This window comes from Embleya sp. NBC_00888 (assembly GCF_045207655.1).
Taxonomy (GTDB): domain Bacteria; phylum Actinomycetota; class Actinomycetes; order Streptomycetales; family Streptomycetaceae; genus Embleya.
In genome coordinates this window covers 2820187-2877180 of the sequence record NZ_CP108785.1, presented here as the reverse complement: position 1 = coordinate 2877180, position 56994 = coordinate 2820187, and the positions used below count along the sequence as shown (strand labels likewise).

General features: G+C 71.0%; 51 protein-coding genes (1 of these 51 only partly in view). 20 read left to right on the top strand and 31 right to left on the bottom strand.

Annotation, left to right across the window (positions count from 1 at the left end; all coding sequences use genetic code 11):
- On the top strand, positions 1–227 hold the final stretch of the coding sequence (locus OG948_RS46950) for an amidohydrolase family protein (protein WP_331771149.1). It extends 1078 nt beyond the left edge of the window; the window shows 227 of its 1305 coding nt (coding positions 1079–1305); its start codon lies beyond the left edge, outside the window; it ends in the stop codon at positions 225–227.
- Between the two features lie 1082 nt (positions 228–1309).
- Positions 1310–2545 carry a DNA polymerase III subunit beta gene (gene dnaN / locus OG948_RS46945; RefSeq protein WP_331771148.1) on the top strand — a complete coding sequence of 412 codons (1236 nt, stop codon included), beginning with the start codon at positions 1310–1312 and terminating at the stop codon, positions 2543–2545.
- A gap of 32 nt (positions 2546–2577) precedes the next feature.
- Here dnaN and OG948_RS46940 read toward each other — a convergent pair whose 3' ends face one another.
- Positions 2578–3294, bottom strand: a complete 717-nt coding sequence (locus tag OG948_RS46940; RefSeq protein ID WP_331771147.1) for an HAD family hydrolase — start codon at positions 3292–3294, stop codon at positions 2578–2580.
- Positions 3295–4272: 978 nt separating this feature from the next.
- Between OG948_RS46940 and OG948_RS46935 the strand changes: the two genes are divergently transcribed.
- The 3 genes from OG948_RS46935 (at position 4273) to OG948_RS46925 (ending at position 7155) form a co-directional block, all read left to right on the top strand.
- Positions 4273–4413, top strand: coding sequence for a hypothetical protein (locus tag OG948_RS46935; RefSeq protein WP_331771146.1), 141 nt, complete (start codon positions 4273–4275; stop codon positions 4411–4413).
- A gap of 15 nt (positions 4414–4428) precedes the next feature.
- Entirely contained in the window at positions 4429–4896 is a 468-nt protein-coding gene (locus OG948_RS46930) for a hypothetical protein (RefSeq protein WP_020554288.1), read from the top strand.
- A gap of 387 nt (positions 4897–5283) precedes the next feature.
- Positions 5284–7155, top strand: a complete 1872-nt coding sequence (locus OG948_RS46925; RefSeq protein ID WP_406300656.1) for a hypothetical protein — start codon at positions 5284–5286, stop codon at positions 7153–7155.
- A gap of 440 nt (positions 7156–7595) precedes the next feature.
- Here the strand turns inward: OG948_RS46925 and OG948_RS46920 are convergent, their stop codons facing one another.
- Together OG948_RS46920 and OG948_RS46915 are read right to left on the bottom strand one after the other, a co-directional pair.
- Positions 7596–8888, bottom strand: coding sequence for a hypothetical protein (locus OG948_RS46920; protein ID WP_331771144.1), 1293 nt, complete (start codon positions 8886–8888; stop codon positions 7596–7598).
- The gene (locus OG948_RS46915) at positions 8888–9715 is read right to left on the bottom strand and encodes a ParA family protein (RefSeq protein WP_078980120.1); all 828 of its coding nucleotides are present in this window, start codon (positions 9713–9715) and stop codon (positions 8888–8890) included. The genes OG948_RS46920 and OG948_RS46915 overlap by 1 nt, the downstream gene beginning before the upstream one ends.
- A 4919-nt stretch (positions 9716–14634) precedes the next feature.
- Between OG948_RS46915 and OG948_RS46910 the strand changes: the two genes are divergently transcribed.
- Complete coding sequence (locus tag OG948_RS46910; protein WP_331771143.1) at positions 14635–15462, top strand: sugar nucleotide-binding protein; 828 nt, start codon at positions 14635–14637, stop codon at positions 15460–15462.
- Positions 15463–15916: 454 nt separating this feature from the next.
- Here the strand turns inward: OG948_RS46910 and OG948_RS46905 are convergent, their stop codons facing one another.
- On the bottom strand, positions 15917–16312 hold the full coding sequence (locus OG948_RS46905; protein WP_331771142.1) for a RidA family protein: 396 nt from the start codon (positions 16310–16312) through the stop codon (positions 15917–15919).
- Between the two features lie 149 nt (positions 16313–16461).
- Here OG948_RS46905 and OG948_RS46900 point away from each other — a divergent pair, with 149 nt between their 5' ends.
- Together OG948_RS46900 and OG948_RS46895 are read left to right on the top strand one after the other, a co-directional pair.
- Positions 16462–17436, top strand: coding sequence for a WYL domain-containing protein (locus tag OG948_RS46900; protein ID WP_331771141.1), 975 nt, complete (start codon positions 16462–16464; stop codon positions 17434–17436).
- A gap of 421 nt (positions 17437–17857) precedes the next feature.
- A complete protein-coding gene (locus OG948_RS46895; RefSeq protein ID WP_406300655.1) occupies positions 17858–18436 on the top strand; it encodes a GNAT family N-acetyltransferase in 579 nt (192 codons plus the stop codon).
- Positions 18437–18771: 335 nt separating this feature from the next.
- Here OG948_RS46895 and OG948_RS46890 read toward each other — a convergent pair whose 3' ends face one another.
- The 6 genes from OG948_RS46890 to OG948_RS46865 form a co-directional block, all read right to left on the bottom strand.
- Positions 18772–19176 carry a RidA family protein gene (locus OG948_RS46890; RefSeq protein WP_331771139.1) on the bottom strand — a complete coding sequence of 135 codons (405 nt, stop codon included), beginning with the start codon at positions 19174–19176 and terminating at the stop codon, positions 18772–18774.
- A gap of 105 nt (positions 19177–19281) precedes the next feature.
- Positions 19282–20391: an MFS transporter gene (locus OG948_RS46885; RefSeq protein WP_331771138.1), complete on the bottom strand. Its 1110-nt coding sequence runs from the start codon at positions 20389–20391 to the stop codon at positions 19282–19284.
- Between the two features lie 617 nt (positions 20392–21008).
- Complete coding sequence (locus OG948_RS46880) at positions 21009–21515, bottom strand: hypothetical protein (RefSeq protein WP_331771137.1); 507 nt, start codon at positions 21513–21515, stop codon at positions 21009–21011.
- Positions 21512–21952, bottom strand: a complete 441-nt coding sequence (locus tag OG948_RS46875; protein ID WP_331771136.1) for an RNA polymerase sigma factor — start codon at positions 21950–21952, stop codon at positions 21512–21514. The genes OG948_RS46880 and OG948_RS46875 overlap by 4 nt, the downstream gene beginning before the upstream one ends.
- Positions 21953–22233: 281 nt before the next feature.
- Positions 22234–22761 carry a DUF3995 domain-containing protein gene (locus tag OG948_RS46870; protein WP_331771135.1) on the bottom strand — a complete coding sequence of 176 codons (528 nt, stop codon included), beginning with the start codon at positions 22759–22761 and terminating at the stop codon, positions 22234–22236.
- A gap of 254 nt (positions 22762–23015) precedes the next feature.
- Entirely contained in the window at positions 23016–23645 is a 630-nt protein-coding gene (locus tag OG948_RS46865) for a DUF3995 domain-containing protein (RefSeq protein ID WP_331771134.1), read from the bottom strand.
- Positions 23646–23876: 231 nt separating this feature from the next.
- On the opposite strand from OG948_RS46865, the gene OG948_RS46860 reads away from it, so the two are divergent.
- Both OG948_RS46860 and OG948_RS46855 read left to right on the top strand, forming a co-directional pair.
- Positions 23877–24764, top strand: a complete 888-nt coding sequence (locus tag OG948_RS46860; RefSeq protein WP_331771133.1) for a M23 family metallopeptidase — start codon at positions 23877–23879, stop codon at positions 24762–24764.
- A 197-nt stretch (positions 24765–24961) separates the two neighbouring features.
- A complete protein-coding gene (locus tag OG948_RS46855) occupies positions 24962–25465 on the top strand; it encodes a nuclear transport factor 2 family protein (protein WP_331771132.1) in 504 nt (167 codons plus the stop codon).
- 113 nt (positions 25466–25578) lie between these two features.
- On the opposite strand, the gene OG948_RS46850 is transcribed toward OG948_RS46855, so the two are convergent.
- The 5 genes from OG948_RS46850 to OG948_RS46830 all read right to left on the bottom strand — a co-directional run bounded on the left by OG948_RS46850 (position 25579) and on the right by OG948_RS46830 (position 29532).
- A complete protein-coding gene (locus tag OG948_RS46850; protein WP_331771131.1) occupies positions 25579–26028 on the bottom strand; it encodes a hypothetical protein in 450 nt (149 codons plus the stop codon).
- A 279-nt stretch (positions 26029–26307) separates the two neighbouring features.
- Entirely contained in the window at positions 26308–26781 is a 474-nt protein-coding gene (locus tag OG948_RS46845) for a DUF3291 domain-containing protein (protein ID WP_331771130.1), read from the bottom strand.
- Positions 26782–26869: 88 nt separating this feature from the next.
- Positions 26870–27790 carry a helix-turn-helix domain-containing protein gene (locus tag OG948_RS46840; protein ID WP_331771129.1) on the bottom strand — a complete coding sequence of 307 codons (921 nt, stop codon included), beginning with the start codon at positions 27788–27790 and terminating at the stop codon, positions 26870–26872.
- A 175-nt stretch (positions 27791–27965) separates the two neighbouring features.
- On the bottom strand, positions 27966–28094 hold the full coding sequence (locus tag OG948_RS46835; protein ID WP_331771128.1) for a hypothetical protein: 129 nt from the start codon (positions 28092–28094) through the stop codon (positions 27966–27968).
- Between the two features lie 199 nt (positions 28095–28293).
- Positions 28294–29532 carry an amidohydrolase family protein gene (locus OG948_RS46830; RefSeq protein ID WP_331771127.1) on the bottom strand — a complete coding sequence of 413 codons (1239 nt, stop codon included), beginning with the start codon at positions 29530–29532 and terminating at the stop codon, positions 28294–28296.
- Positions 29533–29984: 452 nt separating this feature from the next.
- Between OG948_RS46830 and OG948_RS46825 the strand changes: the two genes are divergently transcribed.
- Positions 29985–31565: a hypothetical protein gene (locus tag OG948_RS46825; RefSeq protein WP_406300654.1), complete on the top strand. Its 1581-nt coding sequence runs from the start codon at positions 29985–29987 to the stop codon at positions 31563–31565.
- Positions 31566–31903: 338 nt separating this feature from the next.
- On the opposite strand, the gene OG948_RS46820 is transcribed toward OG948_RS46825, so the two are convergent.
- Complete coding sequence (locus OG948_RS46820; RefSeq protein ID WP_331771125.1) at positions 31904–32830, bottom strand: LysR family transcriptional regulator; 927 nt, start codon at positions 32828–32830, stop codon at positions 31904–31906.
- A gap of 422 nt (positions 32831–33252) precedes the next feature.
- Between OG948_RS46820 and OG948_RS46815 the strand changes: the two genes are divergently transcribed.
- The 3 genes from OG948_RS46815 (at position 33253) to OG948_RS46805 (ending at position 35574) form a co-directional block, all read left to right on the top strand.
- The gene (locus tag OG948_RS46815; RefSeq protein ID WP_331771124.1) at positions 33253–34083 is read left to right on the top strand and encodes an SDR family NAD(P)-dependent oxidoreductase; all 831 of its coding nucleotides are present in this window, start codon (positions 33253–33255) and stop codon (positions 34081–34083) included.
- Positions 34084–34346: 263 nt separating this feature from the next.
- Positions 34347–35015, top strand: a complete 669-nt coding sequence (locus tag OG948_RS46810; protein ID WP_406300653.1) for an RNA polymerase sigma factor — start codon at positions 34347–34349, stop codon at positions 35013–35015.
- Positions 34999–35574, top strand: coding sequence for a hypothetical protein (locus tag OG948_RS46805; RefSeq protein WP_331771123.1), 576 nt, complete (start codon positions 34999–35001; stop codon positions 35572–35574). Before OG948_RS46810 ends, OG948_RS46805 begins: the two co-directional genes overlap by 17 nt.
- Positions 35575–35716: 142 nt before the next feature.
- On the opposite strand, the gene OG948_RS46800 is transcribed toward OG948_RS46805, so the two are convergent.
- Positions 35717–37837, bottom strand: coding sequence for a phosphocholine-specific phospholipase C (locus OG948_RS46800; RefSeq protein WP_331771122.1), 2121 nt, complete (start codon positions 37835–37837; stop codon positions 35717–35719).
- Between the two features lie 810 nt (positions 37838–38647).
- Positions 38648–40144 carry a hypothetical protein gene (locus tag OG948_RS46795; RefSeq protein ID WP_331771121.1) on the bottom strand — a complete coding sequence of 499 codons (1497 nt, stop codon included), beginning with the start codon at positions 40142–40144 and terminating at the stop codon, positions 38648–38650.
- 365 nt (positions 40145–40509) lie between these two features.
- Here OG948_RS46795 and OG948_RS46790 point away from each other — a divergent pair, with 365 nt between their 5' ends.
- The gene (locus OG948_RS46790; protein WP_331771120.1) at positions 40510–40812 is read left to right on the top strand and encodes an Atu4866 domain-containing protein; all 303 of its coding nucleotides are present in this window, start codon (positions 40510–40512) and stop codon (positions 40810–40812) included.
- A 13-nt stretch (positions 40813–40825) separates the two neighbouring features.
- On the opposite strand, the gene cyaB is transcribed toward OG948_RS46790, so the two are convergent.
- The 3 genes from cyaB to OG948_RS46775 form a co-directional block, all read right to left on the bottom strand.
- Positions 40826–41416 carry a class IV adenylate cyclase gene (gene cyaB, locus OG948_RS46785; RefSeq protein ID WP_331771119.1) on the bottom strand — a complete coding sequence of 197 codons (591 nt, stop codon included), beginning with the start codon at positions 41414–41416 and terminating at the stop codon, positions 40826–40828.
- 110 nt (positions 41417–41526) lie between these two features.
- Positions 41527–42552, bottom strand: coding sequence for an rRNA adenine N-6-methyltransferase family protein (locus OG948_RS46780; protein WP_406300652.1), 1026 nt, complete (start codon positions 42550–42552; stop codon positions 41527–41529).
- 446 nt (positions 42553–42998) lie between these two features.
- Positions 42999–43760: a GntR family transcriptional regulator gene (locus OG948_RS46775; RefSeq protein WP_331771117.1), complete on the bottom strand. Its 762-nt coding sequence runs from the start codon at positions 43758–43760 to the stop codon at positions 42999–43001.
- 108 nt (positions 43761–43868) lie between these two features.
- On the opposite strand from OG948_RS46775, the gene OG948_RS46770 reads away from it, so the two are divergent.
- On the top strand, positions 43869–44243 hold the full coding sequence (locus OG948_RS46770) for a hypothetical protein (RefSeq protein ID WP_331771116.1): 375 nt from the start codon (positions 43869–43871) through the stop codon (positions 44241–44243).
- On the top strand, positions 44240–44818 hold the full coding sequence (locus OG948_RS46765; protein WP_331771115.1) for a hypothetical protein: 579 nt from the start codon (positions 44240–44242) through the stop codon (positions 44816–44818). Before OG948_RS46770 ends, OG948_RS46765 begins: the two co-directional genes overlap by 4 nt.
- Before the next feature lie 21 nt (positions 44819–44839).
- Here the strand turns inward: OG948_RS46765 and OG948_RS46760 are convergent, their stop codons facing one another.
- Positions 44840–45706 (bottom strand): SDR family oxidoreductase, encoded by an 867-nt coding sequence (locus OG948_RS46760; protein ID WP_331771114.1) that lies wholly within the window; start codon positions 45704–45706, stop codon positions 44840–44842.
- 92 nt (positions 45707–45798) lie between these two features.
- Here OG948_RS46760 and OG948_RS46755 point away from each other — a divergent pair, with 92 nt between their 5' ends.
- Complete coding sequence (locus tag OG948_RS46755; RefSeq protein ID WP_331771113.1) at positions 45799–46389, top strand: helix-turn-helix domain-containing protein; 591 nt, start codon at positions 45799–45801, stop codon at positions 46387–46389.
- Positions 46390–46415: 26 nt separating this feature from the next.
- Here OG948_RS46755 and OG948_RS46750 read toward each other — a convergent pair whose 3' ends face one another.
- The 7 genes from OG948_RS46750 to OG948_RS46720 form a co-directional block, all read right to left on the bottom strand.
- On the bottom strand, positions 46416–47933 hold the full coding sequence (locus OG948_RS46750; RefSeq protein WP_331771112.1) for a class I adenylate-forming enzyme family protein: 1518 nt from the start codon (positions 47931–47933) through the stop codon (positions 46416–46418).
- A 46-nt stretch (positions 47934–47979) separates the two neighbouring features.
- Positions 47980–48336: a hypothetical protein gene (locus OG948_RS46745; protein ID WP_331771111.1), complete on the bottom strand. Its 357-nt coding sequence runs from the start codon at positions 48334–48336 to the stop codon at positions 47980–47982.
- A gap of 79 nt (positions 48337–48415) precedes the next feature.
- Positions 48416–49531, bottom strand: a complete 1116-nt coding sequence (locus tag OG948_RS46740; RefSeq protein WP_331771110.1) for a D-2-hydroxyacid dehydrogenase — start codon at positions 49529–49531, stop codon at positions 48416–48418.
- Positions 49528–50436, bottom strand: a complete 909-nt coding sequence (locus OG948_RS46735) for a thiamine pyrophosphate-dependent enzyme (protein WP_331771109.1) — start codon at positions 50434–50436, stop codon at positions 49528–49530. The genes OG948_RS46740 and OG948_RS46735 overlap by 4 nt, the downstream gene beginning before the upstream one ends.
- Positions 50433–51644 carry a hypothetical protein gene (locus tag OG948_RS46730; RefSeq protein WP_331771108.1) on the bottom strand — a complete coding sequence of 404 codons (1212 nt, stop codon included), beginning with the start codon at positions 51642–51644 and terminating at the stop codon, positions 50433–50435. The genes OG948_RS46735 and OG948_RS46730 overlap by 4 nt, the downstream gene beginning before the upstream one ends.
- Positions 51641–51931 (bottom strand): 4Fe-4S dicluster domain-containing protein, encoded by a 291-nt coding sequence (locus OG948_RS46725; protein WP_331771107.1) that lies wholly within the window; start codon positions 51929–51931, stop codon positions 51641–51643. The genes OG948_RS46730 and OG948_RS46725 overlap by 4 nt, the downstream gene beginning before the upstream one ends.
- Positions 51928–52497: a 2-oxoacid:acceptor oxidoreductase family protein gene (locus tag OG948_RS46720; protein WP_331771106.1), complete on the bottom strand. Its 570-nt coding sequence runs from the start codon at positions 52495–52497 to the stop codon at positions 51928–51930. The genes OG948_RS46725 and OG948_RS46720 overlap by 4 nt, the downstream gene beginning before the upstream one ends.
- Before the next feature lie 153 nt (positions 52498–52650).
- On the opposite strand from OG948_RS46720, the gene OG948_RS46715 reads away from it, so the two are divergent.
- On the top strand, positions 52651–53334 hold the full coding sequence (locus OG948_RS46715; protein ID WP_331771105.1) for a TetR/AcrR family transcriptional regulator: 684 nt from the start codon (positions 52651–52653) through the stop codon (positions 53332–53334).
- Between the two features lie 9 nt (positions 53335–53343).
- On the opposite strand, the gene OG948_RS46710 is transcribed toward OG948_RS46715, so the two are convergent.
- Complete coding sequence (locus tag OG948_RS46710; RefSeq protein ID WP_331773529.1) at positions 53344–54252, bottom strand: AraC family transcriptional regulator; 909 nt, start codon at positions 54250–54252, stop codon at positions 53344–53346.
- A 225-nt stretch (positions 54253–54477) separates the two neighbouring features.
- Between OG948_RS46710 and OG948_RS46705 the strand changes: the two genes are divergently transcribed.
- Positions 54478–55233: an SDR family oxidoreductase gene (locus tag OG948_RS46705; RefSeq protein WP_331771104.1), complete on the top strand. Its 756-nt coding sequence runs from the start codon at positions 54478–54480 to the stop codon at positions 55231–55233.
- 77 nt (positions 55234–55310) lie between these two features.
- On the opposite strand, the gene OG948_RS46700 is transcribed toward OG948_RS46705, so the two are convergent.
- A complete protein-coding gene (locus OG948_RS46700) occupies positions 55311–56891 on the bottom strand; it encodes an IS1182 family transposase (protein WP_406300154.1) in 1581 nt (526 codons plus the stop codon).
- Positions 56892–56994 lie beyond the last annotated feature (103 nt).

Sequence of the window (56994 nt, the reverse complement as noted above, 5' to 3'; positions counted from 1 at the left end):
GCAAGCAGGCCGACGTGATCCTGCTCCGCGCGGACGCGGTCAACCTGGTCGGCGCCACGCACGACATCGCCGGGGCGGTGGTGGCGTCCGCCCACCCGGGCAACGTCGACACCGTCCTGGTCGCGGGCCGCACCGTCAAGCGCGCGGGCCGACTCACCCACCCGCACCTGTCGACCGCCCTCGCGGACGCCCACAACTCCGCCGCCCGCCTGGCGACCACGCCCTGACAGATCGAGCACGAGCCGGCACGACCGGGTACACCCGGGCGTGCCGGCAACGACACACGAAGACCGACAACCGGCAACCGGCAACCGGCAACCGGCCGGGAAACGGCATGCCGTGCCGGCGGCACCCCACATGTCCTCCCGGTTCACCCACCTCCCGCTTCCCCGTTCGTTGACCCGTGGACAGTCCTCATGCAGGCTCTGGTCTCAGGTGTGGGGGATCATCGTGGGGAGGCACAGGGTGACGTACTGCGGGGGCTGTTCCGGGCAGCGCTATGTCCCGATGGACACGATATGCAATGGCTGTGGGGGGTCCGGCCAGAACGGAATGGGCTCGGACAGCAATTGGTCCTGCTCGGGCTGCGGCGGATCCGGGCGGATGCAGGCGATGGTGCCCTGCCCGACATGCGGCGGGTCCGGGGGATTCGCGGACGGCGGCGGCCCGGCGTACGCACCCCCACAGGTGCCACTCACGCGTGCCGGGCGAATATAGGCCAAACTCTTCAACCTGGTCGCCCTCGGCGGAGTGGCCGCATACGTGTACTACTCGACGCGATAGACCCCACCGAAGCCGAGCCGACACCGCACGGCGGCTTCGGGCGGAGCAACGGTCACCGACCGGTCCGCCCGAAGCCGCGCGGAAGACGGCACCTACGAAGCGGAGGAAGACACCTCTATATATAGGACGCGCTCATGGCTGGAACGCGCCTATATATAGGGACACCGCTTCATCGGGCGACCGCCCGTCCGCCCAGCCCTGCGGCACACTCGCCGGCACGCCGCCGTACGCCATCCGCGCCCGCGCCCGGCCCGCAGTCACCGCCCATCGAAGTTCGCCTCGGCCGAACCGACGCCGCTCCCACCTCGGCGAGACTGCTCGACCCGCGCTGCGATCGGCTCCCCCGCCATCGACCTTCCCCACCGATCAACCTCGCTGCGATCGACCTTCCCTGCGGTCGGCCTTCGCCGCGACGGGACACCGCTCTGTGTCCGAGCCCTCCGTTAGTGTCGCTTTCCCGGCAATCGAACAAGGATTCGATCAACAAGCGACCACTCTCCTCGTCGAGTTCTCGGAAAGGGCCCCTGTGAAGGTACGGATACCCCGCGACCGCCTCGTCGAGGGCATCGGCTGGGCCGTGCGCGCGCTGCCCGCGCGACCGGTCATTCCCGCTCTCGCCTCGTTCCGGCTCACGGCGGCCGACGGCACCCTGACGATCTCCGCGTACGACTACGAGGTGTCGGCCGGCATCGAGGTCTCGGCCGAGGTCGGCCGGCCCGGGGAGATCCTGGTGCCCGGTCGGTTGCTCGCCGACATCGCGCGCGCCCTCCCCCGCGACCACCCGGTGGAGCTGAGCGTGGACCCGGCGCGGGCCCGGTTGACCTGCGCCGGTTCGTATTTCGCGCTGCCGCTGCCGGCTCTCGCCGACTATCCGGCCACGCCGCTGCTGCCGGAGACCGCGGGGACAGTGAGCGCGGCCGGATTCGCCGAGGCCGTCGCGCAGGTCGCGATCGCCGCGGCCCGGGACGAGAGCCTGCCCGTACTCACCGCGATCCGGCTGCACCTGGCCCACGACGCACTGATCCTGGCCGCGACCGATCGTTATCGGCTGGCGGTGCGACGGCTGCCGTGGCACCCGGCGACCGAGGATCCGGCACGAACCGCCCTGGTGCCGGCACGGGTACTCGCCGATCTCACCAAGCACCCGGGAGCCGGCGAGGACTTCCGGCTCGCACTCGGTCCGGAACCCGGTCGCCGCGGCCTGCTCGGCCTGGCCGGGGGTGGGCGACACGCGACCACCCGACTGCTCGACCACGAGTTCCCGCGCTACGACTGGCTGTTCGACAACGAGACCACCGCCGTCGCGACGATCGACGCCGCGGCACTGATCGAGGCCGTGCGGCGGGTGTCCCTGGTGATCACCCGCAACGCCCCGGTCCGGCTGTCGTTCGCACGGGACTCGCTCCGGATCGAGGCCGGTACGACCGACCAGGCCGAAGCGCGCGCGACGGTGCCGGTCACGATGACGGGCGAGCCGACCAGGGTCGCGTTCAATCCGACCCACCTCCTGGACGGCTTGGCCGCGCTCCGTACACCGACCGCTCGGCTGATGTTCAGCGCGCCCACGAAGCCCACCGTCCTGACAGACGACACCCACGCGGACGAGCCGGAGCGGACGAACGGGTCCGATGATCCGAACACCCCGAACACACCCGTCGAGCCGAACAAGCACGCCGGCAGCCCGAATCACGATGCCGACACCCCGAGCGCCTCGGAGCCCCCGGACTATCGCTACCTGCTGATGCCGATGCGCGGCACCTGATCAGCCTGCCGGCCCCGACGACTCGCCCGGACTCACGCCGCGCGGCCCATCAGCGCGTTCAACACCGCGTCCGTGTCGGCCAGGTCCGCGAGCACGACGTCGGCGCCCGCCTCCGCCAACGCGGCCATGCTCGTCCCACCGGTCGCCACCGCCACGCACCACGCGCCGGCCGCCCGGGCCGTGGCGACATCGCGCACGGTGTCCCCGACTATCACGGTGTCCGCACCGACGTGCCGCAGACCCAGGTGCTCCTCCATACGTGCGAACGCCCGCGCCGGCAGGTCGGTCCGCTCGTAGGCGTCGTCGCCGTACGCGCCGAGCCGGAAGTCCACGTGGTCGGCGAGGCCGAAGACCGTCATCTTCAACACGGCGAGCGAGTAGAGGTTGCCGGTAAGCACCGACTGGTGTACGCGGGGCATCTTGCCGAGCGCGATCAGTACCTCCGCCGCACCTGCCAGGACACGCCCCTCCGCAGCCAACTCGGCTTCACGTAGCCGGAGTTCGGCAACGATCAGGTCCAGGAAGGCATCGAGCATGCCGCCCTCCGGCGGCATCCCGTGCGCACGTAGCACCTCGCTCGCCGCGGCCAACTCGGTACGCCCGTCGAACTGCCAGGGCTGGTCCAGCGCACGCCCGGAAATCTGGCGAAACGCCGCCGCGTAGGCCCGCCTCGACACCGTTCCGCCGTCGATCAGCGTGTGGTCGATGTCCCACAACACCAGCCGGGGGCCGGCTTCATCAGTCGCCATGCGCACTCCGATCGTCGACAACCACGTGTGCGGCCGTTGCTCAGAGCATCGCACTCGTCGCCCCACGGATTGACGACGGGGTCGCCAAAGCCGCTACGGAGCGCGCTGTCCTGCGCACTCGGAGTGCCTGCCGTCGCATCGCGCCCGCACCCGGGACCGCCCGATCGAGACATGCCGAGACAAGCCGAGGACACCGAGAGCACTTCCTTATCCACCGTAAAAGTAGATTTCTTTTCGGTTTACGGTGATTTCGGTAGTCGATCACGCAGCCCGGCTCATGCCCGGACTGGCCCGGCGCCGGCGATTCATGGCCGCACACCGCCGCCCGCCGCGGGTTTCCGAGAGTCGACGGGCCCCGATATCACCGCGAATCCACCGTGCCCGCATAGCGGAGAGGCACGAGGAAGACGCCTGGAAGGCGCCTGGAGGGCATCGCGCAGGCGCCGGACAAACGCGAGAGAGCACCGCGTGAAGCGTCGCGTGGACGCTGCTACACAACGACCACCGGCCGGCTTGCAGCACTCCGGAAATGGCCTTTGACCTGCAACTTGCATGGCGGTCGGTTCGGCAATCCGCACGGCAGTCTGTCCGGGGAAATGTGCGTGGTGATGTGCATGCAGATGCATGGCCATCTATACCCCAACCCGTTCGTCAATTCGCATGGCTGTATGGGCGGGTGTGCGGGTGGCTGTGCGGCTCGCTCGGCGGACGCGCGGAGTCCTGGGCGGCCGGTCGGAGCAACGGGCGGAACAGCGGACCGGGCGGTGGAGCCGCCGGTGGATCTCGCGGCGGGTCTCACAACGGGGCGTCGGCTCGGTGTGGCGGCCGGTCGCGCAATGGCGCGAACGGTGGATCCGACGGTCGATCAAGCACCGGCTCACGCGAACGAACACGCGAGGAAACAGACGACGGAGCACACACTCGGCGTCTGGGTATTCATGCGTGACAGGGGATGGATGTGCGGGCGGATCTTCCAACATGCAGATCGAACACGGCGGCAATGCCTTATTTTCTGGGCTTTTGCGCTGTTCTCGTGACGACGTCATCGCGAAACGCGACACGCCGACTCTCCTGACAGGAAGTTATTTGCCGGAGATCGCGATAGGCTTCGGGCGTTGACACGAAAGGACGGTCATGGCCACTTCCCGGGAGCGTTGGACCGTGGCGAGGCTCGCGGCCATCGCGGGTCTGCCCAGCAAGGTGGGCTACGAGGCACGGGACCGAAACGTGCTGCACCCGACGGTGCTCTCGCCCAGCGATGTATTGCCCCTGCTCACCTTCGAGGCTTTGCGAAGGATCAGCTGGCCGGGCGAGAACTATGCGCGCAACACGCCACAACGCCTGCGCCTGTGGGAACACCTGGCCATCGAACACTCACGAGTGGGCGATCTCGCCGATGTCGACCCGATGACCGGCCTCTACGTGCACCCCTCGGGTGCCGACCTGGCCGTTCGACCGAGTGAACACGCCGCGCTCGCGCTGCGGTTCGTCGAAGAGAACACGCCCTACCAGTACCTCACGCTCGGCGCGTGGGCCCAGCAGGCTCTGCGGGCCCTCGCCGCCGAACAGGAGCAGGTCGGACGACGCCACGGTGCCGCCTGACCAGCCCGCGGCAGATTCGGCCGCAAAAGCAGAGCGAGTGGCCTAGGAGTCCAGCCCTAGTCCACTCGCTCGCAGCTCAGCGCCCCTAAGGGCGCCGTCGGAGAAAGGAGGCCTGTCGGCCGCTTACACAACCGAACAGTGAGACCCAGCCGTTCCGGTACTTCCACGCGCCGAACGGTCGGGTCAGGCACACCTCTTTCTCTTCACCAGCTTCAGGAGCAGATCATACCTGCGATCCCCGAGGCAGGCCCAGTGCTGTCTTCAGCCAGGTCCTTGCCCTCTTCAAGTGTGCCCGAATCCTCTGGATTCACGATGCAGGCTCGGGTCCGCGCCGCCTTGCGCGCCGCACGCGTTCGCGTCGGTGGTGCCCGAGGCGTCGATCCGACCATGCCGGACTCGGTCCGCCGTGCCTCCGTCAAGGTCCCGCTGTGTGTGGTGACCGGCGAGGCGTACAGCGACCTGGCCTTCGTCTTCGCCGCCAAGGTCGGCCATCTCGCGGCCGGCCCGAACCAGCCCGGCTGCATCGCCGACCTGACCACCATCGCCCGCTACCTGGGCCTGACCGTGCGCTCGGTGACCCAGCCCGACGGCCGGGTCGCGCTCAAGGCCCCGTCGTCCCTGTACGCCGCGCAGAAGCAGCTCACCGCCGGCGAGGAACTGACCGTCGTACGCCGCACCAAGCCCTCCGGTACCGGGACTTCGGCCGTTCGCCGGCTGCGCACGCCGGAGAAGGGCGAGCCGTGGGTGATGGTGCCCGTGGCCCTCCTGGGCGCGGTGCCACACCGGCACGCACGGGCGTACGCGGTCATCTGCTATGCCCGGGCCCGGGGGCACCACCTGACCTACGCGGAGCTCGCCGATGTGCTCCGGCACCAGTCCGGCCGCCGGATCGGCGAGCCGGTGAGCGTTCGCGCAGCCCGCGGCGTGGTCTCCGATCTGGAACGTTGGGGCTGGGTGGAGGTGGGCCGCCGCGAAGGGTGGCAGGGCCGCAACATGCTCGTGCCGCTCCGTCCGTTCGAGCACCCGAGCGACCACGAGTCGGCGGCGACCGCGGGTGTGGACACCGAGACGGTCGAGGCGGTGGACATCTTCGCCGGAGATTTTTCCGAGGAGGGGGCTGCGGAGGGCACTCGAGCGGAGAGCGCGGAATTCTCCGCGGACGGCAGCGCGGAAGAGACGGGGGGAGAGCCTGCGAGGGAGTTCGGTGCAACGAGCGAGGCGAGCGGGATCGCCGAGCCCCTCGGGGCGGTCGGGGCGGTCGAGACCGTCCGCGACATGGCCGCGGGGGAGTCGCGAGCGGCTGCCGCGATGCTTCCCGCGGCGCGTTCCGCGATGCCCTCGGAGATGACTTCGCGAACCGGTGTCGTGGGCCCGTCCGAGTCGCCCCGGAATGGTATTTCGGCAGGTCGGAGCCTATGTGCGGAGGGTCAATGGACGTCGGGTGCGCAGGGGGTTGGGACCTCCGTCACGTATAAGGAAGACACTCCGATTGACCTACAGGTGAACGCGAACTCCCGAGGGGGTTCCGCCCGAAGGGCGTCCTGCGGAGTAGACGGGCGCGAGCCCGCGACAAGCCCACGATCGGCTTCCGCGACGACGCCTGCGCATGGAGCGCCTTCGGCGGAACCCCGTCGAACTCGACACGTGACGGCGTCGAACCACCGGACCACCATCTCCGCGACGGCGGCGAGGGCGTTCGCCGGAATCGGCCCGCTGGTGGCCAGGATGAGCACCGGACAGCGGATTCTCGCCGCCGGTCTGGTGGACCGGGCCGTGGCCGAAGTCGGCGACGCGGACCGGGTCTTCGCCCGGCTGGCGGACCGCTGGCGGACCCAGGAAGGGGCCGTCCGGAACCCCATGGGCTGGCTGGACGGTCGAGGGCTGGCCCGGCGTGGATGCGCCGACCCGAACTGCGAGGACGGCCGCCTGTGGCTGCCCGCGACCGGTCCCGGCGTCGGGGTGGCCGGCGACCCGTACGCGTGCCGCAACTGCGCCCGCCAGGACGAGGATCGGCGGGCTGCGGCGGACGACCGCTTCGGTGCCGAGCGGCGTGCCGCGTACCGGTCCCGGCAAGTGGAGGCACCGGTCGTGACGGCCCGACGCGCGCCGGCTCCGGCGCCGATCGGCACCTGCGACGACTGCGACCGGGCCGTTCGGGGGCTGCGGGAGGACCGGGTCTGCGCCGAGTGCCGTGAGGACCGGGAGGCCGCGGCCGAGGTTGCGGGAAGCGCGCTCCGAGCCCTTCAGTCGGCGTTCTGAGCGTCTTCGGGGCAGCCGGCGGGAGTTCGGTGGCCACGGGGTCCGTGATGGCCTCAGCGGGCCGCTCAGCGACTTGGCGGTGATCGGGCGAGGCGACGCGGGGCGGCGTTTGGCTTTGGGAAGGAAGCTTCCGGGCGCTGATGAATCGGGCGAACGGGATTATTCGGGCGGGTTGTTCGTGTGGCGGCCCGGTGGCTGGGGCATGCGGACGGCGGAGTGAGGCTCGACGCGGTCCCGAGTTTGATGCTCGGGCTCGGGCTTTGGCCGGGGCCCGCGTTCGGGAAGCCGAGGGGGCGTGGCCGGCGATCGTGCGGGGAAGGCACGTGGGCTGCGGCTCGGTCGGGTTCGGCGCTTGCGTGCCCGTGCTCGTGGAGGCGCACATGAGTGCGCCGTCGGCGAGCACGGGGGACTGGATGGCCTCCGTGCCCGCCGACGGCGGGTTACTGCTGGGGCGAGAAGATCTCGGGGCGGCCGAGGGCGCCCTCGGCGTCGAGTCGTTCGAGGAACAGTTCGACGGCGGCCGAGAACAGGTACACGACCAGGCCCCGCTTCTCGGTCGCGGTGAGCTCGGTGTCGAGGTCGCGCGCGAGTTCGTACACGGCCGGGCTGACCCGGTAGCTGGAGGACTGGCTCGGGTCGGTGATACCGCCCCTGGCACGCAGGAACGAGCGGATCATCTCGATCTGCTCGTCGTTGTCGTCGGGGAGTTCGAGCAACGCGGCGTTGAGGTAGTGGCCGAGGGCCAGCCGCCGGTTCTGCGACGAGCGCTTGTCGGCTGTGAGCCGCTTGCCCAGGCGTGCCTTGACGTCGGGCAGGAGCCGGAATCCCCAGGTCTCCCAGCCCTTGGAGTTTATCCGCGCGTCGAGAAAGCTATCGAGCAGCGACGCGTGCGCCGACTGCCCGCCGGCACCGTTCCCGACCGTGGTCGGCGCGGCGGGTGCCGGAGCGGGAGCGCTGCGCCGAGGGGCGCGGGCGGCCGGGGCCTTGGCGGGGGCGGATGCCTTCGCCGGCTGGGGAGCCGGGGTCCGAACCGGCTCCGGGGCACGGGGGGTGGTTTCGGCAACCGGGGCGGGGGCGGGGGCTCTTGCGGGCTCCGGCTCCGGCTGCGGAGTCGGCTCGGGTGACGGTTGGGCGGTCGGGTGAGCGGTCGGGTGGGGAACCGGCTCGGGCTCGGGCTCGGGCCGGGCCGCCTCGGGCCGGGCCGCCTCGAGGTGAGGTGCCGGGGTGGGAGCGGGCTCGGGCGTGGCTTCGAGCCGGGGGGTCGGGGTGGCGGCCACCGCCGGCGGTTCCGGGGTCGGCTCCGCGGCCACGGACTCGGGCTCGGGCGTCGGGGTGGGCTCGGCAGCCGCGGCCGCGACCGGCTCCTGCGCAGGCGAAACCGTGGCCTCGGAGGCCTGCGGGGCCTCCTCGCGCGCGGCCGCCGGGGCGGGAGCCTCCTCGACGGCGGGCGCCGCGGCGGCGTGTACCGGCTCGGGTTCGGGGGTGTGAGCCGGCTCGGGTTCGGGAGCCGGTACGGCGGTTGCCGCGTTCTTGAACGGCGGCCCCGAGGTCGTACCGGCGGACGCGCCGCCGCCGCCCATCTGTGCGAGGAGCGCCGCCGTCGAATCGGTGCCCGAGTTGAGGAAGCTGCCGTTCATGGCGTCCTGCAGCGCAGCCGCCAGGACCGACGACTGAACGGCGGGGGCCTTCCGGGCTTTGGCCCTCGACTTGGGCGCGGGCTTCTCGTCTGTCATCAGGCTGCCTGCTTCACACGGTCGAACAGTTCGATGGCCAGCTCGGTGTAGGCAACGCTCGCGGCGATGTTCGGTTGCTCTATGCAGACGGGGCGCCCGATCTCGTACGCCTGCGAGATCCGGCTGTCCCGCCGGATCTGCGTCTGGAAGGGGTCGAGGCCGTAGTCGGCCAGCCGCTGCTCGACCTGGTCGTCCTCGCTGGTGCGGCGGGACGGGGCATTGGCCTTGTTGATGACCGTGCCGAGGAAGCGCGGCTCGCACTCACCGAGGGTGCGCTCGGAGGTGGCCGCCGTCAGGCCCTTGATCACCGCGGCGCCCTGGACGGTCGCGTACAGCGGTTCGCACACCGCGACCACGAAGTCGGCGGCGGCGAGGGCGACGGCGGACAGGGCGCTGACGCTGGGCGGGGTGTCGATCAGGATGATCGTGGGGGTACGGCGGATGGGTTCCAGGATGCGCCGCAGGATGCCGGTGGTGGAGAAGTCCATCCCGGCGATCTTGCGCTCCGCGTCGACCATGGTGCTCTGTACCGAGCCGAAGAGGCTGAGGCTGCCGGTGGTCTCGAACGACTTCAGCAGTTCGCTGCGGTCGAAGATCATCTCCGGTACGTCGGGCGTCATGCCGTTCAGCTGGGCGTACAGCGCGAAGCCGACCGAACGCTGGGGCTGCGGGACCACGCCGAGCGCGACGCCGGCCTGGGCCTGCGGCTCGAGGTCGACCACGAGGGCGTGAAAGCCGTTGATCGCCAGAGCGCTCGCGAGGTTCACCGTCGTCGTCGTCTTCCCGGGACCCCCCTTCTGGCTGGCCACCGCCACTACTGCACCCATCGTGCGTCCTCTCCAGGTAGAGCGGCCGAACGCCTGCGGGAGCCGGGTTTCTGCCCGGTGGCCTGTCAGAGCCGTCCACTGCACCTGACAGGGAAGACGACGTACCTCCGGGGTAGCTGCTCGATACTTCCGTCGGAAGCCCGAAAACGCAACGAACCAGGATCTAGCGGGCAGAACCTTCAAGACGTCCTTGAGGGGTCCGACCTAAGTTTTGTCTGTCAGGTTAGCAGCGGAATCCCAAAATTCACTGTGACACTCGAAAAACCCACCCGTATGTCCCGGTTAACCCGTTTGGTCGGGCGAATCAGAGCCCCCAACAGACTCTTTTGGCGCACGAATTGCCGATCGAACTCTCGATTTATGGGGCACCCGTTCGACATATCGAGACACAGGCCGAATCGTCGACCTGGACGATCCCTCGGACACCCCTCGAACGGGCCGGCGCCCACCCCCCGGACGGACGCCCCACCCCGCACCCGAGCCCCCGATTGACCGGTCGGGTGACACACCCACCCCACCACCGCAGCTCGTCGTCCCTCGACCAGCCCCCGACCGGGCCCCCGGAATCACCCGAGAGGGGGCCCGGTCGGGCGTGTCGCGACTTCGACGGTCGCGTCGGGCACCGGGCAACACGTCCGCGGTTCCGCCGGGTTGGCGAGGGTGGCCGGCACAGCCGGGATGGGTTCCGCGGGTGACGCGGCTCCCGGCAACCTGGTGATTGGACGGGGCGAGCGTGGTCGAGCGTGTGGGTCCCGGGCCCGCCCACGCGCGGGCCGATCGGGTGAGCGGACGTCGGAACCAGCCGCCAAGCCGGCCGAGCGACGGCCTGCCGGAGGCGCCTCGGTCGCGGTGAAGTCGCGTCACGCTCGATCCGCGGCCGGGCAGGCCGGCCTCCGGGGACGGCCGGCACTGCGGCCTTCGCGCAGGAAGGACACGCACCCGGACCCGGACTCGGACCCGGCAGCGGTGCACGCCTGCCGGCTCCGACGCACGGCCCTGCCCCCGAGCAACCCCCGACGGAACGGATCAACAACCCGAAGCGGCCCCACATCCCGCCGCCCAGACCGGACCCGGGCAAGAACAAGCCGCAGCCGAGCACCCGCAACGGATGCGAGTCCCGGCGGCCCAGGCACGCGGCCCGGAACACCACAGCACCACACGGACGCTACGAACATTCCGACTCCGGGGGCCCACCCGAGAAGCCGCCCGACGCCACCACGAGCACGCACCGTCGAGCCGACCCTCAACCAATGCGGTCCTGGGCCGCACCGTCGACGGCGGTGTCCCGTGCCGGATTTCGGTGTCGAGGCCGGGTCCGGGATTCGAAGGGTCGCGCTCGCACCGCTGGGGAGTGCGAGTCCGAATCCGAGACCGAGACCGAGACCGAGTGCGTGTCGTTTCGGCGCGGAGGTCGCAGTGCCGGCCGTCTCGGGAAGCTGTCGAGCGGCTGTTGACGCGAGGGCCGGGCGCGGCCGCGGATCGAGCATGCCGCGACCCGGGCACGGCCGGGGCACGATCGGCCGGTCCGGTGGACCCGGGACCCAGATTCTCGACCATTCCCACGCAGTCCAATCACCAACTCGACCCGCATTCCATCCGCGCTTTCATATGCCGACCGCCCGTCGTTCCGCCCGGTGATCGGTTCGACCTGACGCCGGTCGGTCCGTCCGCCGTCCTGCTTGCGTGCCGTCCCGTCGCGTTATCCGGCCGCTCGCCCGGGTGTCGGTCCGTCGTTCTGCCGGGCCCGCCGCCGCTTCGTCCGCCGATCGAGCGCTGGGCCGATGGTTCCGCCCGTGCGGTCATCGGCCCGTTCGTCCGTCTGCCCGTCCGCCGGTCGAACTTGCTGTCGTGCGCTGGGCGGAGCGCTCTGTCGAGCGTGAGGGCCGTACGGCGGTCGCCCCCATGCTCGGATGTGCGTTCCGCCCGTCCGGGCCGCCACAGAGGCGTTGAGGGGCCGTCCCGGCCGTGGAGCCGCACGCGCGTCGTGAGCTTGCGTGTGTCGGCCGTCCGCCGAGTCGATGACCGACCCGAACGTGTACCCCTCCGCCTGTCGGTCGTTCGCGCGCGGCGTCGATCGAGCGTCCCGCCGCATCGGCCGCACAGCGCATCGGCCGCACAGCGCGCCGGCCGTTCCGCGATCCGTAGGCGGGTTGGTCGCAAGGCCGGTTGCTCGCAAGACTGTCGGATCGCGCCGTATGCAGGCCCGTCCGGAGAGGCGACCGTCCGCCCGACGGCCCGTGGACCAGCCGATCGACCGGCCCGCAGGCACACCCGGTCGGCCATCCGCCCATCGTTCCGACCGCAGACCCACCGCCGGTCAGGAAGAGCGATCCGGCCGTAGACCGACCCCTCCGCCCGGCCATCGTTCCGAAGTTCCGCCCACCCGCACGTGCACCCAGCGATCCGTGCGCCCGAGCGCCGATCCGCCCGTACGTCGATCCATCCGTGCGCAGGCCCATCCGTCGATCGTTCCGTCCGCATGCTCATCCATCCGCACGCCCGTCCCACCCAACACCCGTCCACCCAGGCATCCGCCCGCACGGGCACCCACTCACCCGCCCACTCACCCACCCGCCCACGCAGCCATCGATCCGCAGACCCACTCATCCGCCCGCCCGCCGATTCGGCCGCCCGCCCGTACATCCACCGTTCTGCACGAAGGCACACCCCTACAGCCGCCCATCCGAAGACACACCCGTCCGACCGCACACCGGCCCAACCGCCCGCACGTTCATCCGTGCATCTGTCGATCGTTCCATCCATACGCACGCCGATCCATCCACACAGCCGCCGTGCCATCCGAACGCCCACCCATGCGAACACCCGCCCCTACGTCCGACCATCCACCCGCACACAGGCACAGTCATAGCAACACCCACACCCACATCCGACCATCCGCCGACACATCCGACCGCACGCCCGACCACCCGATGTGACACCCATAGAGCCGTGCACCCGCAGACCGATACGTACGCCCGGCCGCAGAGCCACCCATTGATCCGTGCGCCCGACCACAGACTCACAGACCCGTCCACACGCCCGAGCGTTCACCCGCACATCCATCGCGACAGACGCCCGCACACCCGCCCGCACAGCCGCCGTTTTAGTGTTGCAGTATCCCAAACATGCTCCGCTTCATAGTAATGAACATGCCCAAGAACACTTGCACGCACCTATACTCATGCAGCTTGACGAACATCTCTATGAGCACAACACGCACTATGTCCTGGCACATATTCCGCTCTAGCTTTCGCAACAGTCTCCGTTGCACGAGTTGTGAACTTGTGAAACATGCAGGTCGGAGGCCCTGTATGCATGTGGGCGGTTATCCTCAAGCTTCGTTGCCCCGTCCACGTGAGTCGTTCCGCAAACATCAGCCGAATGTGTCTCCAGGCGCAGGTCATTCGTCAATCCCCACTGAAAGTCGGTAGGTGAACGGCTGGCCCCACTCTTCACCAAGTTCGCCTTCGGGCGGCCACTCCAGCGGGGACTCGTACATGCCGCCGACGTCACCTACCCCAACCCCAGCCTCGGGTAGCCGATGTCATGGAAGCCCCCTGTGAAGAACATCTGAAGGCTGCCGTCGGACCGTGGACAGGCGATGCGCTTCAAGGCCACGAGGCTCTCCCCGGCGTGGTCACGGCTGAAGACTACGCGAGCCCGACTGCCCTGAGCCCCGGGGAATGTGTGCACAAGGACTGTTCCTGATGGGGAAAGCCATCATCGGCCTGCGCACGCATCCCACCTCTGACGCGCCCGGACGAGCAAACCAAGTACCCGACACGCCTCCGACGAGCCTGCCTCGATACATCGCGGGAGGCCCTTCGGCGTGAACCCGGTGCGCACATCCGCCCACTGCCATGCGGCCCATCACCCGCGGAGCCCAGCCGACGAGGGCGGTTCAAACAACGACGGCGCTGTCACCGGCACCGCCACCACCGCTGCCATCGCCCGAACCCGCCCCGGATAAGACAGACGCGGCTTGCGGCGGCGGCCGTCGCCCGACTACTCCGGCCCACTCCCCCATCGCTCAACCCCGTCCGACCCACCACCGGACCCACCACCGGACCCACCACCGGAGCAATGATCGAGCGCATCCACGCACCTCCAGCCGGCAGAGCGCCGGGTCACGCCGAGGGCGCGCACCCGCAGGTACCCGGACCACGAACCCAGCCCAGGGTCGAACGCCACCGAAACACCCGCCGCCACCCCCGCCGGTTCCACGACCCGCACCCCTGCGTTTCGCAGGGGTCGCGGCCGTAGCAAGGTTGACGAGGGCAACCGCCCGATCGCAGGCAAGATCGAGGGGGTCGGTCCCTCACCGGCTCGCCCGAAAGACTCCGTGCCCAGCAGTTCGTCTCGACAACGCCGGCCGGACCGCGATGACAACAATGAGCCGACCCCGGCCCGGCACCGAGAGGGCGGAAGGACGTCTTCGATGTCGCGCACCGTGGCACGAGCGCGCGTGGATTGGGGATTCGGATCGCCTCGGCGTCCACCGGTTGTTGCTGCCCCGAACCCGAGCGCCTGCGAGAACGACGTTCGGCGGCCATACTCGGCAACAGGTTCAGGCCGGCGTGCGTGATCGTGTTCCTTCGGTGAGATTCACGGAAGAAACCCGATCACCAGCTCGCGGACCCCCTCTGACCTGCGCTTTTGTTCGAATTCTCGCGTGCGGCGCGATCTGCCGTTGCCCGGGGTGATTCCCTGCGTTCCCTCAGATCAGGCCCTCAGAGCGCCATCTGACGCATCATCGCAGGTCAGAGCCTTGTCCTGGAGGCCGTGAGGATGCCTGGCTTGATCCGATGTGACCGAGTAGCCGACTTGGTCCTTGAGCGCCGGGGTCGGCTCCGCCGAGCGTCGGATCGTCCCGGCAACCGGGTGACGTGACGCAACGCGGGACCGTAACGTGGCGGATCATGAACATCCTGATCGTAGGCGGCAGTGGCTTCCTTGGCCGTGAGTTGGCCCAGCAGGCAGCGACAACCGGGTACGCCGTGACGGCAACCTTCGCCACCACCGCCGGTGACATCCCCGGTGTTCACTGGCTGTCCCTGGACCTGTGCCGCAGCGAGGAGATCACCTCGGCGCTCGGGCAGGCCCAGCCGGACGTCGTCATCAACGCGGCGTCTCGCAAGGCCGACTGGGCGACTACGGCCGACGGCGCGATCCGCCTGGCGATGGCCGCCACCCGGCACGGAGCCCGGCTGGTGCACGTATCCAGTGACGCCGTTTTCTCCGGCACCGTAATTCGCTATCACGAATCCGCCACACCGGATCCGATCACCCCCTACGGGGCCGCGAAGGCTGCGGCCGAAACGGCGATCCGGCTAATCGCCCCGGCTGCCGTCATCGCCCGCACCTCGTTGATCATCGGCGGCGGTGGTTCCGAGCACGAGGCGCTCATCCACGATCTGGCCACCAGGCGACGCAATGGCGTGCTGTTCACCGATGACATCCGGTGCCCCGTCCATGTCACCGACCTCGCCCAGGCCCTTCTCGAGCTGACCATCTCCGATCACACCGGCGTGTGCCATCTCGCCGGGTCGGACGCGATCAGCCGTCATGAACTCGGTGTCCTGATCGCCGACCGCGACGGACTGGACTGCACCCAACTGACCGCCGGCCGCCGCGCCGACACCGGTCCCCCGGGGGCACTGGACGTCCGCTTGGACAGCACCCGGACGCAACGCACGTTGCACACCACGCTGCGCGGCGCCCGCGAATTCCTACGCCGCGAGCAGTGACGCGTACGTCTTTCCACGCTCTGTGCCAGGCGTACGTCCGTCACCGACCTCCGACGAGCCAACTCCGTTTTCAGCGGCCCCAATTCGAGCGCTCATGGGCCGGATTGCACTGCTCGGGCACACCTGAGTCATTGCACCCATGGCGGCTTGTTGTCCGCCGCCGGTGCGGACGTACGGATCCCCGGGGCGATCCCTGACTCGGAGGACCTTCGTGGCTTTGCGCCCCAAGCAGACTGGGCTCAGGCGTACACGGCTCCCCGGACACCGTGGCGCTGACGTATGTCGAGCAGCGGGCACCGGGCGAACGTCTGCGCGCGGCGGTCCTAGTGCCGTAGACGTCGAGGCCAAGTCGAGGCCATGGACGCCGATTGTCGCCGTCCCGAGCATCGGCAATCATCCGCGCCCCTGCTGCTCGTGTTCGACGGGCACGAACAGCAGGGGCGGCGAAGTCACATCACGCGACGGCGGTTCCCTCGAGTTCGACCATCTGGCCGGGGATCGCCAGTCGCGTCACCCCGAGCATCGTGGTGGTCGGTGCCACCCCGGCGGCGCCCAATCGCGCCGCCAGCCCGCCGTAGTGCTGGAAGAGCAGATCGACGTCGGTGGTGTAGACGTTGAGCCGGATCAGGTTCGCGAGGGACATGCCGGCCTCGCCGAGTACGGCCTCCAGGTTGTCGATGCTCAGCGTCAACTGCGCCGCCATGTCACCGTCGTGCTGGGGCTTGCCGTCGCCGTTCATCGCGGTCTGTCCCGAGATGTACAGGGTCCGTGTGTGTCCGGAGACGACCTCACCCTGGTTGAACCCCATGTCCACCGACCATGTCACCGGGTTGACCGCCGTTCGTTCCATTGCTTCGTCGCTCCATTCGATTCGATTCGATTCGATTCATGGGAGTGCGTACGTCCATCGGCTCGGTAGCCGCCGGCTTCGACGTCGCGTTGACGAGCCTCCCAACAAATCACGACACCCTTGGTCATGTATTTCGTTAGAGTTCTCGCATGCGCGCCGACCGATTGGTTTCGCTGGTGCTACTGCTGCGCCAGCGCGGGCGGTTGACCGCGGACACGCTGGCCCGCGAGTTGGGGGTATCAACCCGCACTGTGCTGCGTGACATCGAGGCGCTGTCCGGGGCCGGCGTTCCGGTCTATGCCGAACGCGGCCGGCACGGCGGTTTCGCGTTGTTGCCCGGTTTCCGGACCGAGCTGACCGGACTGAACCACGACGAGGCCCTTGCCTTGTTGACCGCCGGATCGGGGCGCGGCGAGCTGGTATTCGGCCTCGGCTCGGCGCTCGCGTCGGCCATGCGGAAGGTGGTCGACGCGCTGCCCGAGGGGCACCGGGCCACCGCGAGCGACGCGGCTCAGCGATTTCTCGTCGACCCGGAGACCGACCTGCTCTCACGACGGCTGGTCGCCGATGACGTACCCGACACCACAATGATCGAGATTCGGCGCGCGGTGCTCGCCGGACACAAGTTGCGCATCCACTACGCGGCCACCGGCCAGGAGCCACAGTGGCGCACGGTGGACCCGATCGGCCTGGTCACCGTACGCGACCGGGGCTATTTGCTGGCCACGAGATCCGGCGCGGACCGCACCTACCGGTTGTCGCGGGTGTTGGCCGCCGAGGAACTCCCCGAGACGGCACAGCGGCCGGACCGGGTCGATCTGGACCGGGCCTGGCAGGAACGCAGCACGCGGTTTCGGACCGGCGGTGACCAAGTCGCCGTGCTGTTGAGGGTGAATCCGGCGCGACGGGAGGAGCTGGTGGGCACCGCGCTGGCCATCCTCGCCGAGGAAGCCGACGCAGACGGCCGGCTGCGGCTGGAAGTGACCTTCCAGGATTCACGACACGCCGAATGGGCCCTGTGGCAGCTCGGCATGGACGCGGAAGTCCTGGCCCCGCAAGCGCTACGCGTCGCTCTGCGCAACCGCGCCGCCGCGATGGCCACCCGCTACGGAGACCCACTCTGAGCCGGGGGCTCCAGTGAGCTGCGTGTTGTGGCCGGCGCGATCCGGGGCGCGGGGAACGCCGGGCACGATCGGGTGGCGGGCGGTGTCGCGGACGTTTCCTCGCGAACCCGGGGCGATACCGCGCAGCGCTCCGAACAGAACAGGGCCAACTGCCTTGGTGAGCCGGTGAGTACGTTCATCGGGTCTGCCGCCGATCTGGTGACGTGGTCGGATCGGCTCCTGGGGAGGACGCGGGTGCTGGGGACGTCGAGCTTGGCCCGGCCGTATCCGGCTCGTTCGACCTCGACTTGCGCCTGGTGATCGGCCTTCGGACAGCGCGGCGTCGCTCGGCGTCTCCTCGCGCGGGCGCTCGTGCGGATGGGGTTGGAACGGGTCGTGGTTCTTCTGTACTTCGTTGCGGGGAGTCGGTCTGCGAACGATCATGGCCGTCATGGCGCAACCGAGGCAGGTCATCGAATGTGGAGACTTTGTTCTGCGACGCTGGCGGGGGGAGAGCGACTTCGCTCCCGCCTTCACGTTGATCGAGGAGTCTCTGGAACATCTGCGCCCCTGGGAGCCGTGGGTCGCCGGCCACAGTGAGGAGACCACCCGAGGCCTCCTGGCGAAGTCCGAGGCGAGGTGGGAGAGCGGTGACGTGTACAACTACGCCATTGCCAAGGACGGCACCCCCATCGGCATGTGCCAGACCTCCCGCGGGACCGAGCCCCAGGGTCGGCGCATCGGGTACTGGCTGCACCCTGCCGCCACCGGACAGGGCATCGCCACGAGGGCGACCGCGGCCCTGATAGCCGAAATGTTCACCATGCCGGACGTGGAATACCTGGAAATCGCGCACGACTTGGCCAACACCTCCAGCGCCGCCATACCGCGCCGGTTGGGCTTCACCGAAATCCGGCGTGAACAGGCGAGGCCGCCCGTAGCGCCTGCCGGCACCGGGATCGACGTGGTCTGGCGGCTGAACCGTCCCACGCCGCCCGTCGACGGCACTCGCCGCCCCTGATATGCCGAGACCACCGAGCTCGGTTCCCGGCTCTTCGGGACCAACGCGACGTCCCCGTGGGCGCCATCCGGAAGTGCGGGTCCGCTTGTCAATGCGTTGGACGGGGGAGAGGGCGAGCCAGGGTTCGGGGCTTGGCGGCCTATTGGTCCCGGTGCTGGTCTTGGCCGGTGAGCATGGTGATCAGGCTGTGGGGTGTGTTGGGGCCGAACATGAGTTCGTGGAGGTCGGCGCCGTCGGTGGCGCCTTCGGCGCTGCAACGTGCGTGGCCCGGCACCCCTGGGGGTGCCGGGCCACGGCTTTGTAGGTTCGGGTGAGTCCAATTGGACTCGGATTTGTCAGGGGCGGACGGCGACCGCGTCGACTTCGAAGCGCATGTCGGGCAGGGCCAGGGCGGCGACGCCGAGGAGGGTTTGGGCCGGGGGCTTGTCGCCCCAGATGCGGGTGATCACCGTGAGGAGCGCTTCGAGCTTTGCGTGGTCGTGGTCGACGATGTACGTGCCGAGGCGGGCTACGTCCTGGAAGCCCAGGCCTGCTGCGGCCAACGCGGTGCCCAGGTTGGTGAAGGAGCGTTCCACCTGGGCCGCGAAGTCCGACGAGTCGACCGCGCCGGTTTGGTCGGAGCCGTACTGGCCGGCGATGAAGACCAGGTCGGGATTGGGCGCGTCGACGACGTGGCTGTAGCCGAATGCCACCGGGTTGTGCAGGTCGGCCGGGTTGGTGATGGTGATGGAGCTGCTCATGATCTGGTTCTCCCAGGTGTGATGGTGGTTCCGGAATCGGTGTTTCCGGAACCGGTGTTCGGAGCTGGTTGTTCGGAACCGGTTGTTCGTGCGGTGGGTGAGGCGTCACCGGTCCGCGGTCGGGCGGCGGGCGGCGGCCGCGGTCAGGGCGGTGAGGAGGGCGAGCGCGGCGCCCAGCCACGGGGCCGCGGCGGTGGCGATGTTGTCCACGGCGAGGGCGCCGAGGAGGGCTCCGAGGGCGATGGACAGGTTGAAGACGGCGACGAACAGGGACGTTGCCGCTTCGGTGGCCTTCGGCGCCGCGGTGAGCATCCAGGTCTGCAGGCTCACGGGTACGCCGCCGTAGGCGAGGCCCCACACGATCAGCAGGGCGATGCCGGCTGCCGGGACGTCGTGCAGGAGGGCGAGCAGGGTCAGGGCGACGGTCAGGGTGGTGGTGATCGCGAGGAGCGTGCGCCGGGCGTCGCGGGAGGCTCGGGTACCCGCCGCGAAGTTGCCGGCGACACCGGCCACGCCGTAGCCGAGGAGCAGGACACCGATCAGGCCGTCGTCGACGCCGGCCACGTCCCGCAGGATGGGGCGGACGAAGGTGTACGCGACGAAGTGGCCGGTGATCAGCAGGAACGTGAGCGCCAGCCCCGCACGTACGCCGGGGTTGTCGCGGCCGAGCCGGGACAGGTCGCGGAACGTCATCCGCCGGGCGGACGCTTCCGTGGGCAGCGGTGGCAGCAGGAACACCAGAACCACGAGGGCGACCAGGCCCAACGCGCCGACGGCAGCGAAGGCGGTGCGCCAGCCGGTGAGTTCGCCCATGAAGGTACCTGCCGGGACGCCCAGTACGGACGCGGTGGACACGCCGCCGAAGACCACGGCGGTGGCCCGGGCGACCTGTGCCGGGGGTACCAGGCGCAGGGCCAGGCCGCCCGCGATCGCCCAGAAGCCGCCGACACCCACGCCGACCAGTACGCGGGCGACCAGGACCACCGCGAAGTTCGGCGCCGCGGCGCAGGCCAGGTTGGCGATGCCGACCAGGGCGATCAGCGCCGCGAGCAGTACGCGGCGATCCAGCCTGCCGGCGGTCACGGCGATCACGGGAGCGGCGAACGCGGCGACGATTCCGGGGGCGGTGACCATCAGGCCGGCCGTGCCCTCGGAGACGTCCAGCGTGGTTCCGACCGGGGTCAGGAGGCCGACGGGCAGCAGCTCGGAAGTCATGAGGGAGAAGATCCCGAGCGCGACGGCGCCGACGGCGAGCCAGGCGCGGAGCATCGACGGGGGAGATGGAGGTGGCGTGAGCGAGGGGGGCGGTGGTGTGGGAGGTGGTGGTTGCGGGGGTGTGGCGGGATGGGACCGAGGTCGGGTTTCGGTATTGGTTCGGGGTTTCGTTTCGGACCGGTCTCGGGTGTGGAGCTCGGAGTCGGTGTGGGGTCGGGGGTTCGGGATCTGCTTATTCACGATGTTTGATATCCAGAATCTAGATTGTCGGACATCCCATGACGAGAGGGGGATGCGGGCAGGGTTGCCCGGGTCGGCGGATCCGCAGAAGCGGGAGGCCGGTGCCGTGCTGCCGTGGTCTTATTCTGGACCTTCTCTATCCAGAATTCAAGTCTCGCTCCGGATCCGGCCCACTCGGCTCTTCGCTCCTCTCCTCACTCGCACCTCCGGTCCATGTCTCGGCCCAGTGCCGCCTCCTGTGGCAACGCGCCCAGCGCGGCGATCCGGGCAACCGACTCCGGTGGCTCGTGCACCATGAGCGGAATGCCGAACAGGCCGCGGTACAAGGCGAGTTCATCGAGCGAGCCGGATCCGGTGAATCGTGCCGTCGGCCCGGGTCAGGGGATGGTGACGGCTTGGTTCAGGCGGGTCAGGGCTTGGTGTAGTTCGCGAGTGGTGCCGATGGGCAGGATGGCTGCTCGGCCGGGGACTCGTACGCCGCCGGTGAGGGCGACCCTGGTGGTGTCGCCTTCCGGTACGGCCGCCATGCCGATGATCACGAATCGGCTTTGCAACCAGCACCAGCCGGGGCGCAGGACGCCGTCGAAGCGGGCCCGCATGCCGTAGCGGCTGCGCGCGTGGGCCTCGACGCGGTCGCCTTCGCGTCGGGTGACCCGTACGTGGCGCATGTCCGGTTGGAACCGACCGAAGCCGTCCTCCAGGTCGCCCATCACCGCCCAGACGTCGGCGAACGGCGCCGGGATCACGCCCTCGACGACGCGCGCGCCGGGGATGCCGGCGGTCAGCGCCCGGAGGCGGCCGACCGCGTCGACGAGGCCGGGGTCGATGTCGCCGGACTCGACGCCGCCGGACTCGACGCTGCGAGGGTCGAGTGGCTCGGTCATGCCGTCCACATCCTTCGGAATCCGGCCCGGGCGCGATGCAGCCGGGACTTGACGGTGCCTTCGGGTACGCCGAGCAGGTCGGCGGCGGTTTGTTCGTCCAGGCCCTCGACGTCGCGCAGGACCAGTACGGCGCGGTGCTCGGGAGAGAGCCTGGCCAGTACGTCGTTGATGTCGGCGGCGAGTTGGGGGTCGCCCGGTGCGGGGAGTTCGGTCGATTCGACAGGGGTGTCGCGGCCGGCGCGGCGGGCGATGCGGACCGCCTCGCGGGCCGCGATGGCACGGACCCAGCCGTACAGCGCTTCCGGTTCGTCCAGGGTGCGCAGCGCGCGGAAGACGACGACCAGGGTTTCCTGGACCGCGTCCTGGCGGGCGTCCAGGGCGATCGGGCCGCAGATGGTGGTGACGTAGGGGATCAGGTGATCGAGCAGGTCGCTCATCGCGATGGTGTCGCCGCGCCGGGCGGCGCGGGCGAGGGCGACGCCGCGCGTGCGACGGTCGGTTGCTTGGTCTTTGGGTGATTGCTCTCGGTTCGTTTGGTCTCGGTTCGTTTGGTCTCGGTTCGATTGGTCTCGGGTTGTTCGGTCTTCGGGTTTCGCGTCCGCGGTGGTTCGGTCTGCGGTGGTTCGGTGATGGGTCGGTCGGTTCTCGGCTGGTCGGTTTCGGGCTGTTCGGTCCTGGGCTGGACGGTCTTCGCTTCGGCGATCCGGCACGGTGATGATCATCTCCCGGTGACCCCGGCCCGGGGCAGTCGACGCGACGTGCGGCGGAAGCCGGTGAGTGCGAGCCGGGCGGCCGTGTATCCGAACGCCACGCATACCGGTGTGTAGACGATCAGGTTGAGGCGGTGGAACGTGCTGCCCGGGTCGGTTCCGATGCCCAATGCCCACACCGCACCCACCGTCGCCCGGACGGCGAGTCCGGCGGCGACCGCGGCGGTGACGAGCGCGGTGATCCGGCCGCCTCGGTCGCGGCTGTGCGCGTACACGCCGACGGCGCCGGTGCCGAGCAGTGCGCAGAGCGGCAGCAGGACGCGTGGGGTGAACGGGACGTCTGCGTTGAGGAGTCCCTGGGAGAGCGCCTCGGTGCTGTCGGCGGGCCAGGTCGGGCCGGCCGCCCAGAACGCGTGCAGCAGCGCATCGGCGGTGAGCAGTGTGGCGACGGCGGTACCGGCGCGCCTTCTGCCGGCGATGCCGGGTGTCGAGGCGCCCGGTGTCGTGGCTCCGGTGGCGGTGGTGGTGTTGTGCACGGCGAAGTCCCTTCTGGGCCGACGGGTTGTCGGCTGGTCGACCCGTCGGCCGGTCGACCCGGAGGCCGGTTGCGCGGGCGGGCGATTCGGCCGATCGGTTCGGACGGTCGATCGTCGGGAAGAGGACGTCGGGCGGGAAAAGGTTCCATGTGACGCCGGGCACACCTGCGGGCCGCACCTGCCGGGTACACCTGCCGGCACACCCGGGCACACCCGCCGGGCGCAGCCGTGTTCGAAGGCAGGTCCTCGGTCGGTCAGGTCGTCGTGGCGGGGCGTGCCGTGTGGCCGCGGTAGTAGGCCGTCGCGCGGCCGAGCAGGACGCCCCAGATCAGGAACCACGGGCTCCATAGGTACAGATGCCAATGGAAGGCGTGTGCGTCGAAGTCGTCCGGCCGGTCCAGGACACCGATCTCGATCAGCAGCGCGGTGCCGAACTGGATACCGCCGTACAGGACGAGCAGAGCCGTCGCGCCTCGTCCCGCCGTCAGCAACAGGCGTCGGGGCAGGGATCGTCGCTCCGGGTGGATCAGCGCGAGTGCCAGGAAGCCGGCCGCGACCTTGAGCACCCCCGTGACCAGGATGGTGGTCATGGCCAACGGGTCGTCGGCCCAGGTCAGTCGGGCCGCCCAGGTGCCCACGGTGTCGGCGCCGACGTGTCCGCCGAAACCCCAGTAGAAGCTGGGCAGTGCGAACAGCCACGCCGCGGCGCATGCGGCCCGGCCCGCGAGTACGCCTGGATCGACGGGGGCGTGCCGGTCCGTGCGCCGGTGTCGACGCGGTTGCTTCCGGGGCTTCGGGTCGTTGGCGGATGGATCAGGGGCCGACGGGTCGGGCGACGACTGCGTGTGGGGTGGGAGGTCGGCTGGATCGGCTCGGTCGGCCATGGATGTCTCGTCTCGCCCCCGGGTCATCGCGCCGGCTGTCGGGGTTGTTCCCGCCATCGCGCGTGCGCAGGCAGTCGATCGGTGATCCACGGCTCGGCGGGCGCCGGTTCGACGCGATCCGCGATAGGCCCTTGCCAGATGATACGTAATTACGTAACTTCGAATTATCGAAACTTCGGGTCCGATCGACACGACGCATCGACACGACGAGTCCACACGGGGAGCCGCACGATGCCTTTCCACAAGGCCGCCACGGCCATGAATCGCCTCTGCTGGATCGCGTTCTTCGCGGTCCTGGTGGCAGGGATGTACTACGGCTACTCCTGGATGTGGAGCTGGGTCCCGCTGGGGTTGATGATGGTCACCCAACTCCTGGTGAACTGGGCGCCGGACGAGCCGGATGGGTCGGTCGAGCCGGATGAGGCGGACACCGCCGCGAAGACCGGTGTCGGCGCCGGTGTCGAACCCGGCGCGAGGCCCGGCGTGGAGGTCGAGGCGCCGGTGTCCGGGCGATGGCGGGCGTTGAACAGCCCGGCCGACAAGGTGCCGAGTCATGGCACCAGGGCCTATGGGCAGGCGTACGCGATCGACATCGTCGCGGAGCCGGAGGGCGGGCGGGCTCGCCCGAGGTTCGGGTGGTGGCCGGTGGTACGGCGCAGCGGCGCGTTCCCGGGGTTCGGTCTGCCGGTGTCGGCGGTGGCGGACGCGACGGTGGTGCGGGTGGTCGACGGCCAACGCGATCACCTCAGCCGCAACTCGTTCCCGGCGCTGGTCTATCTGGTCGTCGAGGGCGTCTTCCGAGAGGTGGCCGATGCGCGTCGGCTGGTCGGCAACCACGTGATCCTGGATCCGGGCGACGGGGTGTACGCGATGTACGCGCACCTACGGCGTGGGTCGGTGGTCGTGCGGGAGGGCGAACGGGTGCGGGTGGGGCAGGAGTTGGCGCGTTGTGGGAATTCGGGGAATTCCAGCGAGCCGCACGTGCACTTTCAGCTCATGGACGCCGCCGACCCGACCGTGGCGCGCGGGATTCCGTTCACGTGGCGCGGGATCGGGGTGCCGTCGAACGACGAGGTCTTCAGCGCGTCGAGCATCCTCAGCCGGCCGGGAACGCCATGACCGGCCGCCGGAAGCGGTCCGGTTCCTCGACCCCCGTGACCCGGGGTGGTGACGGGAGGCAGTGAGGGCCGGGCCGGGCGAGACCGGGCGGGGCCGGGAGTGCAGGACCGGGGCGCACGGCGGCGCGGGAGTCGCAGGCGCAGCGCGATGACCGATTGCCGCCGGCATCGCGTGGGTTCGGTGACCACGATGGGCTCATGAGCACCGAGAACACGGTCCTGCCACCGACGCCCATGCCCGCGCCCGCTGCCGAGTCCGCGCCGGCCGCCGCCCCCGAACCCGGTGGCGCGCTCGCCGTCCTGGAGACCTTCTTCGCGGCCGAGGCCGCCTATGTCGCCGCCGGTGGTCGTCCGGGCGGGGCGAGCTTCGCGGAACTGGCCGCGTGCCTGGATCCGGACGTGGTCATGTACCAGTCGCCGGGGCTGCCGTATGGCGGTCCTCGCCACGGTCCGAGCGGGATCGAGGACTTCATGGCCGCGATGAGCGAGGCGTGGCAGGACATGGAATTCCTCGAACAGCGCTTCGCGGTCGACGGCGACTCGGTGGCGATCCTCAATCACGGCCTGCTGACCGCGCGCGCCACGGGCCGGGTTCTGGACACCTGGGTGATGCAGATGATCACCATCCGGAACGGACTGATCATCGAGATCCGCCCGTTCTACTGGGATACCAAGGCGGTGGACGCGGCTTTGACGCCGTGACCTGACGCCTCGATGCCGGTCGCGACATCGCCGCGCTCGGGTCCCTTCGGTGGGCGGGTGGGCCCGTCACGACCGAGGCCGGGCGGCGCGACCAGTCGGCTGCTCGGCTGTGCTCAGCTCTCGGTGAAGTAGGTGAACGGGGCGACCGACACGCCTTCGACGACTTCGCGTTCGTCGTCCTCGTCCGCGTCGGGGTCGAGCTCGGAGGCGTGCCGGGAGCCCATCGACCAGATCGCGAATCCCGCCCGGAACGCGTAGCCGATGTCGGTCTCGGTGCCGGTGTGGCCGAGGGCGGTCAGCTCGGCGACCACGTCGTCCAGGAACCGCCAGGTGAGTTGCACGTCGTCGAGGCGGACCTCGGTACCGGTGCCGGCCGAGTGGCCCAGTTCGACCAACTCGACGGTGTCGTCCGGCAGGTAGCTGATGACCAGGGCCGGCTCGGTGCGGTAGACGGCCTTCGATCGACCCGGTCCGTGGACCGGTTCGCCGGTCCTGGCCTCGACCTCGGGCCGCGCGTCACCGATCTCGACGAGCGCCACGCCGCGCCCGGGGATGATGTTCATGCGCGCCATCGTGCCGGCTCGGCCCCTGCGCCGCGGCTGCGGCCTCGGGCCTGTCTTCGATCTCTCGCCGAGCGTCACGACGCCGGCACCGCATCCGCCCTTCGGCTCCTCGCCGTGCTCACGCGGCGGCGCCCGACGGGAGATCGAGAACGGACGCGAGGGCCGGGCTCCGGTGCGGCTCCCGAGGCTCGGTGGAGGCGTACGGATGCCGACCCGTGGTCGCGAGCAGCCGCGGAGCCGGACAAGGCGTGCCCCGGACAGCCGCCTTGGTCGTTTCGGTCAGGCGACTTCCGCCGTCGCGGGCTCGGGGAAGCGGGTGCGGAAGGTGAAGGCGTGTGCGGTCGGGCCGTGTTCGCGCAGGTGGTCCAGGCGGCTCTTGCCTTCGGCGACGGTCGGGACGGTGCCGGCCGGGATCCACCACAGGACCTGCGATATCTCCGCGAGGTGCTCGAACCAGTCCTGGCGGCGGCGCAGGTATTCCAGGTGGCCGCTGCGGTAGACGAACTCCCAGAGCCGGTCCGGGGTTTCCCACACCGACATGGTCACGATGGTGTCGGCGTCGTACGGGCGGACGTCGGTCGCGTCGGGAACGCCCTCGTCCTCGCCCTTCATCCGCCAGACGAAGCCGGGCGCGTGGTCCGCGAGTTCGTTCACCGGATCGAGGCCGGCGACGAAGTCGACCATGGTGGGCGTATCCAGGGGGGCGAGCATCCGCGCGACGTTGAATTGGGCGATGTGATGTGTCGAGGGCATGAGGTCACCTCACCAGGTCCCGAGATATATGTCAACGAAAATTGTTTTTAGAGATTGCGGGGGTGCCGAGGAGGGTGGATCGGGCGGATCAGTCGACCGGCCCCCGCCCGTTCGCCTCGTTCGCCGGCCCCGAGTTCGCGGCCCGTCGCCCTTGCGCGGTCTCCTCCGCCGACCGCTCGACCACCACGCAGCAGCGTCCCGGCACCGAGTCCAACCTGGCCCGATGCTCGGCCGCGCCCAGGCCGTCGAGGAGCCCCTCCACCAGGGCCAGGTTCATCCCGCACACCAGCGGCGGGAAGTCCTCGGCCAGTTGGTGGAAGGGGCAGTTCCGGAGCAGGATCCGGGACGTTTCGTGCGGCTCCTCGGGCGTCGCCGGGACGTCCTGATCGGCCCGCTCGTGCTGCGGCTGCGGCTGCGGGTGCGGCTCCGGGCCCGAGGCCGGGTTCGACACCGCGTCCGGGACCGGCTCGTATCCGCGCGCCGTCAGCGCCGCGACCACCCGATCGTGCTCGTCCGTACCCCGCGTACCGTCCGTGTCATCCGTGTCGTCCGTATCGCTCGCGCCACCCGCGGTCGGCCCGCCCAGCGCCCTCCCGGCCAGCCGCCCGGTGTCGTACGCGGCCGCGTGCACCGCCCGATCCGCGCCCGCGCGCTCGACCGCGTCCGCCAGGATCTGCCCGGCCGTGTCGTAGGCGCGCGGTGGCAGGCTCACGCTGGTCTCGATCGTGCTGCGGCGGTACAACTTCGCGGGTCGGCCGGCGCCGGGCCCACCCTTGCCGGCGGGCCGTGCGTACTCGGTGCTGAGCAGGCGTGCCTCGGCGAGCTTGTCCAGGTGGAACGCCGCGAGCGTGCGCTGGATCCCGACCGCGTCGGCCGCCTCGGCTCGCCCGACCGCGCCCTCGGCGGCGGCGATATAGCGGTACAGGGCCCGGCGTACCGGGTCGGCGAGCGCTCCGACCGTGTCGAGCGCGTCGTCACCGGGTGGGGGAGGGGAAGAGAGGTCGGACACAACCGGAGTGTAGGCGAGCCGGTGGAGGGGACCTCGGGACGGTGGGGCGAGCGGGGCCGGCGCGGGCCGCCCGAAGTGCGGAGTCGGGCGCGTGGCTGCGGATGCGGCTGACGGTTCGGGTGTGGGTTCGGGTGCGGGTGCGGGTGAGCGTACGGGGCGCGCCGTTCCCGCCCGCTCAGCCGAAGTCGAGTTCGCGGATCGGGGCCGACTCGCCGTCCCAGGTCCGGGCAACCTCGCGGATCATCGCGAAGAAGTCGTCGACGACGTAGCCGAGCTGGTCGACGGAGCGGATCGCTGGTGCCATGGGTGCTCCCGGGTCGGATCCGATCTGTGGGGGACGGCGGGCAGGGGAATGGGCGGGTACGGAGCGGTCGGGGGCGGGCGGTCGTGATGGGTGAACGGGTGCGTGATCGCGGTAGGCAATCGCGCGGTCGGGCGCTCGGGGAGGCCACGCACCCGGGAGGCCAGGCGTCCGGGAGATCAGGCGTCCGGGGACACCCCGCTCACCGCCCCGGCCAAGCCCCCGCGACCAGCTCGCCGCCTTTGAGGACCGCGCGGGGTGGCCGGTCGGCCAGGACGCCGATGTCGGTCGTCGGGTCGCCGTCCAGGATCAGCAGGTCGGCGAGCCGGCCCGGTTCGACGCGGCCGAGGTCGTCGCCGCGTCGGGCCAATTCGGCGCCGTTGCGGGTCGCCCAGCGCAGGACGTCGAGCGGAGTCACGCCCGCGTGCTCGGTGTACAGGCGCAGCTCCGCGCCGTACATCCCGTGCGGGAAGCCGATCGCGCCGTAGTCGTCGCCGAGCACGAACCGCACGCCGGCGGCCTGCGCCTTCGGGATCATCGCGTACATGTGGTTCAGGTCGGCCCTGATCGCGTCGGCGGCGAAGCCCAGTCCCGAGCCCATGAAGCCGAGGAAGTGCTTCGGGAAGTGCAACGAGGGCACCACGAACGCGCCGGTCTCCACGAGCGCGGCGATCACCTCGTCGTCCATCTCGTCGCAGTGGTCGACGATGTCGATGCCCAGTTCGAGCGCCATCATGATGGCCGGCTTGTTGACCAGGTGCGCCCGGATCAGCACGCCGCGCTGATGGGCCGCCTCGATCGCGGCGGCCAGTTCCGCACGGCTCATCTCGATCCGGTCCTTGGGCGCGGTGGTGCCGTGCCCGCCGGTCACGAACAGCTTGATCACGTCCGCGCCGCGCTTGATCTCCTCGCGTACGCCGAGCCGGAAGCTCTCCGCGCCGTCGCACAACCGCACCGCGCCGGAAGCGCCCATCCCCCAGTGCCACGGGACACCGTCGTTGGAGTGCCCGGTGGTGGACAACTCGCGCGAGGAGGCCCAGAACCTCGGGCCGGGGATCAGCCCGTCCTCGATCGCGCGCTTGACGCCGCCCTCGACGTCGTTGGACCCGCCCGCGCCGACCACGCCGGTGTAGCCGAGTTCGAGCGCGGTGCGCAGGTTCCGCGCGGCGATCAGCGCCTGGTAGGAGGGCGGGTACTCGTTGCCGTACGGCGTGTTCGGCTTCGAGCCCAGCTCGTGGTAGGTCGCGTGGAAGTGGCACGTGAACATGCCGGGCATCAGGGTGCGTCCGGCCAGGTCGACGAGTACGTCGCCGTCCTGCGGGTCGGGCCGCTCGCTTCGCACGGCGACGATCCGCTCGCCCTCCACCACCACCGTGCGATCGGCGACGGCGGCGTTGGTCCCGTCGAGCAGGTTGGCCCCGGTCAGTACCAGACGAGTCACGGCAGACCTCTCTCCCGCCACGGGAAATGACACAGCGTCAGATGCGGCGTGCAGCCATGTATGGCAGAGGCGCCGACAGGAGACAAGAGCCATGCCCGCCGACGGCACCGGACGGGCCGGCGCAACGGGTCGGGTCGGCCGGGTGGGCCGGATCGGTCAGGTTGGTTGCCTGGATGGGCCGGCTGGGTCGATGGGTGGGTCGGGTCGGGTTGACCGGCTGGGTCGGTGGGTCGGGCGGGTCGGGTCGCCGGGTGGGTGGGCCGGATCGGTCGAGTCGGTCGAGTCGGTCGAGTCGGTCGGGTTGGTCGGATTGGCTGGGTCGGATTGGCTGGGTCGGGTTGGCCGGGGTGGGTCGGTGGGCCGGATCGGCCGAGTGGGTCGGCTCGGGCGGATCCACCTGGTGGGCCGATATTCGGCTGCCGGTCCACCCCGGGTCGGGCAGGATGTGGCCGGTGAACCGTGAGGCCCTGTACGGGCTTGCCGCCAATCCGGCTCTGCCGGCGGAGTTGCTCGATCGGCTGATCGCGGTCGCCGACGAGGACCTGGCCTGCGGGATCGCCAGGAACGCGGCGCTCACCGCCGCGCAGGCGGCGGCGCTGGTCGGGCGTCAACCGGGGAGCGCGGTCGACCTGGTGTGCGCGGGTCGGCTCGGCGCCGCCGACATCGATCCCGCGACCCGCCCGGACGTCGCACTCGCCCTGCTGGACCAGGGCGCCGGACCTCCGGAGTGGGCCCGCCTGTTCGCGGCCGACCCGGACGCCGAGCATCGGGAGCGGTTGGCCGCCTGCCCCGACCTGCCATCCGATGTGCGCGCCGCGCTCGCCGCCGACCCGGAGGCGCGGGTGGCGGCCGAACTCGGCTGGTGGACGACCACGGAGACGGCCACTCGACTCGCCGAGCATCCGCACGCCGACGTGCGCCGCGCGGTGGCGGCCAACGACGCGACACCCCCGGCCCTGTTGGCGGCCCTGCTCACCGGCAACGGCCTGCCGCCGGCCCGGCGATGCGCGGTCTGCGATCGCGAACCGGTGCCCTTCGTGCACGATCCGCACTGCTCCCGGCTCGACTGCGAACTGCCCGCGGGCGCGGCCTGTTCCGGCGCGCACGAGTCGACGGTGCACGAGATACGGCGCAACGCCCTGGGGAATCGGGCCACGCCGACCGAGGCGGTGGCCGGCTTCGTCGACCACCCCTCGATGTTGCTGCGCGCCGAACTCGCCTCCCGCGGCGACCTGTCGCCCGAGCAGACGGCCCGGCTCGCCGAGGACCCGATTCCGCTGGTGCGGCTGGCCCTGGCCGAGAATCCCCACCTCGACGAGGCCGCCTGCCGCACGTTTGCCGACGACGGGTCCCACGACGTGCGGCGGGTACTCGCGGCCAACCCGGGCCTGCCGCTCGACGTACTCACCCGCGTGGCCGGCACCACCCGGCTCGGCCCCACCCTGCTGCCCCGCATCGCCACCGCGTCGCCTCGTGAGATCGCCGTGGCCGCCAGGTCGGCCGATGCGGCGTTGCGGATGCTGGTGGCCGCACGTCGCGACCTTCCCGACACGATCCGCGACACGTTCGCCGGTGATCCGGACGCCAAGGTGGTCGCCTCCATCGCACCGCACCCCGGTCTGTCCGAGACCCGGCTGCGGGCCATGCTCGCTCGGCATGGGGCCCGCGTGGCCGCCGGCGTCGCGGCGAACCCGGATGCGTCGTCGGCCCTCCTGGAGGAGCTGACCCGCCGGCCGGCCCCACCACGCAAGGCACTGCGCGCGATCGCCCGACACCGCAACGCGACCGCACGGGCCCTGCACGCGTGCCTCGCGGATGACCGGGCAAGGCGCCTGGCCGCCGGCCACCCGGCCCTGCGGCCGGCGACCCTCATCGCACTACTCGCGGACGAGGACGCACAGGTGGTGCGGGCGGCAGCGGCCAACCCGATGTTGCCGGTCGCCGTCATGGCGGAGGAGGTGTCCCGAGCGGAGGGTCGAGGCTGGGCGGGGGGCGTGGGCGGTGCGCCCGAAGTCGGCGACGTGGCCCGGTAGCCGGCGGCTTCCACCAGGGAGGGCCCGACGGTCTTGCCGAACGTGCTCGGGCGTGCTCTCGTCAGTGCCCTATGGGTGACTGTTTCGTCAGCGCCGCAGGGTCGGACGGTTCGTGAGTGCCGTACCGATCGGACGGCACGTCCGGGCCCGGGAGACGAACCGCCGGGATTGTCGGGGCCGGCAGCGTTGTGTCGCGGGCGAGGCCGCTCCCAGTGTGCGGGAGCGGCCTCGGTGTGTCGGCGGACGTCGAGCCGGTCGGCGGTCGGGGCGGATCGGGGCGGATCGAGTCGGGTATCCCGAGTCCCGGGCGTCCCGCAGGTTGTCCGGCCGGCGCAAGGTCAAGGGCGGCGGGCCGGGTCCGGTCCGGCCTTTGTCGATGCGGCTGCCGTCAGGGTGTCGGTGGCGGCGCGGGTGAAGGCCTGGGCGAGTGGGGAGAACGCGGCGGTGCGCCAGACCAGGCCCCAGGCGAGCGCGGGCGAGTCGTGGATGGGGATGTACGCGATGTCGCCCCGGGGGAAGTACTTGACCGCGTGCAGCGGTACCGGCGAGATGCCCAGCCCGGCCGCGATCGCGGTCAGCGTCTCGTGCGCCGTCGTGCTTGCGGGGCCGCGCGGGATCGGCTTCCCGCTGGGCGTCTGGGTCGGGTTGATCGCCTCGGCCCAGTAGGCCGGGACCGAGTCGTCGATCCGGAACACCGGACCGACCGCGAGGTCCTCGAGCGAGACCGACTCGCGGCCGGCGAACTCGTGCCGCGCGGACACGGCGAGCACCAGCGGCTCGGTCAGCACGATCGGGCCCACCGTCAGGTCCGGCTCCTCCACCGGCAGCCACACCAGTTGCAGATCCACCTCGCCGCCGCGCAGCAGCCCGAACGGGTCGCCGATGTGCGCCTCGCGAATGCGCAGCTCGCAGTCGGGATGCCGGCTGCGAAAGGTGTCCAGGATTTCGGGGATCTCGGCCAGCGTCGCGTCCATCGTGCCCAGCCGCAGCGTGCCGGAGAGGCCGCGCGCCGCCGCCGCGGCCCGCTCGATCCCGTCCTGAATGCGCTGGTAGCCCGCGGCCAGGTCCTCACGCAACTGCCGGCCGATCGGGGTCAGCGACACCCGCCGACTGGTGCGCTCGAACAAGGGCGCGCCGATCCGACGCTCCTGCTGCTTGATCGCCTGGCTGACCCGGGCCGAGGACACCAGCAGTCGCTCGGCGGTACGGCCGAAGTGCAACTCCTCCGCCAGCACCAGAAAGATCTCGATGTCCCGCAGCTCCATACGCCCCCGCCGTTCGTCGCCGTACCGTGCCGTGCTCCCGCCGATGAGACCGGCGCGAGCCGGCGCGAACCGGTCTCGTGCCTCGTGCCGCACTCCGCGCCGTACGCCGTGCCACACCGCGCCCCGTGCCCCGTGCCGCACCCCGTGCCACACCTGTCATCGGTAACCCCTGGATTAACGAGGGTTGCCGACATCGTCGTTGCTCGGGGAAGTGTCTCGGCACGATCGTAGAGACACGCCGGCCGGAACGCCCGGGCACCGGATCCACGCCGCCGGACGGCGTGCTCGACCGAGCGCGCTCGACCGGCGCGGCGCGGACCGTCACGGGTGCCGACCGCCGGGTGCCGCAACGCCCGGAGGCCATACGCCGCATGCCGCATGCCGCACGGCCTACGCACCGAACCACGGAATCGGGGATCGCCATGTCCAAGACCGCCATCGTCACCGGCGGAACCGGCGCGCTGGACCTCGCGCTCGTGCGCGGACTGTGCCGACGGCTGGGCGAGCAGGGCGCGGTCTACCTGGCGGCCCGGGATCCGGAGCGTGGGCGCGACGCCGTGGCCCGGCTGCGCGCCGAGGGGTTCGCACCGCACTTCGCGGACCTCGATCCACGCGACGCGACCGGCGCCGCCAGGCTCGCCGCGACGCTCGCCGACCGACACGGCGGCGTGGACGTGGTGATCGCCGGCGCCGCCGCCCGGGTCGACCTCGGGACGCGCAACCAGGATCAGGTCAGGGCCTACGTGGACACCGACAACCACGGCACCCACCGGCTGATCGAGGCGTTCGCTCCGCTGCTCAACGACGGGGCACGATTCGTGCTCCTGGCCGGTGACTTCGCCGGGCTGCGGCACCTTCCGTACCGGCTGCGCACACGCTTTGACGTGGATCGGGCGAGCCTGGCCGAGCTGGCCGAGGTGATGGACGACTACGTACGCGCCGTGGAGGAGGGTCGTGCCGCCGCCGAGGGCTGGCCCGCGTGGATCGGCGTTCCGTCGATGATCGGCCGGGTGGCCGCGATGAAGGTACTGGCGCGGGACCTGGCCGAGGACGCGGCGCGGCGCGACGTCGTGGTCAACGCCGCGAGCGTGTGCCGCGCGGATCCGGCCGAGCCGATCGACGCCGCCGAGCGGGACGCGCAGGTGCGGGGGTCCGCCGCCGACGTCCTGTGGCTGGCCACGCTCCCGGCCGGCACGCTCGAACCGTACGCGGAACTGGTCCGCCGGCGCACCGCCGTCCCGTTCCGGGAGTGATCGGGGCGGCCCAGGATTCGGTGGCTCGTCCGGTCGTCCCGCCTCTGGTGGATCATCGAACCCGGGCAGGCGAGGTCGGCGGCGACGGGTTGTGGTTCGGGTGAATCCTTTTGCGGTCCGGCGGGCTCTTATGTGTGCGTCGGCCGCTCGGTCGGCCCCGGAGTCGGAGGTGCCCATGGGAGTTGTCGTTGTCGGTGTCGCGGTCGGTGTCGCGTTGCTGGTGTGCACGTGCGTCGTTCTGGTCCGAAAGCGGAGGAGCTCGCGTGGCTGAGATCGATTGGCCCGGCGAACAGTTGGTCCTCGCCGCCCAGCGCGGGGACGTCGACTCGATCTCCGCGCTGGTCTCCGGTTCGTATCCGCACGTGCTGCGCTTCGCCCATTCGTTGTGCACGTCACCGCACGACGCGGAGGACGCGGCGCAGGAGGCGTTGATCATCCTCTACCGCCGGATCGGGATGTTGCGGGCGACCGCGGCGCTGGGGTCGTGGATGTTCCGCATCGTGCGCAACGAATGTCTGCGGCGCGCCCGGACGGTGCTGCGGCCGGCCGAACCGGACCGGGAGGCCGCCACGGAGTGCCTGGAGGACGACGTACTCCGGCGGCTGGAGGCCGAGCGGGTGGCCGCGGTGATCGCCGCGTTGCCCGAGGACCTGCGCCGGGTGCTGATCATGCGCGACGTACAGGGCCGGCCGGGGCGGCCGGTCGCCGAGGAGCTCGGCTTGAGTACGGCTGCCATGAAGTCGCGCCTGCACCGGGCCCGGACGGCGGTCCGGGAGGGACTTCGGCAACCGCTCGACGGGTACGAGGCGGGTCGCGACGAGAGCGGCGGCGCCGGCGACACCGATGCAAGTGACCATCGACCGCGTGAGGGAGGCACCGATGGGAGTGGTCGTCGACCGTGCGAAGGAGGCCCCGATGGGGGTGCTCGATGACCAGGTGGCGGAGGCCCGAGCGGGAGTGGACGCCGGCGGTGGCAAGGAGGCCCCAAGGGGAGTGGGGGCCGACCGCGTGAAGGACGCTCCAAGGGGAGTGGACGCCGACCGCGGGAAGGCCGCCCCGTTGCCGTCGACCGGCGACCGGCCGGGGAAGGCCCTTCGGTGGGCGACCCGCGACCGGGTGAAGACGGTGCTGTCGATGGGGCTCGCCACCGACCGGGGTGCCGCCCGTGATTCGGTGGCGCGGCATCTGGTCCGAGGTGCGGTGGGGCTTGGGGCGCTCGTCGGCGCGTTCGCGCTGATCCCCGTGGTCGGCCCGGCCGCACTGCTGCTCGCTCCGGTGGGCCTGATCGTGCTGCGCGGTTGCCCGACCTGTTGGCTGGTCGGGTTGATCCAGGCCATTTCGGCGGGCCGGTTGGAGCGTCGGTGCACGGAGGGCCGATGCGAGTTGCAGGTCGCCCGGCCGCACGCTCGGCATCCCGCGAGTAAGCCCACCGCCGGCGACGAAGCGGCCGAGCGCTCGCCGGATGCCGTCGGCGAGCGTAACGCCGCCTGAAACGCTGCCGTGCCGCCTGCCTCCCGCCCCCGTCGCGCGGAGGCCGACGGCCGGCGGCGGCAGCGGAGATCGCACGTCCCGGCGCGGGGAAGTCGCCGGGACGTGCGGAATGGTGCCGGTCGCCGCCGAGACCTGACGGTTGTCAGCCGCTGACGCTCTCCCGACCGTTCTCGATGTGGCCGGCCAGCCGTCGGGTGAAGCCGTCGCCGCCCTCGATCGTGACCGTGACGTCGTACCAGCCGTCGGCCGAACCCGTCGACCAGTGCACGGTACGCTCCCGCCCCGGCTTGAGGGTGATCGTGCGCTCGCGGTCGGAGCAGCCGAGGCCGTACGCGTTCGGGGTGAGCTTGAAGGTCACCGACTGCTTGCCGTGGTTGGCCAGTTCCAGGTCCAGCACCCGGCCCGTCGCGCGGATCCGTGAGGTGACCTCGGCGCCGGCCGCCGCCGTGGCCCCGGCGAACTCGCGGCGGAAACCGTTCGGGCCCACCACCGTCAGGTCGTAGCGGTCGCCCTTGAGCGCGATCGTGTCCGAGCGCTTGCCCTGCACGTCGTAGTGCTTGGGCTTGGGCAGTTCACCCGAGTAGGGGAACAACTGGAGGTGCACGCTGGATCGCCCGCCGTTGGCCAGGTCGAGGGTGAGCGTGCGCTTGGCGGCGTCCACGCGAGCCGACGCGTCCGGCTGATACGGCAGCGGACGGGCCGGGCGGCGACCGCGCTCGGGCTCGGGCAGCTTCTGGTCGGCGGGCGGCGCGGGCCGCCAGCGCGAGGTGAACGCCGGGGCCGGGGCCGGCCGGGGCGGCACGTGCGAGCGGCGGGCCCGGTCGAAGTCGAAGGCGCCGGTCAGGTCGCCGGACACGGTACGTCGCCACGCGCTGATGTCGGGCGCGCGAACTCCCGTCCAGGTCTCCAGGAATCGGGTCACCGAGGTGTGGTCGAAGGTCTCCGAGGAGACGTACCCGCCCACGGTCCACGGCGACACGATCATCATCGGCACCCGTGCGCCGAACCCGATCGGCCGGCCGTTGTAGTACTCGTCCGTGACCTCCTCCGGCGGGCGCGGCGCCGGCACGTGGTCGAAGAAGCCGTCGTTCTCGTCGAACGTGAGCAGCACGACGGTGGAGTCCCAGATGTCGCGGTTGGACGCGATCGCGTCGAGCACCTGGTAGGTGATCGTCGCGCTGGCGGCCGGCGAGGAGGCGCTCGGGTGCTCGGAGTCGGCCGCCGAGGGCACCAGGTAGGACACCTCGGGCAGTGTGCCGGCGGCGATGTCGGCGCGCAGCGCGTTCGCCAGCGAGTGCGGCCGGCCGCGGCGCAGACCGCGCTCGTACAGCACCCGGTCGGCGGCCGGCAGCGCCGCGACGCCCTGCTCCAGCTTGGCCAGCAGCGCGTCCTGCTCGGCCGCGGGCAGCCCGCCGAGCTTGCCGTAGAACGAGTCCAGGCTCTTGAAGTCGCCGGCCGCGGCCAGTGCCTTGCGCGCGACCTGCTTGAACGAGACGTAGAACTCCAGGTTGTTGTCCTGGTAGTTGTCCCACTCCTGGTAGACCTTCCAGGACCGGCCCGCGCGCTGGAGGTGCTCGGCGTAGGTGGTCCACGAGTAGCCCGCGTGGCTGTCCTCGGAGTACGCGGCGTTGTCGATCGCCCGCCGGGTGCTGCTGCCGGGCTCGTAGCCGGTGTAGCCGCTGACCAGGTAGTTGCGGTTGGGCGAGGTCGACGACGGCAGTGCGCAGTGGTACGCGTCGCAGATCGTGAACGTGTCCGCCAGCTCGTAGTGGAACGGCAGGTCGGTACGGTCGTAGTAGGCCATCGTGGCGGGCGACTTGGCGCCGATCCAGCCGTCGTTCCAGCCGTCGTTCCAGGCCTTGTGCCCGCCGTCCCAGCTGTGGTCGAGCGCGCCTATGTACTGCAGGTCCTTCGCCGCGTCCTGGGCCGCCTTGCGCACCGGGAACGGCAACACCCGTCCGGCGGGACCGCCCGGCTGCTCGAACACGTTTCGCCCGTCGCGCAGCCGGATCGCGTTGCGGTCCCCGAAGCCCCGGACCCCGCGCAGCGTGCCGTAGTAGTGGTCGAACGAGCGGTTCTCCTGGACGAGCACGACCACGTGCTTGATCGCCTTCAACCCGCCACGCGGGGGCGGGGAGGCGAGAGCCTGCTGGACGGACGGCGGGAGGAGCGAGCCGGCGACGGCGAGTCCCGCGCCGCCCGCGCCGAGTTGGAACAGGCGGCGGCGGGATACGCCGGAGGGAGGCTGGGGGGAGGCCGACACGGGGAGCCCTTTCGGATGTGGGGAGAAGCGCCCGTGCGATGGGTTCGCACGGATGGGGTGGTTCGGGTGCTGCACCGAGCCGCTCGCACGTACGGGGGTGGTTCGGGCGTGCGGAGGTGTTCGGACCACCGCAGTTCATCGGTCCGCCGTCGACCGGGGAGCGGATCGCGGGTGACGGACAGGCAAACTTCCGCCGGCGCGCGGGGCTGCGGTTCGCTTCGTCCGCGCCCGGCCGGCGCACGGCGAGGGGTGGCGGTGGGTGACGTGCCGGGGGCGGGACGTGCACGCTTGGGAGGTGCTTGATCGGGAGTGCCGGAGCCGGCGGTGGAGTGGGTCGATTCGCACGTGGTGGTCGACATGCTCACCGCGGCTCCCGGCTCCCGGCTCCCGGCTCCCGGCTCCCGGCCCCCGGCGCCCGGTCGGGGACTTCGTGGGGACCCGGGGCGATGGGGGTCGCCTGTCGGTGTGTCGGTCTTGCGATGAGGGTGGCCCTGGTTCCTCCGGGCCGGATGACTCACTCGTCCTGCCCGGAGGGGTGCGTCTGGCGGGGCCCTGGTCGATCCACTCACCGAACGCGCCGATCGACCCGGGCAGGGCGGGCAGCCCGGGTGGCGGCGACCGGCTCGGGTGGGCCGGCGTGTCGATGGCAGGCCGGTTGGCGGCTTCCATCGAACCGGAGGCCGGGGACCGGAGACCGAGGCCCGGGCTTGGGGTGCGGCCGGCGTCGGGAGCGCATCGCGTCGGGTCCCCGATCCGGCGTCGTCGCCGGGTCGGGGGCGAGGCGGTCGGGTTGTGCGGTCGAGTCGAGGTCTACGGGGTGGAAGTCGCGGTGGTTGCCGCCTCTTGTGCGGCTGCGGCCTTGGCCGCGGCCTGGAGGGTTTGTACCGGGGTGTTCGTTCGGAGTGCCTCGACGTAGATCAGGTGTTCCGGTGCGATTCGGCCCCGGACCATCCCGTCCTCGATGTCGGCCTCGGTCAGCCAGCCCTCCGCGACGAGCGTCTCGGTCGTGGCCGCCACCTCGTCGGCGGTGGTCGCGGTGAGGCCGGCGAGGAAGGCCACCTCCGCGCGGGCGTCGCCGTTGGCGTCCGAGTGGGCGGTGATGCCGAGGGCGGCCAGTCGTACGTGCGCGGGCTGCTTACGCAGCTTCTTGTGCGAGATCAGGCGGGCGACCCAGCCCGAGGACCGGGTGCGGGGCAGCTTGCCCAGCGAGAAGCCGGTGGCACCGGGGACGCCGCAGCCGACCGGGTCCTCCTCGGTCGCCAGCAACTCCTCGACGTCGACGCTGAGCCACCCGGACGCGGTCAGTTCGCCGACCGCGAGCTCGGCCTCCTTGCCGCAGACGCCGCGCAGATCGGGGCCGGTCAGGTTGGCGACACCCGAGCCGACTCCGCGCAACAGGCAGACCAGCGCGAGCAGTCGGGCGACGGGGGCGGTGCCGGGGGCGGTCCGGCCGATGTACGTCAACGCGCCGCGCACCGGCTCGCCCAGGCCGCTCACCGCCCAGTGCCCACCGGGCTCCGCGTCGGGACGCGCGCTCTCCCACGGGATGCCGCGCTGCTGCGCCAACTGCTGGAGCGTGGTCTCGTACGCCCGACGAGCGCGGTCGGCCTCGGCCCGGACCAGCCCGGTACCCAGCGGATACGGCGCGTCTGCCCACAGGGTGAGCGCGGCGGCCTTGCGCTTGGTCAGCTCGGCCACCACGGTCAGGTCCGCGACGCCGCCGGCCTGATGCGCGCGGAACCCCTCGACGATCGCGGTGAGTTCGGCCAGCAGCGGCTCCGGCAGCCCGGGCGGCACGGTGAGCACGCCGAAGCGCCGCAGGCCCGTCTGCTCGCCGCCGTCCCTGGGCCCCTTCGGATCGCGCGGCCGGCGGGTCTCCTTCGCGCCGCGGGGCTGCTCGGCCGTCGTGCGCGGGCCTCGCGGCGGCGGTACGGCATCGGGCGCGGTCGGCTCGCGCAGCTCGGGCAGCAGCGGCGACGAGGGGCGCGGCAGCACCGGCTTGGCGGTCGGCTCCACCGGGCCGCGACCGGCCACGGACACCTCGATCGGCCCGTCGAGGCCGACCACGGTCAGCGGCGGGGACAACGCCAGCAGACCGCTGTCGACCAGATCGCCGGCGATGCTCATCGCGCTGCGCGAGCCGATCGTGCGCCCGTTGGGCCCGGCCAGGCCGGCCACCTCGCGGATGGTGATGCTCTGGCCCGCCGCGGCCGCTGCGGCGAACAGCGCGAACACCCGCAACTCCACCGGGGCCATGCGATTCACATCCATCGAGCCGACCCTGGCGGCACGCGTCTTCAGAGGCATGTCCACCTGTCTACCGCACCGGGCCCGGCCCCGAAGCCCCATTCGGTCCCAACACCCGAAAGGACTAACCGAACAAGACGCAAACAACCCGAGAAGTCCGCTGCTCACCACCACCTTCGGGCCCGCCCGGCGCGGCATTCCGTCCCGGGCGGGGTGTCGCACAGCCGGAGTCCGGCGCCCTGCCTCCGGCCCGAGCCTCCTGCCGGGTCCGTGTCGTACACCCGGGAGTGCGACGCCCTGCCTCCGGCCGGTCCTCGGGTCGGGTGGGTGTCGCGCACCCGGGAGTCCCGCGCCCTGCCTTCGGCCCGGGCCCCGTGCGCAGACTGGGCGAACCAACCGCCGACCGACAACCCACGGAGTACGGCATGACCACCGAACCCACCCGGACCGCAGCCGCCAGTGCCAGTGCCAGTGCCAGTGTCGACGTTGTCGGCATGTGGGTGACCGCCGACGGCCACATCCGCCAGGAACTTCGTCCCGACGGCCGCTACGACGAGGCCCGAGGCACCCGGCGCAGCGCCTACACCGGCAGCTACACCGTCACCGGCGCCCACCTCGACTACGTCGACGACACCGACTTCACCGCCACCGGCGACATCCGCGACGGCGTGCTCTACCACGAACACCTGGTCCTCTACCGCGAATCGGCGCCCTCCGAGCGCTCGTGACCCACCCGTCCCGTCACTCGCCGGTCCGCGAATCGGCCCCGGACGCACCGGCCCTCCGCGCCGCCACCGCGTCCGTGTACGACTCGTTCGTGAACGCCTCGCGCACGACGCCGAGGTCGGCGAGGACCGCCCGCACCACCTCCAGCGCCGCCGCGACCCGATCGCGGTCCGCCACCAGGGTCTCGACCTCCACGAACGTCTCGCCCAGTTCCGGAACCTCCACCACCGAGGCGAACAGGCGCAGACCCCCGCGCTCGAACGCGTAGTTCCGACACCGCTTCTCGAACCGAATCGTCGGCACGTACCCGAGCCCGCGCAACACCGCGTCCACCCCGGCCGCATCCCCGACCCGCGTCTCGTACTCGGGCTTCGACCCGGACACCACCTCGACCGGCGCGTCCTTGTACGTCAACACGGACACCGCGCCCTCCGCACCCCGCACCGTCCGGACCCGCAACTCCCGTTCCCCACGCGCCAAAGCCCGCCCGACATCGTCGTAATAGGTGTCCTCATACACCTCCTCCCGCCCGCCGGCGAGCCCCTCCAACGCACCGAGAAGCCCCTCCCGATCACCCACCCGAGCCTTCAACTCCACCTCGATCACACCCCACCCTCCCCACCGACCACCCGAAACCGACTCGCTGATGGCTGCCCCGGTCGTTGGGTGGGCGAACAGCCCCGACCCTTGATGCTCGGGCCGGGGCTGACACAGTGCTATGTGGCGGGCGCCGGTCCGACGTTCACTCGGTCGTTCGGCCCGTCGAACCACGTCCACTGACCGTCACGGGTCACGGTGACCCCGTGCTGTTCCCGGGGCGGTTCACCCCGATTGCGCCACCCCTCGAAAGCCGTCTCGACGTCTGCCCACAGGTCGCGCGGACCGCTCTCGTTCACCTCGAACCTGTCGGCCCCTGGCTTGTAGTCCACCGATGCCCACGACTCCCCGTCGCTGAGCCATTGCGTGTACTCGCCCGCTGCATCACCGCGCCCGAAGTACACACGTTGCTCGACCTCGGGCAGGCAAAGCCCGATCGCGAACTCGGCGTGTTCGTCCCGCATGGGTCGCGGGTCGGTCGTGGTGTGTCGAACCCTGGCTGTGCCCGGGTCCGGGATGACGTCGCCCACGAATTCGCGCGTGTCGAACCTGCGACGTTGAGACCGTGCCCACATGAAGTTGACGCTGCCCACGAACCGGCCGGATGCCGTGCCGTCTTCGCCGACGACCATGCGCAGTAGTCCGCTGTTGTGGAACGCGGTGCCCCAGGGGGTGACGATCACACCGCCGGGCTTCACTTGCTCCACCCACTCGTACGGCACCCGCTGTACGGCCATGGTCGCGATAAGCCGATCGTACGGCGCGCCTTCCTTGTGCCCCCGCAACCCGTCGCCGATGATCAGGGTCGGTTCGAAGTCACCAGCGAACAGCGACTCTTGCGCGTGGGCAGCCACGTGCGCATCAACCTCGATCGACGTCACCCGATCATCGGTCAAGGCCGTGGCCAACAAGGCCGTGCTCCACCCGGTTCCGGTCCCGATTTCAAGGACGTCGTGATCCGGTTCGACGTCGAGCTGATCGAGCATGAATCGGACAAGGGACGGCATGGATGCGGCGGACGACGGAAACAGGCCGCCCCCTACCGCTCCATCATCCATTTGGGTGACGAGAGGAACGTCCGCCGCTACGGCGTCCGCCCACGCGTCCGGGTCCTTGTCGCGGTTGATCGGTTCGTCGTCGTCCACCCACACCACGGCGGGGATGTACGGGCGACGGGGCGTGTCCGCGAAGACGCGGTCCCAATCGACGGCGCCGGTCACTTGTCCTTGTCCTTGTCCGGCTTGGGCTGGGGTACTTGACCGTCCCGCTCCCGGATGGGGGTCTTGCCGTCTCCGTCGTCGCCGGGCTTGTTGTGCTGTCCCACGGTCGTACCTCCCGAGGTGTCGAGTCGGAATCCATCGTGTGGCTGTCCGTCCGGCGCGTGGGCCGGAACTCTCCAACGAGGTATGGGCTTTCGGCTCCAGCCCGCGCTGAGGCTGTCGGGCAGGGTGCGGGGGACTGTTCGGCGCCCGTTCCTCGGCCGAGGGAGAAGACACGGCATCGCCCGTGGGCGCACAGGTGGAACCGGGTGGAGAGCCGCTGTGGGAACGGTCGAGTTGCTCGCCTTGTCTCCGGTGGACTTCGCGTGGCGTCAGCGTGTGTGCGGCTCGATCGGCAGGCGGTAGACCAGGCTGAAGCGCGATGCCGGGATCAGGATGTCCGCCGTCTCGACCGGGCGTCCGGACGTGTCGCAGTACGTGCGCCGGATCACCATCACGATCGTGCCCGCCGGCTCGCCGAGGAGCGCGGCTTCCTCGGCCAATGCCGGCCTGGCCGTGATGTCCTCTTCGGCGTCGGTGACTTCGATTCCGATCGCGGCCATCCGCTCGACCACGCCTCGGCCTGCGAGCGGACCGTCCTCCGGCATCAGGATCGGCTGCCCGCCGGTGATCTCCAGCGGCTCGTACGAGTACGACGTCATCACAGGGGCGCCGTCCGCCCGGAACACGTATCGGGTGCGCATGCAGCGGTCGCCGGTCCGAAGCTGTAGCCGCGCGGCGATGTCGGCCGGGGCCTCGGCGGTGGCCGAGTTCGAGGACCAGGTTCCGGCCTGCCCGCGCCCGGCCATCGAGGCGGCCCAGGGCGAACCCTCGCGCTCGCGGCGGGGGAAGCGAACCAGCCGACTGAGTATGGGCTGTTCGCGTACGTAGGTGCCCGAACCGGACCGCCCTTCGGCCAGGCCCTCCGAGACCAACAGTCGCAGCGCCGACAAGGCGACCGTCTCGGATACCTCGTATCGCGCGCTGATCTCGGCTCGGGACGGCACTCGTGCCCCGGGAAGGAGCGTGCCGTCGAGGATCTGCCGGCGCAGATCGGCGGCGACCCGCTGGTAGGCGGGGGTCTCGTACGACATGGCTCGCTCCGTAGTTCGGCGGCAATACGCGTACAGGTTGACAAGCTGTGGCTACAGGAACAAGCTGTAGCTACAGCTCGTACCGAATGTGACCGGTTTGGGAGTGCAGTGGCCGAGCCCATCGAGTTCGCGGTGACACTGCCGACCACGCCGGTTATGGCCGGAGTCGCGCGCGTGCATGTGGCGTCGGTCTTGACGGACACACCGCGCCTCGACGATGCCCTCGTGATCGCGTCCGAACTGGCCACAAGTGCCATTCGGTTCAGCGGCGCGGCTGAGTTCACCGTCACGGTCGGCGTGCTGGGCGAGCGGGTGCGCATCACGGTCACCGACACCGGCCGCCGGCGGTGGATCGAACGAGGTTCGGTCGACCCGTTTGGGTACGGCGTCGGCTTGGTCGCCCTGCTCGCAGACGATTTCGGTCACGACCGTACTGCCGGCACCAGCGCTGCCTGGGCCGAAATCATCCGGAGGACATCATGAGCATCGAAAACGAGCCGACCATCCCGGCCACCGTCGTGACCGTGACGTTGCCCGCATGGAGTGTGCGCCTTGGGTCCAGTGGGCGTATCGAACGGCCGTGGCGGGTCGACTTCTTCTCGATGGGGATCCATCCCAGCGCCGAGGAGCCCGACCGGGCCGCCGCGTACCTGACGGACTCCGAGGCAACCACCCTCGCCACGACGCTGTTGCGTCCGTTGCGCCCGGAGGAGCCCGCACCGGGTCGAGCGCGGCTCGTGCGGGACGGGTGCGGGTTGCGGTTGCGGGTGTTCGTCGACCCCATCGATGAGGAGCCCGGCGTGCTCGCGCACGTGCAGGAGCATCACCGGCTCGTCCTCCTCCACCACCTCGCCCGGCACCGACCCGCGCTGATTCCCACCGTCACCCCACCCGATCCGCGCCTGTGCCTGGGGCCGGTCCCGGTCACCGGCCTGACCATCGACCAAGCCGCCGAACTCCACCACCGCCTGGGGCGATGGCTCGACAGCGAGGGTCTCCGCGCCGCGATCTCGGACCGCGACGTCATTCGGCGCCTGACCCCGATCGGGACGGGATGAAGACGCGGACGGCGTCGCTTCTCAGCGGAAGTGGGCTTGGTTTGTGGTGAGGAATTCGGTGAAGGTGCGTGGTTTTTGGTCGGTCAGGTGTTCGACGTCGGGTGTGGTGGCGGCCAGGGAGCCGGTGCCGATGTCGGCCCATAGCGCGGCGACGTCGTCGGCGAACTGTTCGGGGACGCCCTGCGCCACGAGTTGCCTCGCCATGTCGTCCGGAGTCAGCCCGACGACATGGACCGGTTTGTCGAGCAGTTCGGACAACTGCCCGGCGACCTCGGCCATCGTGAGTGCCTCCGGGCCGGTGAGCACGAACGTCTCTCCCGCGCCCCGGGGTTCGGTGAGCAGGACGGCCGCGCACGCGGCGATGTCGTGGCAGTCGATGTACGAGACGGGCGCGTCGTCCGCCGGAGCGATCAGGCTCCCGTCGGCGCTGAACGTGCCCGCCCCGGTGTGGAAGTTCTGCATGAAGCCGCTGGGTTGCAGAAGGGACCACTCGATGCCGGACGCCTTCAGGTGCTGTTCGATCTCCCAGTGCGCACCCTGAGCGAGTCTGCCGCCCGGCTGCGCGTGCCAGACCGAGACCTTGACGATTCGTGCCACCCCGGCCCGCCCGGCCGCGTCGATGAAGGCCAGTTGTCGGGCCACCATCGGCTGCGCCGCCCCGTCGACGGTCGGTGCCGCGCCCGGGCCGTTGAGCAGGACCCGGTCCACCCCGACCAGCGCCGCGGCGATCGAGTCGGGGTCGTCGAAGTCCGCCACGACGTACGGGCAGCCCAACGCCCGACCCTTGTCGGCGTCCCGGACCAGTGCGGTGAACGGCGCCTGGAGGTCCTGGAGTCGGTGGACCAGATATCCGCCGATGGATCCGGTGGCCCCGGTAACCAAGATCATGTGCAGCTCCTTCGACTGAGGACCCTCGGCTAAACTGAGGGCTCCTCGGAATAATAAGTCGAGGTACCCTCGAATAAGCAAGGGGCAGGTGGATGAGCGGCACCCGAACGCGCCGACCGCGCGCCGACGCGCAACGCAACTACGAGCGCATCCTCGAGGCGGCCGACGCGGCGTTCCGCGAACAGGGCACGGGCGCGTCCCTGGAGGGCATCGCCCGCCAGGCGGGAGTCGCCATCGGAACCCTGTACGGGCACTTCCCCAACCGGCGGGCCCTCGCCGCCGCCCTGCTCCGCGAACGGCACGCGACCCTCTTCGAGTCCGCCGAAGAACCACCCGAGCAGGGCATGCCGTTGGCCGCGATCGCCCGCTGGATGGGTGCGGTCGCGGTACACGCGGCGGCCTACCGGGGCCTTGCCGCGCTGCTGATGGAGGGCCTCGGCGACGAGGCCTCGGAACTGCACGAGGCGTGCGAGCGCATGGCCGCGATCACCGAGAGCCTGCTGAGCACCGCCCGCGACGCGGGCGCGGTCCGCGACGAGGTCACCGCCGCGGACATCCACGCACTGATGAACGCCGCCGCCTGGCTGCGCGAACAGGTGCCGTCGACCCAGGCCGAACACCTCCTGCGCCTGATGGTGGCCGGCCTCCGCCCGGGCGGCGAGGACCCGAGGCAGGAAGCCTGACGGGAACCGACGGTGATCCGGGGGAGCTACTTCCGGGTCGTGGTGATCTGCTGGACCAGGTGACGGCGCAGGATCTGGCCGGTTGCGGGGGTGCGGGGGAGTTCGGGTACGTAGACCACTCGGCGCGGGTGTTTGTGGGTGGCGAGTCGGCCCGCGCAGGCGGCGCGCAGTGTGGTGAGGTCGGGTGGGCTCGTGGCGTCGGTCGGCACCACGACCGCGCAGATCAATTCGCCCCAGGTCGGGTCCGGCAGACCCACCACGGCCGCTTCGCGGACCCCCTCGACCCGGAGCAGCACCGCCTCGACCTCGCCGGGAGCGACCGCTTCGCCGCCGGTGCGGATCAGCTCGCCCACCCGGCCGACGATGCTCAGGTAGCCGTCGGCGTCCACGGTCGCGAGGTCGCCCGTGTGGAAGCGGCCGTCCCGCAGTACCGCGCGGGTGGCCGCCTCGTCGTCGAAGTAGCCGTCGAACAGCAGCGGCCCGCGCACGCACACCTCGCCGTCGGCCCCGAGCTCGACCTCCTGGTAGGGGCTCGGCACTCCGCAACTGCCCGGCTTGCGCGGCACGTCGTCGCCGTCGAGCGCGGCCACGTTGCCCGCCTCGGTCGAGCCGTAGAAGACGCGGAGCACGGCGCTCGGGGCGGCCTCGGCGATCGCCGCGAGCAACTCCGGCGGGGTGCGGGAGGTACCGGTGTCGGCGAACCGCAACGTCGCCAGCGTGCCGCCGTCGGGTCCCTCCTCCGCCGCGAGCGTGTCCAACACCCGCTGCCAGACCGCCGGTACGCAGTTCAGTCGGGTCGCGCGGTGCCGGCGCACCGCGGACACGATCTCCGGGCCGTCCGCCCGGGTGACCAGGACCACCGTGTCGCGGGCCTGCCACTGCTGCAGCGCGATCGTCCAGGCACCCATGTGGAACAGCGGGTACGGGCACACCATCGCGCCGCGCGGTTCGAGCTGCGCCCCGGGATGGGTGCGCAGCACGTTCGTGCGGTGGGAGAGGATCACGCCCTTGGGCCGACCGGTGCTGCCGGACGTGAAGAACAGCACGTGCGGGTCGCTCTCACGCGGACCGTCGCAGGTCTCGCCGTCTCCGCCGTCTCCGCCGTCTCCGCCGCTCGGCGCGGTGTGCGCCGGATCCGCCGAACCCGCGACCTCCGCCAGACCGAGTCCCGGTACGCCGAGCGCGGCCCCCACCGCCGCGCCCGGCACACTCTCGTCCGCGATCATCAGCGCCGGCCGGGCCACCCGTACCGTCGCGGTCGCCTCGGCCGCGGACAGCCCCGGGCTCAGCGGGACGTACACCGCGCCGATCCGGGCCAGCGCCACGAACACCGGCAGCACGTCGAGCGTGGTCCGGTTCCAGCACGCGACCCGGTCACCGCGCCGGACGCCGGCCGCACGCAGCGCGTGTACGGTGCCGGACGCCGCCGCGTGCAAGGCGCCGAAGGTGAGCGCGTCCTCGCCCAGGACCGCCGCCGGCCGGTCCGGGACGGCCCGCGCCGCGCCCGTGAACACGGCGTCGATCACCAGACCCTCGTGCGCCATTGCCACACCCTTTCGTCGGTGCTCCGCGCCGGTGTGACAACCCGGGTCAGCGGTCCTTCAGTTCGACGATGATCTCGTGATACCGCTGCTCGCCGACGTTGATCGCGGTCTCCACGCCGCCGCGTCGCATCGGGACGACCACGCCGGGAACCACGTCGGCGGCGAAGTACTCGCGGTACTCGCCTTCGGTGTCCGGTTCGGGTTCGACCGCGATCCGGTCGCCCGCGATCTGGATCAGGTAGTAGTCCAGTTCGTGCCGGTGCGCGTCGCTGCGCGCGCCCGGAGCGAGTTCGAGTTCCCAGATCCGGACCTTGTCGTCCTCGAACAACACCCGGGTACCGATCCCGCCGAGGGTGCGTTCGGCGGCCGGCTCGCCCGTCGCGGACACGGTTTCGTCGCTCATCTGCTGATCCGTCCTTGGGTCGCTGGGGTGGTATGGGCGGTGGTGGCGCCGGCGGTGGCGGTGATGGGCAGCCGGGGATTCAGCAGCCCGCGTCCGGGTCGATCCGGTTGCGGAGTTCCTCGCCCGCCAGGTACCGGGCCAGGTTGTCGCGGAAGAGCCGGAAGACCTCGGTGAAGTGTTCGAGGGCCGCGCTGGAGCAGTGCGCGGACAGGTACAGGTTCGGCGCGTCCCACAGCGGGTCGTCGGCGGGCAGCGGCTCGGCCGCGACCACGTCCAGGGCGGCGCCGCCGAGCCGGCCGCCGCGCAGCGCCGCGATCAGGTCCGCCTCGACCACGAACGACCCCCGGCCGACGTTGCAGTAGAACGCGCCCTCGCGCATCGCGGCGAACGCGGCGGCGTTCATCGTGCCGACCGTGTCCGCCGTCTCCGGGGCCGCGGACACCACCGCGTCGCAGCCCGCCAACATCTCGTGCAGGTCGTCCGGGTGGAAGAGCCGGTCCACGTGCTCGGCGGGCACCTCCACCCGACGCCGCGTCGCGTGCACCGTCATCCCGAACGCCTGGGCTCGGCGCGCCAGTTGCGAACCGATCCCGCCGACGCCGATCAGACCCAGAGTCCGGCCCTGGATCAGCCCGCCGAACGCCGGCTTCCAGCGCCGCGCGTCCTGGAGCGCGTCCAGCTCGCGATGCCGCTTGAAGAACGCGAGCATCCGGGCGAAGACGAACTCCGCGATCGGCGTGCCGTTCACACCGGCCGCCGTGGTCAGCCGGATCCGCTCGGTGGGCAGGCCCGCCGAGAGCAGTTGCCCGTTGCCCGCCGCGCAGCTTTGCACCCAGCGCAGCTTCGGCGCCAGGTCCGCCACCTCGAACGGCAGGTCCGCGACCAGCGCGATCTCGGCCCGGGCCAGCAGGTCGCGCTGGTCGGCGGTCAACTCGGGGGCGAGCTCGCGCAGTTCCGGGCGGGCGGCGGTGCCGGGCCGGCCGCGCTCGGTGCGCAGGCGCTCGGGTTCGACGTAGCGGCAGTCCACGATCTCCAGCCGGGGATCGAGCGCGCGCACCGCGTCGAGGTCGGCCGCGAGCACGTGCGCCGGCCTGATGTCCCAGGCCGAGGGGTACATGACGGCGACCACGATGGACGGCCGATCGGGTTCGGGCGCGGGCCTGTGCGTCTGCTCGGGTTCGGGCGCGTCACTCACGCGGATGTCCTCCGGTCCTTCAGTACGCCGAGGGTGTGCGTCGCGGCGTGCGTGTTCGCCAGATAGTCGGGCGCGGCGGCGGTGTCCACGAACCAGCCGGTCGGGCACATGGTCAGGATCTCCACGAACGAGAAGCCGTCGCCGCGCAACTGGGTTCGGAACGCGTTCTTGATCATGCGGGTGGTGCGGGTGATGTTGACGATGTCGTTGACCGCGCCGCGCGCGACGTACGCGGCGCCGTCGAGTTCGGCGATCAGATCGGCGAGTCGGATCGGGTAGCCGTGTACGGCCGCGTCGCGCCCGTCCAGCGTGTTCTTGGTGCGCTGGCCGAGCACGGTCGCGGCGGTCATGTGTCCCCCGGTCTCGCCGAATACGCCGTTGTTGAGCATGAAGCACGTGACGTTCTCGCCGCGTGCCGCCGTGTGCAGCACCTCCTGGAGGCCCTCGTTGACCATGTCGCCGTCGCCCTGCACGGTGAACACGAGGGTGTCCGGCCGGCAGCGCTTGACGCCGGTGGCCAGGGACGGGGCCCGGCCGTGCAGGGCTTGCAGCACCTCGATGTCGAGGTTGTTGGAGTAGGCCGTGTAGCAGCCGATCCCGAACACCGCGATCGCCTTGGTGACCTGGTCCAGTTCCTGTACCTGCTCGACCATCGAGCGCATCGCGATCGGCTCGCCGCAGCCGGGACACAGGTGATGCGCGCCGACGTCGATCAGATCGGGGGTGAAGTCGTGCACGAGCCGGGCCCCGCACGTGGGCGCGGTGGCGGTGGTGGTCAGCACGGGCAACTCGCGGCGTCCGGCGGGCTGCGGGCCGGGCTGCGGGCCGGACCGGGCACCGGACGCGGGGTCCGGCGGGGTGGCCGCGCCGGTGGAGGCACCGCTCGTCGGCGTTCCGGCGCTCATCGGTGGTCCGCCGCGGGTCGGGCGTCGGCGGCCGAGTCCCGGTCTGCGGCCGGATTCGGATCGACCGCCGGGGCTCGTGCCGATCCGTCGCCGGCCGACGCGAACACCGCCTCGATCCGCCGCCGCATCGCACCGACATCGAGGTCGGGCGCGATGCCGAAGCCGGACGAGTCCAGGCTGAGCCGGCCGATGAACCGCACCGGCGCCGCGCCGAGCACGGCCAGGCGTACGTCGTCCACCATCTGTCCTCCGCTGTTCTCGTACACCGCCACCACCCGCGCGCCCGCCGCCGCGGCGCGCACGATCTCGCTCGGGAACGGCACCAGCGTGATCGGGCGCACGTAGCCGACCCGCAGGCCCAGCGCGCGCAGGTCGCGAACGGCCTGGCGGACGTACAGCGCGGGCGTTCCGTACGCGACCACCACGACCTCGGCGTCGGCCAGGAACCCGGTCTCCGCGCGGGGTTCGGTCTCGGCGACCATGCGTTCCATCGCACCGCCGTGCCGGGTGTAGAACTCGGCCAGGTCGTAGCCGGCGTCGGTGCGATCGCCGGCGTGCCGCTGCTTGCGGTCGGACAGCGGCGAGAGAAGTCTGGCCGCGCCGGTCCCGCCGGACGAGCCGTCCAGCGCCCAGTCGCGCGCGGGCAGCGGGCCGAAGTCGCGCGGCCGGACGTCGACCGACACGTGCGTGTGGGCCAGGTAGTAGTCGCCCATCACCAGCACCGGACTGCGCCAGAACTCGGCCAGGTGGAACGCGTACTGGGTCAACTCGACCGCCTCGCGCACATCGCACGGCGCGAGCACCAGGTGCCGGTAGTCGCCGTGTCCGCCGCCGCGGGTGGCCTGGAAGTAGTCGCCCTGCGCGCGCGCCATGTTCAACACCACCAGCGGCAGCCGCGCGTACACGATCTCGGCCAGCGACTCCTGCATCAGCGACAGGCCCTGCCCGGTCGACCCGGTCGCGGCCGGCGTACCGGTGGCGGCGGCGCCCCACGCCATCCCGACCGCCTCCAACTCGCTCTCCGCGTTGACGCAGACGCCGTCGACCTCGGGCAGCCGGGCCGCCATGTGTTCGAGCACCTCGGTGAACGGCGTCATCGGGTAACCGGCGAAGAACCGGCAGCCGGCCGCGATCATCGCCTCGCCGATCGCGGCCGAGCCGGGCAGTACGGGCGGGCGGGTGTCGGTCGTGGTCCCTGGCCTGCTCATCGGCGGTCGCCTCCGGTCTCGTCGCGGGGTTCGTCGTACCGGTAGACCTGGAAGACGAAGTCCGGGCAGACCGCCGAACACGCCTTGCAGGCGATGCAGCCGGGCAACAGCTGCGGATAGCGGTAGCCCCGGTCGTTGACCTCGTCGACGGTCATCCGCAACACGTCCACGGGGCACGCGTCGATACACAGGTCGCAGCCCTTGCAGGCGTCGACGTCGATCACCAGGGTGCCCTTGCTGAGCACCGGTTCGCCGGGCCGCGCGGTCCCCGGGCCTCGGCCGCTCACGCGTACACCGGCCAGGCTCGCAGCGCCGGTCCGGCGTGCGCGTGTCCCATCCGCAGCGCGCTGCGGATGCCTTCCGCGTGTTGCCTTCGATACGGCGGCAACACCTCGGCGGCGGTGTCCAGGAGGGTGTCGAGGCCGACGACGGCGGTCGCGGCGGCGTACGCGCCGAGCGCGATCATGGTCACCGCCGCGGGGTTGCCGGTGCTCGCGGCCAACTCCGAGGCGGGGATGGGCACGAGCCGGCCGACGACGGGTGTCGTGCCCGGGTCGCACAGGCTCGTGTTGAGCACGAGCAGGCCGTCGTCGTGCAGTCGGGAGTAGACGCCGCTCGCGTGTGCGGGGTGCAGGACCAGGCCGGACCAGGCCGAGGCGACGGTCGGCGGACTCTCGACCGGCGCGTCGCCGAGGACGAGTGTGGTGTCCGAGTTGCCGCCGCGCATCATGCCGCCGTACGACCCGAAGTACATCGCGTGCCGGCCCTCGGCCACCGCGGCCGCGGCGAGCAGTGCGGTGGCGAGCTGGATGCCCTGACCGCCGATCCCGGTCAGTAGAACCTCGCGCTGCATGGAGACCCCTTCCTCGCTGCTTCCGCTGCCCGGGAGAACCGTGCGGGGTGTAGCCGGGAACGCAGTGAGTATGTCCGAGAACGTTGTTCCGGATAGTATGATGCAGCGTTCCGACAAACAAGAGCGTCGGAGAATCGAGGGTGGGGACCGCCGATGGACGAGATCGACGGGGTCGACGGGGTCGACAAGCTCCAAGGGACCGAAGCGGCGGCGAGCTCCGAGGGTCTGGTGGGCAACGCGGTCCGCCGGCCGCTGGAGGCGCGATGGGCGGTCTACGAGCAGGAGGTTCGGCGACTGATCGACGCGACCTACCGGGTGGTCGAGCGCACCGGCAGCCTCGATCCCACGATGCGCGACATCATGCGCGAGTCCGGGCTGTCGAACCAGGCGTTCTACCGGCACTTCCGGTCCAAGGACGAACTGCTCGTGGCGATGCTCGACGACGGCCGGCGGCGGATGGCCGCGTACCTGGACCACCGGATGTCGAGCGCGCCCGAGGTCGCGGGCAAGGTCGCCGCCTGGATCGAGGGCGTCCTCGCCCAGGCCGGCGACCCGATCGCGGCCGCCCGCACGCGCCCGTTCGTCGCCCACCAGGACCGCCTGGCCGACCTCTTCCCGACCGAACAACGCGACTCGATCGAGGCCATGCTCCGCCCCCTGCGCGAGGCGTTGGCCGGCGCGCCGACCCCGAACCCGCCGGCCGACGCCCGCGCGATCTACCGCCTGACCCTGGCCACCCTCCACGACCACCTGCGTACGGGCACGGCGGTCGCCCCCGAGGACCGGGCCCACACGGTGCGCTTCGCGTTGGCGGGCACGGGTCTGAGCGCGAACTGACGCACTGCCTCAGAGCGCGACGGACGCTCCCGCCGGGGCGTACGTGTCACGCAATCGCACGGCATCCCGACTCGGGGACGTACCGAAGAGGCGCCGGTACTCCCGACTGAACTGGGACGGGCTGTCGTAGCCGACGCGCCGACCGACGCCGGTGACGTCGTTGGGGTGCGTGGCGAGCAGCAACCGGGCTTCCTGGAGCCGGATCTGCTTCTGGAACTGGATGGGGCTCATCGCGGTCACCGCCTGGAAGTTGCGGTAGAAGGCCGACACGCTCATGCCGGTCGATCGCGCGACGGTCTCGACCCGAAACGGCTGCGCGTAGTGCTCGCGGATCCAGCGCACGGCGCGTGCGATGTGGTTGAGGCTGCTGTCGGCGAGGCCGAGTTGGCGTACCACGGCGCCCTGTTCGCCGGTGATCAGCCGCCACAGGATCTCCCGCTTGACCAGGGGCGCGAGGACGTCCCGGTCACGCGGGTGGTCCAGCAGGCGAAGCACGCGCACCACGGCGTCGAGGAGTTCGTCGGAGGCGTCGCTGACGGCGATGCCCGACGGCGCGCCGGAGGTGGTGCGCGGCGAGTGTCCGGGCCCGGCCTGAAGGAGCAGTTCGGCGACGGCGGACGGTTCCAGCACCAGGCCGAACCCGAGCGCGGGCCGGTCCGGGTCGGCGCCGATGAACTGGCCGGTCACGGGGAGGTCGACCGACGCGACCAGGTATTGCCCGGCACCGTATTCGAACACCCGGTCGCCCAGCGCCAGTCGTTTCGCGCCTTGGGCGATGACCGCCAGGATCGTGCCGGACATCGACGGCGTGGGCGGGTCGGACCGGTCGACCTTGGAGATGAGCACGCCGTCCACCGCCGTGGTCCAGTCGGACCGCGCGTGCCGGGCCAGCAGGGTGCGGAACTCGTCGAGGTACATGGCTCCAGTGCAGCAGACAACCCGGCCGCGGCCCTCGATCGGGAGGATCAGGCAAGTACGCGGGAGCATCGTTCTACCGTTTTCGCAGGTCAACGGGCTTGAATGGAATCACCGGAAACAGTCGGGGGACCAAGACCCGCCACTCCGGGACAACCACCATTCACCATCGCGCCGCCCGATCCGCTCCACTCTCCCGGGCCGGCCGACAACCCACGGAGGAACACCATGAAGGTCGCCATCGTCACCGGCGCGGGCTCCGGTATCGGGCAGAGCGCCGCGATCCGGATCGCCGAGCGCGGGATGGGCGTCATCCTGACCTACAGCAGCAACCGGGAAGGAGGCCTGCACACCGCGGCCGTGATCGAGAAGGCGGGCGGCACGGCGGTGGCACTCCCGCTGGACCTCGCCGACAGCGGCACCTTCCCGGCGTTCCGTGACTCGGTGGTCGACGCGCTGCGGGACACCTGGCAGCGGGACACCTTCGACCACCTCGTCAACAACGCGGGATCCGTGCGGACCTCGATGTTCGAGGACACCACCGAGGACACCTTCGACCTGCTGACACGCGTACTGCTCAAGGGCCCGTACTTCCTGACCCAGCGACTGCTGCCGCTGATGGAGGACGGCGGCGCCATCGTCAACACGAGCAGCAACTCGACCGGCGTCGGACTGGAGCCCGGCTACTCGGTCTACGGGACGATGAAGGGTGGGCTCGACGTGCTGACCCGCTACATGGCCAAGGAGTTCGCCACCCGCGGCATCCGCGTCAACTCCGTCTCCCCGGGCCCGACCCGCACCCGGCTCGGCGACAACGCCTTCGAACGTTTCCCCGAGGTCATCCCCGCCCTCGCCGCGAAGACCGCACTCGGCCGGGTCGGCGAACCCGACGACATCGGCGCGATGATCGCCACGCTGATCTCGACGGAGAGCCGCTGGGTGACCGCCCAGAACATCGAGGTGTCGGGCGGCTACAACCTCTAGAAGGTCGATGAAAATCTTGGGACCGGTTCCGTCGCGTCAGTGGCGGAACGGGTCGCGTTTCGGGTGCTGTGCCCCGCTCAGGCGGTGGTGGGCAGGCGCCAGGTGGTGCCGTCGTGGGTGAGGCCGAGGCGGATGAGGGTCCGCAGGTTGATCGCGGCGGCGCGGACGTGGAGCCAACGATCGTTGGGGGCGGTGCCGCGGTGGCGGAGTCTGCGGTTGCCGCGGGCGACGATCCAGGCGACCGCGCGTTCCACCGGTGGGCGCCAACGCCGGTACTCGGCCTGCCAATGGAGGTCGGTGGCGGCCTGTCGACGCGCGGCGGCGAGGTGGTCGTGGTGCGGACGGATGGTGAGGGTCCGCCCGGCTTCGGCCTTGGTGCACCGGCCTCGGAGCGGGCAGTCGGTGCAGTGGTCGCCGAAGAACGCCTTGCGTTGGCGGTGTTGTCCGGCGGGGGCTGCCAGGGCGGCGGTGTGGCCGGCCGGGCAGGTCGCGGTGTGGGCGGTGGTGTCGACGGCGAAGTCGTCGAGGGTGAACCCGCCGGGCACCGCGCTGCGCAACGGGGCGGGTTTGAGGAACAACCGGTGCCCGGCGGCCTCCAGGACCGCGCGGGCGTCGCCGGTGGAGTAGGCGGTGTCGCCCAGGAGGTCGACCGGGTCCGGCTCGTCGGCGAGAAGGTCGAGGACGACGTTCGCCTCGTGGTGTTCGGCGCCCGAACCCGGGGTGAGTGCCACCGCGGTGAACAGGAGCGTCTCGGGTTCCACGACCAGGTGGGCCTTGTAACCGTCCTGGTGGCGGCTGCGGGTCTTGTGGATGTGTCGGGACTGCGGGTCGACGACCGAGACGACGCGGTCGGGGGCGGTGCCCCGGGTGATCCGCCACCTGCCGTCGCGGCCGTCGGAGCCGTCGGCGGGCTCCACGTCCTGCCCCGCCACGAGCGCGAGCAGGCCGATCGCGTTCGCCGCGCGTTCGCCGTGCTCGCGGTCGGGCAGGTTCCCCAGCAGCAGGAACGCGTCGCGGACCAGGGCGTCCACCAGATCGGCTCGGGCGGCCGGGTCGTTCCAGGCGATCCTGGGTTTCCCCGGGTCGGTGTAGTCGTGGGCGCGGCAGTGTTCGGTCGCGACGGCCGCGGCGTCGGGGACCTCACGGATCACCGCGCGCACTCCGGAGACGAGTTGGGTGACGGTGTCCTGGGTGGCGACCGCGTCGTCCAGGACGGTGGAGTCGACCGCCCGACGCTGCCTGCCCTTCAACACGCCGGTGGCCCGCACGACCTCGCGGACCGCGTCGAAGACCCGGTCCGGACGCGCCGACCGGGCCAGGCGGCGACGGAAGTACGCCAACAGCGACGGGTCGAACGCGATGTCGTGCAGGCCGAGCCCGCAGGCGGCCTTCCACCGCAGGTCGCACCGCAGTTCCTGCACGGTGTCGAAGTCCGAGAGCCCGTTCAGGGCCTGCAACGTGATCGCCGCCGCCAGGACCTGCGGCGGCATCGACGGACGCCCGTTCGCCGACGGATACATGTCCGCGAACATCACCGCCGGAAACAACGCCTCGCGATGCTCGGCCAGGAACGCGAACACACTCCCCGCCGGGATCAGCTCCCGACACGTCGCCCACACGTCCGGCCCGATCAACTCACCCGACCATTCCCCCTGCACCATGAAAACGAGTCTGGTCCCGCCGCTGACGCGGCGGGGCCAGAACGCAACATCTTCATGAGTCTTCTAGGCCCTGTCCGGCCCGGTTGTTTCGGCGGCGGCC

Bases quoted from the DNA above. Each gene is read 5' to 3' on its own strand.
- OG948_RS46940 (WP_331771147.1), bottom strand. From the start codon at position 3,294: ATGGCGACTGATGAAGCCGGCCCCCGGCTGGTGTTGTGGGACATCGAC.
- OG948_RS46935 (WP_331771146.1), top strand. From the start codon at position 4,273: ATGCAGATCGAACACGGCGGCAATGCCTTATTTTCTGGGCTTTTGCGC.
- OG948_RS46930 (WP_020554288.1), top strand. From the start codon at position 4,429: ATGGCCACTTCCCGGGAGCGTTGGACCGTGGCGAGGCTCGCGGCCATC.
- OG948_RS46925 (WP_406300656.1), top strand. From the start codon at position 5,284: ATGCCGGACTCGGTCCGCCGTGCCTCCGTCAAGGTCCCGCTGTGTGTG.
- OG948_RS46920 (WP_331771144.1), bottom strand. From the start codon at position 8,888: ATGACAGACGAGAAGCCCGCGCCCAAGTCGAGGGCCAAAGCCCGGAAG.
- OG948_RS46915 (WP_078980120.1), bottom strand. From the start codon at position 9,715: ATGGGTGCAGTAGTGGCGGTGGCCAGCCAGAAGGGGGGTCCCGGGAAG.
- OG948_RS46910 (WP_331771143.1), top strand. From the start codon at position 14,635: ATGAACATCCTGATCGTAGGCGGCAGTGGCTTCCTTGGCCGTGAGTTG.
- OG948_RS46905 (WP_331771142.1), bottom strand. From the start codon at position 16,312: ATGGAACGAACGGCGGTCAACCCGGTGACATGGTCGGTGGACATGGGG.
- OG948_RS46900 (WP_331771141.1), top strand. From the start codon at position 16,462: ATGCGCGCCGACCGATTGGTTTCGCTGGTGCTACTGCTGCGCCAGCGC.
- OG948_RS46895 (WP_406300655.1), top strand. From the start codon at position 17,858: ATGGCCGTCATGGCGCAACCGAGGCAGGTCATCGAATGTGGAGACTTT.
- OG948_RS46890 (WP_331771139.1), bottom strand. From the start codon at position 19,176: ATGAGCAGCTCCATCACCATCACCAACCCGGCCGACCTGCACAACCCG.
- OG948_RS46885 (WP_331771138.1), bottom strand. From the start codon at position 20,391: ATGACTTCCGAGCTGCTGCCCGTCGGCCTCCTGACCCCGGTCGGAACC.
- OG948_RS46880 (WP_331771137.1), bottom strand. From the start codon at position 21,515: ATGACCGAGCCACTCGACCCTCGCAGCGTCGAGTCCGGCGGCGTCGAG.
- OG948_RS46875 (WP_331771136.1), bottom strand. From the start codon at position 21,952: ATGAGCGACCTGCTCGATCACCTGATCCCCTACGTCACCACCATCTGC.
- OG948_RS46865 (WP_331771134.1), bottom strand. From the start codon at position 23,645: ATGGCCGACCGAGCCGATCCAGCCGACCTCCCACCCCACACGCAGTCG.
- OG948_RS46860 (WP_331771133.1), top strand. From the start codon at position 23,877: ATGCCTTTCCACAAGGCCGCCACGGCCATGAATCGCCTCTGCTGGATC.
- OG948_RS46855 (WP_331771132.1), top strand. From the start codon at position 24,962: ATGAGCACCGAGAACACGGTCCTGCCACCGACGCCCATGCCCGCGCCC.
- OG948_RS46850 (WP_331771131.1), bottom strand. From the start codon at position 26,028: ATGAACATCATCCCCGGGCGCGGCGTGGCGCTCGTCGAGATCGGTGAC.
- OG948_RS46845 (WP_331771130.1), bottom strand. From the start codon at position 26,781: ATGCCCTCGACACATCACATCGCCCAATTCAACGTCGCGCGGATGCTC.
- OG948_RS46835 (WP_331771128.1), bottom strand. From the start codon at position 28,094: ATGGCACCAGCGATCCGCTCCGTCGACCAGCTCGGCTACGTCGTCGAC.
- OG948_RS46820 (WP_331771125.1), bottom strand. From the start codon at position 32,830: ATGGAGCTGCGGGACATCGAGATCTTTCTGGTGCTGGCGGAGGAGTTG.
- OG948_RS46815 (WP_331771124.1), top strand. From the start codon at position 33,253: ATGTCCAAGACCGCCATCGTCACCGGCGGAACCGGCGCGCTGGACCTC.
- OG948_RS46805 (WP_331771123.1), top strand. From the start codon at position 34,999: ATGGGGGTGCTCGATGACCAGGTGGCGGAGGCCCGAGCGGGAGTGGAC.
- OG948_RS46795 (WP_331771121.1), bottom strand. From the start codon at position 40,144: ATGCCTCTGAAGACGCGTGCCGCCAGGGTCGGCTCGATGGATGTGAAT.
- OG948_RS46790 (WP_331771120.1), top strand. From the start codon at position 40,510: ATGACCACCGAACCCACCCGGACCGCAGCCGCCAGTGCCAGTGCCAGT.
- OG948_RS46775 (WP_331771117.1), bottom strand. From the start codon at position 43,760: ATGTCGTACGAGACCCCCGCCTACCAGCGGGTCGCCGCCGATCTGCGC.
- OG948_RS46765 (WP_331771115.1), top strand. From the start codon at position 44,240: ATGAGCATCGAAAACGAGCCGACCATCCCGGCCACCGTCGTGACCGTG.
- OG948_RS46760 (WP_331771114.1), bottom strand. From the start codon at position 45,706: ATGATCTTGGTTACCGGGGCCACCGGATCCATCGGCGGATATCTGGTC.
- OG948_RS46755 (WP_331771113.1), top strand. From the start codon at position 45,799: ATGAGCGGCACCCGAACGCGCCGACCGCGCGCCGACGCGCAACGCAAC.
- OG948_RS46750 (WP_331771112.1), bottom strand. From the start codon at position 47,933: ATGGCGCACGAGGGTCTGGTGATCGACGCCGTGTTCACGGGCGCGGCG.
- OG948_RS46745 (WP_331771111.1), bottom strand. From the start codon at position 48,336: ATGAGCGACGAAACCGTGTCCGCGACGGGCGAGCCGGCCGCCGAACGC.
- OG948_RS46735 (WP_331771109.1), bottom strand. From the start codon at position 50,436: ATGAGCGCCGGAACGCCGACGAGCGGTGCCTCCACCGGCGCGGCCACC.
- OG948_RS46730 (WP_331771108.1), bottom strand. From the start codon at position 51,644: ATGAGCAGGCCAGGGACCACGACCGACACCCGCCCGCCCGTACTGCCC.
- OG948_RS46720 (WP_331771106.1), bottom strand. From the start codon at position 52,497: ATGCAGCGCGAGGTTCTACTGACCGGGATCGGCGGTCAGGGCATCCAG.
- OG948_RS46715 (WP_331771105.1), top strand. From the start codon at position 52,651: ATGGACGAGATCGACGGGGTCGACGGGGTCGACAAGCTCCAAGGGACC.
- OG948_RS46710 (WP_331773529.1), bottom strand. From the start codon at position 54,252: ATGTACCTCGACGAGTTCCGCACCCTGCTGGCCCGGCACGCGCGGTCC.
- OG948_RS46705 (WP_331771104.1), top strand. From the start codon at position 54,478: ATGAAGGTCGCCATCGTCACCGGCGCGGGCTCCGGTATCGGGCAGAGC.